The sequence below is a fragment of the Streptomyces sp. NPDC005962 genome (assembly GCF_040629205.1).
Lineage (GTDB): Bacteria > Actinomycetota > Actinomycetes > Streptomycetales > Streptomycetaceae > Streptomyces.
The window spans coordinates 341,364-381,773 of record NZ_JBEXVE010000005.1; the positions used below are offsets into that span (position 1 = coordinate 341,364).

A 40,410-nucleotide genomic window follows, 5' to 3' on the forward strand; every position below is an offset into this window, starting at 1 on the left:
CGACTTGTCCACCGTGGCTCTGGACCGTATGGACTGGGCCGCGTCCCGGGCTTCCGACCCGTTGCTGTCAGCTGTGCGCCAGTACATGCGTGCCCTGGTCTACTTCCGAGAGGGCGAGTACACCATCGGACGGCGACTCGTCGCATCCGGACAGGGGCTGTTGGGGCAAGCTCCGCAGACGCGAGAGCGGCAAGCCGTCGCCGGACAGCTTCACCTCGGGGCAAGCATCATCGCTGCCCGTGCCGAGGACGAAGGCGCGGTGGCGACCCACCTCGCAGAGGCGAAGTCCTACGCGGATCGGGTGGGTGAGGCCACGGACGTGCACTGGCTGTCCTTTGGCCCCACGAACGTCAGGCTGCACGCCGTATCTGCTCATGTCGAGATGCGTCACTACGGCGAGGCCCTGCGAGAGGCCGCGAAGGTGCGGATACCACAGGACTGGCCTGCATCCCGCGCCGCTCATTTCTACGTGGACCAGGCACGGGCTCAGATGGAGGCGGGCCGTACCGAAGCGGCCTTGAAGTCCATCGTCACCGCACGCAAACTGGCTCCGCAGCAGACGCGGTATCACTCAGGAGCACGAGAGACCATCAGGAGCCTGATCCACCTGTCCCGGCGTACTCCGGACACCCTCGATCATCTGGCCGTCTGGGTGGGTCTCTAGCACTTTCACCGAAGTAGCCCCCGGCTTTCACTCAACTGTGAAAGTTGGGGGCTTCGCATGTCACCAGCATGAATACTCAGCCGGTTTACACCGCCACAGGACCCCGGCGACGCGGGCATGCGCCCCGGGGCGTGGCCAACCTGAGGAAGCAGGTCGACATGCGGAACTGTATCGGCAGGATCTTCGAACCGTTGAGGAGAGTGCTACGACCCGGCCAGGGACGCCATCGCACGGTCAAGACAAGCTCACCGGTGGTCTGCGGGGATGCCCCGACTTTGCGTATGCCGCGTGTGTACCAGGTGTCGGCTCAGCCGACTTTGCGCGGGGAAGAGGTCAGCCTCGATCGAGGCGCTGCGTGATGTGCTCCGGATCGCTGAAAGTCGCGGCAGGCGCCTTGGCCTCGCCGAAGAGGACGACGGATCGGATCAAGAGAGTGAGGCGGGCGGATGAGTGATAGGCCGGAAGGCTGGCAAGTCGGTCCCGTACCGGGGCGTGGTCTGCGCCGTAGGGAAGACGGTCTCCTTGAACTGCCGCTTCACGTCATCCGCCCTGGTCGCGCGTCCCTGGCTTCGCTGGTGCTGACGATGGCTGAGGCAGAGCAGTTGCACGCCGCCTTGTGCTATGCGCTCGGCGACGAGCCTGCCCCGGCAAACGCTCCGGAGTGCCGAAAGCCGGTCCGTTACCCGGGTGGGCGACAGCAGTACTGAGGTCGGCTCGGTCGCAACAACCGAATAAGCAAACACCGGACCACCCCCTTGCCTGGACAGCTCATGGGGTGGTCCGGCTGGGGATCGACGGTGCGGGGAGGGCGCGAACGTAGCTGCCCTTGCCGGGATGACCTCGATGAGTCCTTTGGGGCGGAGTGCGGCGATGGCCTTGCGGACGGTGGGGCGGCTGACCTTGTAGCGCTCGATGAACTGGGTGTCTGAGGGGAGCGGGGCTCCGGGCTTGTACTCGCCTGCCACGATGCCGCTGCGGATTTCGGCGGCAACCTGCTGGCAATGCGGCCAGCCGGTGGTTGAGCAGCGGTCGTCCCATGGGCCCATCCTCCGTCGAACCTCTGGACTTCCTCAACTCGGCTTTTGAGGGGGACAAAGCCGGGCAGGAGCCCGGCAGACACGACAGAGCGGTACCTCGCTACGGGGGCTCGCTACGGGGGATGGAAGGAGTGAGGACCCCATGGGTTTTGTCATCGTGTTCGTCGTCGTGGTCTTCGCGGTCGCGGCGGTGGCGGCGCTGAGCGCCGGGAAGGCCAGGAAGCGGACCGGCCGTCGCCGGGGGGCGTACGGGGCGGGGTCGTCCGGAGCGGCCGGTGGTGGCTGGTGGCTCGGCAGTGGTGGTTCGAGCGGCGGCGGCTGCGGTGGTGGCGGGGGCCATCACGGCGGTGGTGGCTGCGGTGGTGGTAGCGGCTGCGGCGGCGGAGGGGGCTGCGGCGGTGGTGGCGGCGGCGGTGGCGGTGGCTGCGGGGGCGGCGCCTGAGCCGTGTCCGTAGGGGGAACCGCTCTCGGGGGAGCCGGGAGAACCCGCGGAACCGCTTCGCCCATGCGCCCGGCGCGCCAACGTGCGCCGGGCGCATGCGTGTTGAACACTTGAGCTGGGGACCGCCCTAGAGGGTGGAAACCCGGCGAAGGTGGGTAAAAACGATGTGGTGCCGACCATTTCATGATTCCGTATACCACCGCCCTACGGACCCCACGTGGGCACGAGCCGGCGTATCCGCATGCCCCTGGACCACCGCGGGGCGAGCCGGTCCACCTTTCCCCTGCGTGCTTGCGGAGCCGACCCATGCTCACAACCCTCACGACTGCCTACACCGACACCCGCGCCGACGACCTGGCCTGGGCCCTGGGGCGGGAACCGCTTCCGGCCCTGGCCGTGCTCGACCTCCGACTTCACGGTTTCGCAGTGCAGTTGAGGCTTCTCGGGGCCTCGCACCAAGTCCTCCTCGAAGCGGAGGACGGGCGCTGCTCGGAGACCGTGGCCTGTATGTCCGGCAGCCGCACCCCGCTTCCGCTGGGGGTTTCCACCCTCGTCGACGGCCGTGAGTACGAATTCGCGGCGCGCGTCGAGGAGTTGTCCAAGGGGTCGTTCGCCGGGCGGGCGCAGGAGTTACTCGCCCTGGTCGCCGACCATCCGCACGGTCTGGCCGGGACGTTCCCCGGCAGCCCGCACGCGTTCACCGCGCTGCTCGCGCAGTGCCACGAGGGCACGGTGGGGTGGCGTACCTGGCACGCGTACCCGCAGGAAGGGCGGCTGGTCACCACCCGTACCTGCCTGGGGGCGACGTCCATACCGATGCGGCTCCGGCCGCCCGCCGCTCCGGTGTCCTCCCGCTGATCCGGTGTGCGGATGATGCGGTGTACGGATGAGCGGCCGCCAGTACACCCTTGTGGGTGACCAAGCGTGGGTGTTTTGTAACGTAGCGTTCCGTTCGTGACCGAATTCCCGATGCCCGTGCCGGAGTCCGAGAGTCCGGTGCGGCTGCCCGTGCGGGCCGGGTTCGGCCGCTTCCTCATCCTCGTCACCGTCTTCGTCTGCGCCGCCTGCGGGCTGGTCTACGAGCTCGAACTCGTCGCCCTCGCCTCCTACTTGGTGGGTGATTCGGTCACCCAGGCCTCCGTCGTCCTGTCGGTGATGGTCTTCGCCATGGGCGTCGGCTCCCTGCTGGCCAAGCGGCTGCGGTGCCGCGCCGCGGTCGGGTTCGGCGCCGTCGAGGCGGTGCTCGCGCTGCTCGGGGGCTGCTCCGCGATGGCCCTGTACGCGTGCTTCGCGTGGTGGGGGCAGTCGCGTTCCGCGCTGGTCGGGTTCTCGTTCGCGATCGGTGTGCTCATCGGCGCCGAGGTGCCGCTGCTGATGACGCTCATCCAGCGGGTGCGGCGGCAGGACCCGAGCGGCGCGGTCGCCGATCTGTTCGCCGCCGACTATGTGGGCGCGCTGGTCGGCGGGCTCGCCTTCCCATTTCTGCTGCTGCCCGCGTTCGGCCAGCTGACCGGCGCGCTGGTGACCGGCGCGGTCAACGCGGTCGCGGGCGGGGCGCTGGTGCTGTGGCTGTTCCGCCGCGATCTGAGCGCACGGTCCCGGTGGGCGCTGATCGTCGTCAACGCCCTGGTGCTGGCCCTGCTGGCCGCGGGCGCCGTCCTCACCCCGTCCTTCGAACGGGCCGCCCGGCAGGCCGTGTACGGGCCGGAGGTGCGCGTCGCGCTGCGCACCGGGGTCCAGGAGGTCGTGCTCACCGGCGGCCGGACCCGCGGGCGGCCGCTGTCGCTGTTCCTCGACGGGCGGCTGGAGGTCAGCGGGCACGACGAACTGCGCTACCACGAGGCGCTGATCCACCCGGCGATGGCGGCCGGACCGCACCGCCGGGTCCTGGTGCTGGGCGGCGGCGACGGGCTCGCCGCCCGCGAGGTCCTGCGGTACGGCGGGGTCCGGTCGGTGACCGTCGTCGAACGCGACCCCGGGGTGGTGCGGCTGGCCCGCCGCGACCCCGGGCTCTCCGCCCTCAACGCGGGCGCCTACCGCGATCCGCGGGTGCGGGTGGTCACCGCGGACGCCTTCGACTGGCTGCGCCGGAGCGCCGCGTACGACGTCGTGGTGTGCGATCTGCCCGAGCCCGGGCTCACACCGAGCACCAAGCTGTACTCCCAGGAGTTCTACGGCCTGGCCGAGCGGGTGCTGGCCCCCGGCGGACGGCTCGCCGTGCACGCGGGGGAGGCGGGCCCGCAGCCCCGCGCGTACTGGACGGTCGACGCGACGATGCGGTCGGTGGGGCTGCGGACGGTGCCGTACGTGGTGGCGGCGCGCCCGGCGCGCCCCGCGCGTGGCGGTGCGGCGGCCGACGGGCCGACCGGCATTGGGCCGACCGGCATTGGGCCGACCGGCGACGGGCCGCGCGACTGGGGCTTCCTGCTCGCGGCCCGCACCCCGGTCCGGCTGGCACTCGCCCCCCACGGCCCCCGCCCGCGCTCGCTCACCCCGGCCGGTCTGGACGCGGCGCGGCGCGCGGCCGAACGGAGCCGGGAGCGGCATCTGCCGCCGTCGACCCTCATGCACCCCCGCTACGGCGACTGATACGTCGAGGGCGAAAGTTGCGTGGGAACGGGTCTCAGCGAACGCGCGATGGGTAGTGTCTTGACCTATGGAGCATGAGGTGTTCGTTCCGTTTCCCGTCGACACCGTCCGGCAGGCGCTCTCGGAGCCCGACCGCATCGCCCGTTGCGTCCCCGGGCTCCAGCAGGATGCTGATGAGGACGCGGGTCCGCTCGCCGGGCGGCTGCGGCTGCGCATCGGCGGATCGACCATCACCTACCGCGGCTCGCTGCGCATCACCGAGCGCGGCGGTGGCGTGGAGGTCGAGGGCGAGGGCGCCGAGGCGCGGGGCGGCGGCTCGGTGAAGCTCGCGCTGACCGTGACGCCCCGGGCGGTGGACGGCGGCGGTACGGGGCTGCTCTGCTCCGGGACCGTGCGCTGCGAGGGGCGGCTCGCCGAGTTCGACGCGCACGCGACCGAGACGGTGGCCCGCAGGATGCTGGACCGCTTCGGGGCGGCGCTGGCGTCCGGGCTGGAGGCGTCCCCGATCACCCCGCCCGCCGATCACGACCCCCTCGCCGAGGCGGAGCTGCCGCTGCGCGGCGACGACACCGACGACGCTGACGACACCGGTCAGGCCGAAAGTGTCGAGGAGGCCGAGGACGTCGACGTGGACGACATCGGCGACCTCGACGACGTCGACCAGATCGACGACATCAGCGCCCTCGCCGAACTGGGCGGGCTGGACGACGACGAGCCCCCGGCCGAGGCCGCGCACGCCCGCCGCACCATGATCGGCCGCTCGACCGAGGAGGTCGACCACGCCCCGCCCCGCGGCCGCTACGCCCCCGTACCGGCGCCCGAGGCCGGGTCCACGAGTGCGGCGCTGCGCTGGGCCGCGCCCGCCGCGGCCGTGGTGCTCGCGTCGGCCGTCGTCGTCGGACGGCGGGTCCTGCGCCGCCGCCGCTGATCGGTCGCCGCTGCCGAGCGGCGGCGCATAGGGTCGTGGCGTGACCGAAGAGACAACGGAGACCAAGGGCGTCCGGCTCACCGCCGGGGACGCCGAGCTGACCGTTTCGCCCGACAGCGGCTGCCGTATCGGCTCGCTGCGCATCGGCGGTACGGAGCTGCTGCGGCAGGGTCCGCGGTACGGGGCCTTTCCGATGGTGCCCTGGTGCGGCCGGGTCGAGCTGGGCCGGTTCCGCGACGGCGGCCGGAGCCATCAGCTGCCCGTCAACTCCCCGCCGCACGCGATCCACGGCACCGGCCGGGACCTCGCCTGGCGCACGGTCCGCACCGCACCGGACAGCGCGGCCTTCACCTACGAGCTCGCCGACCCCTGGCCGTACGAGGGCCGGGTCACCCAGCACTTCGACCTGACCGCGGACGCGCTGACCGTCACCATGAGCGTGGAGACGGACGGCGACTCCTTCCCGGCGCAGGCCGGATGGCACCCGTGGTTCCTGCGAAACCTGGGCGAGGGCGGCGCCGAGGTCGAGCTGTCCTTCACCGCGGAATGGCAGGAGGAGCGCGGCGAGAACCACCTCCCCACCGGAAACCGCGTCCCGCCGCGCCCCGGCCCGTGGGACGACTGCTTCGGCATGCCGGACGGCGTGGACGTGACCCTGACCTGGCCGGAGCGGCTCGAACTCAAGGTCACCAGCCGCAGCGAATGGGTCGTGATCTACGACGAGCAGCGGGAGGCGGTGTGCGTCGAGCCGCAGTCCGGGCCGCCCAACGGGCTGAACACCCTTCCCCGCCTGGTCACGCCCATCGAGCCGCTGGAGATGTCCATGAAGTGGAGCTGGCGCGAGCTGGCGTGAGGCACGGGCGTGAGGCACGGCGAGGACACCGCCTAAGCTCGTGCGCATGAGCGAAGCGCGTGACGCCCTGCGGCAGCAGATCAAGGACAAGGCCGTGGTCCACGGCAAGGTGACCCTCTCCTCCGGCAAGGAGGCCGATTACTACATCGACCTGCGCCGGATCACCCTGGACGCCGAGGCCGCGCCCCTGGTCGGGCAGGTCATGCTCGACGCCACGGCCGACCTGGACTTCGACGCGGTGGGCGGTCTGACCCTGGGCGCCGACCCGGTGGCCACGTCCATGCTGCACACCGCTGCCGCGCGGGGCCGCCGCCTCGACGCGTTCGTCGTCCGCAAGGCGCAGAAGACCCACGGTCTGCAGCGGCGGATCGAGGGCCCGGACATCGCCGGTCGGCGGGTGCTGGTGGTCGAGGACACCTCCACCACCGGCGGCTCGCCGCTGACCGCCGTCGAGGCGGCGCGTGAGGCGGGCGCCGAGGTCGTCGCGGTCGCCACGATCGTCGAGCGCGGGGCCGCGCCCGCGATCGCGGACGCCGGGCTGCGTTACGTACCGGCGTACTCGCTCGCCGACCTCGGCCTGAGCTGACCTGGGATTATTCGGGGGAGGTTTCACGTGAAACATCGCACCCCCCGTCCGTGTGGTCCCCGCGTGCGCCGGGTGGAGCAAACGGCGGAGTCTGGGAAGATGGCCCCGACGATGACGTCGCCGCAGGATTCCGCACGACATTCCCCTAGGTCAGGGCCAAGAACCTCACCCGCACATCACAAGGAGCGGACAGATGCCCATCGCATCCCCTGAGATCTACAACGAGATGCTTGACCGGGCGAAGGCAGGCAAGTTCGCCTACCCGGCGATCAACGTGACCTCGACGCAGACGCTGCACGCCGCGCTGCGGGGCTTCGCCGAGGCGGAAAGCGACGGCATCGTCCAGATCTCCACCGGTGGTGCCGAGTTCCTGGGTGGCCAGTACAGCAAGGACATGGTGTCCGGCGCGGTCGCGCTCGCCGAGTTCGCGCACGTCGTCGCCAAGAAGTACCCGGTCAACATCGCGCTGCACACCGACCACTGCCCGAAGGACAAGCTGGACGGCTATGTCCGTCCGCTGCTCGCGGTCTCCCAGGAGCGCGTCGCCGCCGGGCAGAACCCGCTGTTCCAGTCCCACATGTGGGACGGCTCCGCCGAGACGCTGGACGACAACCTGCGCATCGCGCAGGAGCTGCTGGCCGAGGCGGTCAAGGCCAAGATCATCCTTGAGGTCGAGATCACCCCGACCGGCGGCGAGGAGGACGGCGTCTCGCACGAGATCAACGACGAGCTGTACACCACCGTCGCGGACGTCGAGCGGACGGCCGAGGCGCTGGGCCTGGGCGAGAAGGGCCGCTACCTGCTGGCCGCCTCCTTCGGCAACGTCCACGGCGTCTACAAGCCGGGCAACGTCGTGCTGCGCCCTGAGCTGCTGCGTCAGCTGCAGGACGGCCTCGCCGCGAAGTCCGGCAAGACCGACCCGTTCGACTTCGTCTTCCACGGCGGCTCCGGCTCCTCGGAGCAGGAGATCCTCACGGCGCTGGAGAACGGCGTGGTGAAGATGAACCTCGACACCGACACCCAGTACGCCTTCACCCGGCCGATCGCGGACCACATGTTCCGCAACTACGACGGGGTGCTGAAGGTCGACGGCGAGGTCGGCGACAAGAAGACCTACGACCCGCGCAGCTGGGGCAAGTCGGCCGAGAAGGGCATGGCCGAGCGCGTCACGCAGGCCTGCGCGAACCTGCGCTCCACCGGCACCAAGCTGAAGTAACCGGCGCCGTTCGGTTCCGTTCCGGGCCCGGGCCCCCGCCTCCGCGGCGGGGTCCCGGGCCCGCGCGGTTTCTGTCCGTGGGCTGGCCGCCCGCGGGGGAGGCGGGGATGATCCTGGTATGGCTGACAGCGCGCCTCCCGACGCGGTACGGCTGTCCAGTGCCGCCGGGCGGTGGGTCGTGCTCACCACCGTGCTGGGGTCCGCGATGGCGCTCCTCGACAGCACCGTGGTCAACGTCGCCCTGCCGCGCATCGGCCTCGATCTCGGCGCCGATCTCGGCGTCCTCCAGTGGACCGTCAACGCCTACATGGTCACCCTCGCCGGGCTCATCCTGCTCGGCGGGGCGCTCGGCGACCGCTTCGGGCGGCGGCGGGTGTTCGTCGTCGGGGTCGTGTGGTTCGCGCTCGCGTCCCTGCTGTGCGGGATGGCGCCGAGCGCCGGGGTGCTCATCGGCGCCCGCGCGCTCCAGGGCGTCGGCGGGGCGCTGCTCACCCCCGGTTCGCTGGCGCTGATCCAGTCGGTCATCCACCCCGACGACCGGGCCCGGGCGGTCGGGCTGTGGTCCGGTTTCGGCGGGGTGGGGGCGGCGATCGGGCCGTTCGTCGGGGGCTGGCTGGTGGACGGTCCGGGCTGGCGCTGGGTGTTCTTCCTCAACGTGCCGCTGGCGGCCGTGTGCGTACCCGTCGCGCTGCGGCACGTACCGGAGTCCCGCGATCCGCGGGCGCACGGCCGCTTCGACGTCCTGGGCGCGGTGCTCGGCGCGCTCGCGCTCGGCCTGGTGACGTACGCGCTGATCGCCGCGCCGCAGCGGGGCGCCTCGCTCTCCGTGGTGCTGCCGGCGGTGGGCGGGCTGCTGGCGGGGGTGGCCTTCGTCTACACGGAGCGGGTCCGCCCCGAGCCGATGCTGCCGCTCACCCTCTTCTCGTCCCGCCAGTTCACCGCCGTGAACGCGGTGACGCTGTGCGTCTACGCGGCCTTCGGCGGCTTCTTCTTCCTGGTCGTGCTGAACCTCCAGGTGGTCGTCGGCTACTCCGCGCTGGTCGCCGGGACCGCGCTGATGCCGACGACCCTGCTGATGCTGCTGCTGTCGGCCCGCTCCGGCGAGCTGGGCAAGCGCATCGGCCCGCGCATCCCGCTGACCGTCGGCCCGCTGCTGTGCGCGGCGGGGATGCTGCTGATGACCCGGGCCGGGGTGGGGGCCGTCTACTGGCGGGACGTGCTGCCCGCGCTGGTGGTGATGGGGCTGGGCATGGTGGTGCTCGTCGCCCCGCTCACCGCGACCGTCCTGGCCTCGGTGGACGTCGGCCGGGCGGGCCTGGCCAGCGGCATCAACAACGCGGCGGCGCGGGCGGCGGGACTGGTCGCGGTGGCGGCGCTGCCGCTGCTGGCGGGCATGGGCCCGGAGGCGTACCGCTCGGCGGACCGGTTCTCGGACTCCTTCCGGCGGGCGATGCCGATCTGCGCGGCGGTGCTGGTGGTGGGCGCGCTCATCGCCTGGCGCACGGTGCGGGCGGACGCGCTGGAGCGAGTCGGGGGCGCGGAGCCCGAGCCCGGGGAGCCTGGGGAAGAGGCGGCGGAGGAGCGTCCCTGCCGTCCCGAGTGCGCGTATCACTGCGGGGTGGGCGCCCCGCCGCTGGACCCGGGGGAACGCCCGCGCAAGCGCCGCGCTTGAGCCGTCGGCTGATGCGTCGGCCTGTATCGGCCCGTGTCGGCCGGTGTCGTGTGGCCGGAGGTTGGTGTGGGGCGGCGGGCAGGGCGGGTGGTCCGGCAGACTGGAACCCATGGCCATTCACGAGAATCTGCTCGGGGGACCGCCCCCGACCCATCTGCCCGACGACCCCGAGCCGCGAGAACTGCTCGCGTCCGGTGCGGCTCCCACCGAGGTCGCCGCGAAGTACCCGGCCTCCTCGCTCGCCTGGGCCCAGCTCGCCGACGAGGCGTTCGAGAACGGCCGGGTGGTCGAGTCGTACGCGTACGCCCGCACCGGCTACCACCGTGGACTGGACTCGCTGCGGCGCAGTGGCTGGAAGGGCCACGGTCCTGTCCCCTTCGAGCACGAACCGAACCGCGGTTTCCTGCGCGCCCTGCACGCGCTCGCCCGCGCCGCGCAGTCCATCGGCGAGCAGGAGGAGTACGAGCGCTGCGCGTCGTTCCTGCGTGAGAGCTCCCCGACCGCGGCGGACACGCTCTCCTGACCTCTCCCGGGGTGTGGGCCTGCCGGTGGCGCTTTCGCGCCGGCAGGCCCTTTTCGCGCTCGTGTGCCCGTGCGGAGCGCACTTGCGGGCGGCGCGCGCGGCACGCATGATGCGGGCAGGGGCCACTGAGGTGGCCTCTGAGGGGACCGGGGCTCCGAGACCGAAGGGATGGGGCGGACCGCTACCCGGTGGCGAGCAGTACTCAGGAGATGCGATGTCGCAGCAGCCTGCCCCGAAATCCGCCCCCGACGAAGCCGACCTGTCCGGCGGCACCGTCCTGACCGGAGGCGCCCCGTCCGATGGCACTCTGCCCGGCGGCGCCCCGTCCGAGGGTGAGCCGGAAGCGCCCCATCTGGACTTCCAGGGCACGACCCCGTACGAGGACTACGTCCGGGCGTCCGTCCTCACCCACCTCCAGCACCCGCTCTCCGACGACCCCGGCGAGATGGTCTTCCTGGTCACCACCCAGGTCATGGAGCTGTGGTTCACCGTCATCGTCCACGAGTGGCACACCGCCGCGCAGGCGCTGCGCGAGGACGACCTGCCCACCGCGCTGGCGGCGCTGCGGCGCTCCACCTACGAGCTGGAGTCGCTCAACGCGTCCTGGAAGCCGCTCGCGCACCTCACGCCCGGCCAGTTCAACGCGTACCGCTCCGCGCTCGGCGACGGCTCCGGCTTCCAGTCCGCGATGTACCGGAGGCTGGAGTTCCTGCTCGGCGAGAAGTCGGCGTCCATGCTGGTCCCGCACCGGGGCGCGCCGCGCGAGTACGCGGAGCTGGAGAAGGCGCTGACCGAGCCGAGCCTGTACGACGAGGTGCTGCGCTTCCTGGCCCGCCGCGGCCACGCCATACCCGCCGCCGCGCTGGACCGCGATCCCACCCGCCGGTACGAACCGGACCCCGGGGTGGAACGGGTGTGGCAGGAGATCTACTCCGGCCGGGGCGAGGACGAGCTGATCCGGCTCGGCGAGGGGCTGACCGAGGTCGCCGAACTGGTGTGGCGCTGGCGCAACGACCATCTGGTGGCCACCCGGCGGGCGATGGGCGCCAAGACCGGAACCGGCGGCTCCGCCGGGGTCGCCTGGCTGGAGAAGCGCGCCGCGAAGAACGTCTTCCCCGAGCTGTGGACGGCGCGCAGCCATGTCTGACGCGACGCTCTCCACGGAGCTGACGGACGAGGCCGCCGCGCTCGACGCGGCCGATGAGCTCCGCGCCAAGCGCGACGCCTTCGCCCTTGAAGACGACACCGGCGCCGACACCGTCTATCTGGACGGCAATTCGCTCGGCGCGCTGCCCCGCGCCGTCCCCGCCCGGCTGGCCGACGTCGTGGCCCGCGAATGGGGGCAGATGCGCATCCGCTCCTGGGAGGAGAGCGGCTGGTGGACCGCCCCCGAGCGGATCGGCGACCGCGTGGGGCGGATCGTCGGGGCCGCCCCCGGCCAGGTGGTGGTGTCCGACTCGACCAGCGTGAACGTCTTCAAAGCGGTCGTCGCCGCGGTACGCATCGCCCAGGAGCGCGGCGCCCACCGCGACCAGATCGTGGTGGACGAGTCGACCTTCCCCACCGACGGCTACATCGCCGAATCCGCCGCCCGCATGACCGGCTGCACCGTACGGGCCGTGGCGGCAGGCGACGTACCGACCGCGGTCGGGCCGCGCACCGCCGTCGCGCTCGTCAACCACGTCGACTACCGGACCGGCCGCCTCCAGGACCTGCCCGGCACGACGGCCGCCGTGCAGGCGGCCGGGGCCCTCGTCGTATGGGACCTGTGCCACAGCGCGGGCGCGCTGCCGGTGGGGCTCGACGCGCACGGGGTCGACCTCGCCGTCGGCTGCACGTACAAGTACCTCAACGGCGGCCCCGGCGCGCCCGCCTACCTGTACGTGGCGCGGGAGCACCAGCCGCGCTTCGACTCCCCGCTCCCCGGCTGGAACTCCCACGCCGACCCCTTCGGCATGACCCCCGCCTACACCCCCGCCGACGGTGCGGTACGCGGCCGCGTCGGCACCCCCGACATCCTCTCCATGCTCGCGCTGGAAGCCGCGCTGGAGGTGTGGGACGACGTCCCGGTCGAGGCCGTACGGGCCAAGAGCCTGGCCCTGACGGACTTCTTCCTGCGGTGCGTCGAGGAGTACGTCCCGGCCGGACGCGTCCAGTCCGTCACCCCGGCCGCCCACGCGGAACGCGGCAGCCAGATCGCGCTGCGCTGCGCCGACGCGGGCCCGGCGATGGCCGAGCTGATCCGGCGCGGCGTCGTCGGCGACTTCCGCCGCCCCGACGTCCTGCGCTTCGGCTTCACCCCGCTCTACACCGGCTTCGCCGAGGTGGAGCGAGCGGCCCGGGTGCTGGCCGAGGTGCTGGCCGACCTGCGGGGCGAGGTACGGGGCGAGGTGGGCTGACCGATGCGCCATGACGCGGCCGCCGAGGAGGCGTCGCTCTTCGGCCACCCCTTGGTGGCGCCCGATGCGACGGCCGCGTACGGCGAACACCCGGACCAGGTGGTGGACTTCCACCTCCCCCACGCCCCGGCGGACCCGGCCCCGCTGGTCGTCCTCTTCCACGGCGGCGCCTGGCGAGCCCCCTACGACCGCCACCACCTCTCCCCCCTCGCCGCCTACCTGACGAAACGCGGCTTCGCGGTAGCCCTCCCCGAATACCGCCGCGGCCCCGCCACCGCAGGAAGCCCCACGGAGGCACCACCCGCCGAGCCCGCCGCCGCCGAACGCCTCGGCCAGGTCCCACAGGGCACGGACGGCGACCCTGCCGGGGACGGGAGGGATGGCGCAGCCGCTGCGCGCGGCGCCGCCGAGAGCCCGTGCACCGCGCAGAGGGAGCTCGGGGCAGAGCGCAACAGCGGGGAGTCCGCGCCGGGCGGCCATGGCGGCGGCCCGGCGGCTTCCGGCGGCGGCGATGCCGCGGGCGGGATGGGTGGCGCGGGGGCGTCGGCCGCTGGGCGCGGCGTCGCCGACGGCTCGCGCGTCGCGCAGGGGCAGCCCGGCGCAGAGCCCGGCACCGCCGCTGCGGGCAGCGATGCGGGGGCGTCGCCCGCCGGGCGTGGCGCCGCCGAAGGCCCGCGCGCCGCGCAGGACCTCCACGGCCGGGAGGCCGCGACGGGCGGCAGCGCGGGGCTGGACCGTGGCGGTGCGGCGGGCGGGGAGGACCGGGAGCACCCGCCAGGGGTGCGGCACCTGGCGGGACGGTGGCCGGAGACCTTTGACGACATCGCCGCCGTCGTGGACCGGGTGCCGCGGCTCGTGCGGGAGCTGGGGCTCGACGGGGTCGACGCCGAGCGCGTCGTGCTCGCCGGGCACTCCGCGGGCGGGCATGCCGCGCTGTGGGCGGCGGCCCGGCACCGTCTGCCGCCGCACGCCCGGTGGCATCTGCCCGCCCCTCCCCGCGTGAGCGGCGTCGTCGCGCTCGCCCCGATCGCGGATCTCACCGCCGCCCGCGCGCTGCGGGTGTGCTCCGACGCCGTCGACCAGCTGCTCGGTGACCGGCTCGCGGCGCGGCTGCCGCTCGCCGATCCCGCCGCGCTGCTGCCCACCGGCGTGCCGACCGTCCTCGTGCAGGGCGGTACGGACGTCGACGTTCCGCCGCAGGTCGCGGACTCCTTCGCGGTGGCCGGGGCGGTCGCCGGGCAGCCGCCGCGGGTGGTGCGCATCGCCGACGTCGGGCACTTCCCGCTGATCGACCCGGCCACCGCCGCCGCCCGCACGGTCGCCGACGAGATCGCCCGGCTCACCGCGGGATCATCACCCTCGTAGTACTTGAGAGGGACGTCCGACAATCACCATCTGTGGGGACGACGTCGAGCCGCACCGCTCCCTACGGTGTGTGACGTGACCCAGACGATTCCGCGGACCGAACTCCGCATCGCCCGCAGCGCGCTGTCCGGCCTGCGGCAGGATTTGATCAAGGACGCCTTCGCCATCCGTCCGCTGCCGCCGCTGAGTTCCGGGCATCCGCTGATGCGCCGGGCCCCGGAGCGGGCCCGGCGATACGTGGGCTGGCTGCCGCATGCCGCGCTCTCGGCCTGCGCGTTCTACGTCATGGCACAGTCGGTCATCCTGGTGCCCGACGACATGAGCCTGGTCCTGGCCCTGCTGAGCGGGGTGCCGCTGCTGCTGACGATGTTCCGGCCGGTCGGCGCCTGGTGGCTGTCGTTCGGGGCGAGCGCCGCGTCGGGGCTGGGGCTGCTGGGTCTGGATCAGATGGTGGGCTGGCCGTGGCCCATTCCGCTGGCCATCTCGCACGTCCTGGTGATGGTGGTGACGGCGGCCCGGACGCGTCCCCGGGCGGCCGCCGAGATATGGCTGCTCACGGCCCTTCTCGCGGCTGCCGCCGAGTACTTCGACGCCGACAGCCGGTACACCTCGGACTCCGTCCAGGTGCTGTTCGTCTCCGGGCTGGTGCTCTGCGCCGTCGTCACCGGGCACACCCTTGGCGAGAGCAAGCGGCGGATCGCGGTGCAGGAGTCGGTGACCGTCGAGGAGCGTTCCCGCCGCACCACTCTGGAGGAGCGCGCGACCATCGCGCGGGAGCTGCACGACGTCGTCGCGCACCATATGTCCGTCATCGCGATTCAGGCGGAGGCGGCCCCGTACCGGGTGGAGAACCCGCCCGAGGAGTTGACCAAGAGCTTCGCGACCATCCGCGAGAACGCGGTGAGCGCGCTCACCGAGCTGCGCCGGGTCCTCGGAGTGGTGCGGGCGGACGACAGCGATACGGACACCGACCCCGAGGCGCCGCAGCCCACGCTGGCCACGCTCGACAGCCTGTTCGTGGGGGTGCGGGCGGCGGGCCTGGCGGTCGACCACGTGACGACGGGCGCGGTGCGCCCACTGCCGCAGGGCGTGGAGCTGTCCGCGTACCGCATCGTGCAGGAGGCGCTGAGCAACGCGCTGCGCCATGCCCCGGGTTCGACCGCGCGCGTCGAGGTGGCGTACGTGCTCGGCGGCCTCGGGCTGCGCGTCGTCAACGGGCCGCCCACCAAGGCGGTGCCGCCCTCGCCGGGCATGGGGCACGGGCTGCTCGGCATGCGGGAGCGGGTCACGATGCTGAACGGGGAGATACGGGCCGGGGCGAGGGAGGAGGACGGCGGCTACGAGGTCACCGTCTTCATCCCGGCCCCCGAAGCGGCGCCGCCCGAGACGGCCCATGAGACGGCGCCCCCGGAGGCTCCCGCAGCGGCGGCGGTGCCGGAAGCATGACGAACATCCGCGTGCTGATCGTCGACGATCAGATGATGGTCCGCGAGGGCTTCTCCGTGCTGCTGGGCGCCCAGCCGGATATCGAGGTCGTCGGGGAGGCGGTCGACGGCCGCGAGGCGATCGCCCAGGTCGCGGCGCTGCGCCCGGATGTGGTCCTGATGGACATCCGGATGCCCGTGCTGAACGGGCTGGAGGCGACGCGGGAGATCGTGGCAGCGGACGCCGACGCCAAGGTCCTGGTGCTGACCACCTTCGACCTCGACGAGTACGTCTACCAGGCGCTCCGCGCCGGGGCGAGCGGCTTCCTGCTCAAGGACGCCTCGGCCCGTCAGCTCGGCGAGGCGGTGCGGGTGGTGGCAGAGGGGGAGGCGCTGCTGGCACCCTCCGTCACCAAGCGGCTCATCGCGACGTTCTCGCAGATCGGCGAGTCCGTCCTGCTCGGCGAGGGGCGGCCGGGCCCGCAGGAGCGGCTGGACGAGCTGACCGAGCGGGAGAACGAGGTGCTGGTGCTGGTCGCGCGGGGCCGGTCCAACGCGGAGATCGCGGAGCATCTGGTGGTGGCCGAGTCCACGGTGAAGACCCATGTGAGCCGGATTCTGGTGAAGCTCGGACTGCGGGACCGCACCCAGGCCGCCGTCTTCGCGTACGAGGCACGGCTCGTGACCCCGGGAGGCTGACCACAAGCTGAACCACAGGAAGCTGAACCACAACAAGCCGACTACTCGGGCAACCGCCGAAGCCCTCTGGAGGACGGGCCGGTCCGGCGATACGGTCCGGTCATGAGCAGCGCAGCCCCCGCCTTCGACCCGTGGCAGCCGTCGTTCGTCGCCGACCCCTACCCGGCCTACGCGAGCCTCCGCGAGCGGGGCAGGGCGCACTGGTTCGCGCCCTCCCGCCAGTGGCTGATCCCGCACTTCGAGGATGTGCGCGCCCTGCTGACCGACCGGCGGCTGGGCCGTACGTATCTGCACCGCTTCACCCACGAGGAGTTCGGCCGCACCGCCCCGCCGCCCGAGCACGAGCCGTTCCACACCCTCAACGGCAACGGCATGCTGGACCTGGAGGCGCCGGACCACACCCGGCTGCGGCGCCTCGTCTCCAAGGCGTTCACCCCGCGCACGGTCCAGGAGCTGGTGCCGACGATCCGGCGGCTGGCGTCCGGGCTGGTGGACTCGTTCGTCGCCACCGGCGGCGGCGATCTCATCGCGGCGGTCGCCGAACCGCTGCCGGTCGAGGTCATCGCCGAGATGCTGGGCATCCCGCCCGCCGACCGCCCGGCGCTTCGCCCCTGGTCGGCGGACATCTGCGGGATGTTCGAGCTGAACCCGGGCGAGGAGACGGCGCGTCGCGCGGTCCGGGCGTCGGAGGAGTTCTCGGAGTATCTGCGCGGGCTGATCGCCGCCCGCCGCAAGGCCCCGGGCGAGGATCTGATCAGCGCGCTGATCGCCGCGCACGACGAGGGGGACCGGCTCTCCGAGCAGGAGATGGTGTCCACCTGTGTGCTGCTGCTGAACGCGGGCCACGAGGCCACCGTCAACACCACCGGCAACGGCTGGTGGACGCTCTTCCGCCACCCCGACCAGCTGGACCGGCTGCGGGCCGCCCCGGACGCGCTGCTGTCCACAGCCGTGGACGAACTGCTGCGTTACGACACTCCGCTTCAGCTGTTCGAGCGCTGGGTCCTGGAGGACATCCGGGTCGGCGACACCCTCATCCCGCGCGGCAGCGAGGTCGCCCTGCTCTTCGGCTCGGCCAACCGCGATCCGGCCCGCTTCGAGCGGCCCGGCACGCTCGACCTCGCCCGCGCCGACAACCCCCATCTCAGCTTCGGCGCCGGAATCCACTTCTGCCTGGGCGCCCCGCTGGCCCGTATCGAACTCGCCGCGTCCTTCGGCGCGCTGCTGCGCGCCGCGCCGGGGCTGCGGCTGGTCCGGGAGCCGGAGTGGCAGCCGGGGTATGTGATCCGCGGGCTGACGGAACTCCTGGTGGAGGTCTGACCCGGGGACCCCGCGCACACGACTCGGCGCCGGACCCGCCACAGGGGAGTGCGGGTCCGGCGCCGAGGAGGATGCCGGGGAAGGACGGGGCTGACCGGGGCTGACCGGGGTCAGCCGATGTCGCGGCGGCGCAGGGCCACCAGCCCTCCGGCGGTCAGGACGGCCGAGGCCAGCACCATCCACACGAACGGCGCCGCGGTGACGTGCTCGCCGGGCAGCTTGGGCAGATGGCTGAACGGCGAGGTGTTCATGACGGCCTGCGACACCTTGAGCGCCGGGCCCATCCAGCCGAGGGCGACCACCCAGCCGACCACCCCCCAGGCGGCGGCCGAGTACTTCGGCAGCACCCCGATGAGCAGCACCGTCAGGCTGGTGACCAGCCACACCGCGGGGGTCTGGGCGAGCGCGGCGCCCAGGACGCGCGGCAGCGAGCCGCCCACGTCGCCCGCCGCCAGCCCGTAGCCGAGGCCCAGCGCGAGACCGCCGACGGCGAGCACGGCGACCGGGCCGAGGTAGGAGATGACCAGGTGACTGGCGGCCCAGCGCAGTCGGCCGACCGCGTTGGACAGCAGCGGTTCGGCCCGCTGGTCGGTCTCCTCGCCGCGCAGCCGCAGCACGGAACTGGCGGTGTAGACGGTGAGGATGGTGCCGAGGATGCCGACCATGGAGGCCAGGAAGGCGTCGTTGAGCCCCTGGGCGCCGCCCATGCGCTCGATGATCTCGCGGGTCTGGTCGCTGTCGCCGAGGAACTTGTCGGCGCCGTCCGAGATGGCGCCGAAGATGGCGCCCGCGAAGACGAACCCGGCGGCCCAGCCGACCAGGGCGCCGCGCTGGAGGCGCCAGCCCAGGCCGAAGACGCCCCGCAGGAACGGCCCCGCGGCGGGCGGCCCGGGGCGGGTCGCGTAAAAGCTGGCCCCGACATCGCGGCGGCCCGCCAGGGAGTACGCGACGGAGATCGACGCGGCGGCCAGCACCGCGATCAGCAGCAGGGCCCACCAGCGCTCGGCCGCGAACGGCCGGGCGTACTCGGCCCAGCCCAGCGGCGAGAGCCAGGTCAGCACATGGCCGGAGCCCTTGGAGCCGTCCTCGGCGGCGTCGCCCGCCATACGCAGCACGAACGCCACGCCGACGACGGCCGCGGACAGCCCCCGGGCGAGCCGCGCGCTCTCGGTGAGCTGGGCGGCGATGGCGGCCAGACCGCCGAAGGCCATCCCGGACAGGCCGACGGCCAGCCCCAGCGCGACCGCTCCGCTGCCGCCCTGGCCCGCGAGCCCGCCCGCGACCAGCAGGGTGACGGCGCCGTTGGCGATGGCCACGGTGAGCAGCGCCGAGGTGAGGCCCGCGCGGCGGCCGACCACACAGGAGGACAGCGCCTCCTGGCGGCCGGTCTCCTCCTCCTCACGGGTGTGCCGGATGACGATGAGCAGGCTCATGATCGCGGCGAATACGCCGAGGAAGGCGCCCACCCGCCAGACGGTGAGCGCGCCGAGCGAGTCGCCGAAGGCGGTGCCGAACAGCGCGCGGGTCGCCCCGTTGCTGTTCATGTCCGCCACCAGCTGGGTGCGCTTGGCGGGGGTGTCGTAGGCGCTGTCGAGGCGGCCGACGGTGCTGGAGGCCGTCAGCCCGAGGCACAGCACCCACACCGGCATCATGATCCGGTCACGGCGCAGCGCGAGCCGCAGCAGTGTGCCGGTGCCGGTCAGATCACGGGACGCCCCACGGGCCCGGCCGGTGACCCGTGCGTCGGCTACGGCGGTCATCGGACGATCGCCTCTTCGGTGTCAGTGCCGGTGTCAGTGCCGGTGCCGGTCGCGGCCCCGGTCTCGGCGTCGGTGGGGGTGATGTCGTCCTGGTAGTGGCGGAGGAACAGCTCCTCCAGGGTCGGCGGGGTGGAGGTGAGGCTGCGCACGCCCGCCTCGGTGAGCCGCCGCAGCACGGCGTCCAGCTTGTCGCTGTCGACCTGGAGCTTGACGTGGCGGTCCTGGACGTCGAGGCCGTGGACACCGGGCAGCCCGGACAGCCCGGTGGGCGGGGCGGCCAGCTCGGCGGTCACCGACGTACGCGTCAGATGGCGCAGCTCGGCGAGCGAGCCGGACTCGACCCGCCTGCCCTTGCGGATGATGCTGACCCGGTCGCACAGCACCTCGACCTCGCTGAGGATGTGGCTGGAGAGCAGCACGGTGCGCCCGCGGTCGCGCTCCTCGGCCACGCACTCGCGGAAGATCTCCTCCATCAGCGGGTCGAGCCCGGAGGTCGGCTCGTCGAGGATCAGCAGCTCGACCTCGGAGGCGAAGGCGGCGACCAGCGCGACCTTCTGGCGGTTGCCCTTGGAGTAGGTGTGGCCCTTCTTGGTCGGGTCCAGCTCGAACCGCTCCAGCAGCCGCGCGCGCCGGGTCTGGTCGAGACCGCCGCGGAGCCGCCCGTACAGGTCGATGACCTCGCCACCGCTCAGGCTGCGCCACAGGGTGACGTCTCCGGGGACGTACGCGATGTGCTGATGGAGGTCGACCGCATCGTGCCAGGGGTCCTTGCCGAGGAGCTGGACCGCACCGGAGTCGGCGCGCAGCAGTCCGAGCAGGACCCGGATGCTGGTGGATTTCCCGGCGCCGTTGGGGCCGAGGAAGCCATGGACCTCACCTGCCTCGACTTCGAGGTCGAGGCCGTCCAGCGCGTGGGTCCGGCCGAAGGACTTGTGCAGGCCGGACGCGGAGATTGCCGTCTTCATGATTTCGAAGCTACGCTACTTTCACAAATTTGTGAAGTTAAGGAACCATATAAACTTATGATGATGTGACGAAGAGGGGAGATGATGAGCCGGTGAGGGAGATGATCGAATCGGACCGCGCGCCCGACGCAGCACATGAAGAAGTGCCCGACGCAGCACAAGACGCAGCAGATGACGTACGTGACGACGAGGCGGTGTCCCGGTTCGTCGAGCGGTTCGCCGCCGACCTCGTCGAGGCCGGGATGCAGCGGATGGGCGCCCGCGTCTTCGCCGCCCTGCTCGTCTCCGACTCCGGCGCGCTCACCTCCGCCGAACTCGCCGAGCAGCTCCAGATCAGCCCGGCCGCGGTCTCCGGCGCGATCCGCTACCTGGCTCAGGTCGATCTGGTCGCGCGGGAGCGCGAACCGGGCTCCCGGCGCGAGCGCTACCGGCTCTACAACGAGGTCTGGTACGAGACGATGACCCGCCGCGACCAGGTGCTCACGCGCTGGGAGTCCACCATGCGGGACGGAGTGAAGATCCTCGGCCCCGGCACCCCGGCCGGGCAGCGGGCTTCCGAGACCGCCGAGTTCTTCGAGTTCATGCAGACGGAATTGCGCTCGCTGCTGGAGCGCTGGCGCGCCCACCAGGCGGCGGCCCGCGCCGACGGGGCCGAGGCGCCGTAACCGGTCAGCGGCGGTGCGGCAGGGTGAGGCTCCACGCCCCGGCCAGCACCGTCCAGGTCCGGCTGCGCACCGGGCCGCGCACCAGCGCGTCCGAGTGGTAGCGGAAGTCCTGGCCGGAGACGGTCACGGCCCGGGCCCGCGCCGTGACCGGCCCGTCGCCGCCGTCCCCGGCGTGCGGATGGACCACCACCTCGGCCAGCCCGCCGCCCGGCGCGGCCGTCGACACCGAGACCCCCTCGACCTGCCGGTCCAGATCGGTCAGCAGCACCCCGTCCGCCTCGACCCGCAGCCGCTGCGGGGGCGGCTGCGCCCGGCGCCCCCGGCCGCCCCCGCCGAGCCCCATGACCGGCGACAGCAGGGTCAGCGCCGTCCGCGCGGTGCGCGCCGCCGGGGTCCACCAGGGGTGGTGGCCGCCGGCGGCACAGCCGCCGTGGCGCCGCGGCCCCGCCTCGCCGCCGGGCCCGGCCATACCGTCGGCCCCGGCCGCGCCGGGGTCCTCGGCGTACGGATCGCAGCCGCAGTCGCAGCCGCCCGGGGGCACGCCGTCCGGGCCGACGCCCATGGCGCCGTTCGCGGCGCCCGGCCCCATGGGCCCGGCCGCGCCCGGTGGCGCCGTACCGGCCGCGCCGTCCCCGCCGGGGATGCGCAAGCCGCCGAGGACCACCCCGCCGCTCTCGTCCACCAGCAGGTCACGCGGGCGGGCGGCCCCGTCGAGCACCGTGCGCGCCGCCGCGACCGCGTCCGTCGGCACGCCGAGCGCATGGGCGAGGGCGACCGTGGCCGCCCCGCCGACGGGGACGACGGACAGCGCCGCGTCCGCCAGCTCGCGCTGCCGGTGCAGCAGCTCGACGACCCGCAGCAGGGCCCGGTCGTCGCCCACCACCACCGGCCGCCGCCCGCCGCGCCGGGCCAATGCCCGCTCGACTTCCTCGGGGCCGTCCGGCAGGCAGATTTTCGTTTGCGCGCCCGCACACAGCACATCTTTCGCGATGCGCACCGACTCCCCGTCCGTTCGCCGGGCGGTGGGGTCGATGACCATGAGCAGGCGGCGCCCCCGGACGGTGTCCGGCGGAGAGTGCCAGGGGTCTGGAGCCGACACCTCGGTCCTTCCTCAGGTAATCTCTCGGTGCAAGAGCCCCTGTCGCTGTTGCGCCAGGGGCTTCGTCTATCCGGGGCACCGGTTCGACGGCTCTTGTGGTGGCGCACGCCACCACGCACGTTGGACATGCCCCGCCCGGAAGGGGTGTACGCCTGTGCCCGCACTTGTGCTGCTCGGTGCTCAGTGGGGTGACGAGGGCAAGGGGAAGGCCACCGACCTGCTCGGTGGCTCGGTCGACTATGTGGTCCGCTACCAGGGCGGCAACAACGCGGGCCACACGGTGGTGGTCGGCGACCAGAAGTACGCCCTGCACCTGCTCCCGTCCGGCATCCTCTCGCCCGGGTGTACCCCCGTGATCGGCAACGGCGTCGTCGTCGACCCCGCGGTCCTGCTCTCCGAGCTGAGCGGGCTGAACAAGCGCGGCGTCGACACGTCCAAGCTGCTGATCAGCGGTAACGCGCACCTGATCACGCCGTATCACACGACGATCGACAAGGTGACGGAACGCTTCCTCGGGAAGCGGAAGATCGGCACCACCGGCCGTGGCATCGGCCCGTCCTACGCCGACAAGATCAACCGCGTCGGCATCCGGGTCCAGGACATCTTCGACGAGTCGATCCTGCGGCAGAAGGTCGAGGCCGCGCTCGACTTCAAGAACCAGGTCCTCGCCAAGCTCTACAACCGCCGCGCCATCGCCGTGGACCAGGTGGTCGAGGAGCTGCTCGGGTACGCGGACCAGCTCGGCGGCTACGTCGCCGACACCACCCTGCTGCTGAACAACGCCATCGACCAGGGCCAGGTCGTGCTCTTCGAGGGCGGCCAGGGCACCCTGCTCGACGTCGATCACGGCACGTACCCCTTCGTCACCTCGTCCAACCCGACCGCGGGCGGCGCCTGCACCGGTACGGGCGTCGGACCGACGAAGATCAACCGGGTGATCGGCATCCTGAAGGCCTACACCACGCGCGTCGGCGCGGGCCCCTTCCCGACCGAGCTGCTCGACGAGGACGGCGAGAAGCTGCGCACCATCGGCGGCGAGCGCGGTGTGACCACCGGCCGTGACCGGCGCTGCGGCTGGTTCGACGCGGTCATCGCGCGCTACGCGACCCGGGTCAACGGGCTCACCGACTTCTTCCTCACCAAGCTCGACGTCCTCACCGGCTGGGAGCGCATCCCGGTGTGCGTGGCGTACGAGATCGACGGCAAGCGGGTCGAGGAACTGCCGTACAGCCAGACCGACTTCCACCACGCCAAGCCGATCTACGAGACGCTGCCGGGCTGGACGGAGGACATCACCCAGGCCAAGACCTTCGACGACCTGCCGAAGAACGCGCAGAAGTACGTGCAGGCGCTGGAGGACATGTCCGGAGCGCCGATCTCGGCGATCGGCGTCGGCCCGGGCCGCGACGAGACGATCCAGATCAACTCGTTCCTCTGACACCCGTCCCCACTGGGTTCTCGCGGCCCGCACGACGGCGTCACCGCGCCGCGTGCGGGCCGTCGTGCGTCACGCGTGTCAGGCCGCGGGCGGGCCGAACACGCCGACGGGCGCGGGCTGCTGTTGCTGCTGCCGCCGCTCCGCCCGCCGCTTCTCCTGCATCCGGGTCAGCTTCACCACCACGACGATGGCCAGCACCCCGGCCAGGAGCGAGACGACGTCGTCCGCGATGTGCCCGGCGACCCCGATCCGCGCGTCCTCGTTCTCCGCCTGGATGAACATCGACAGGAAACCGGCCGACGGGGCGCTGAAGCACATCAGCACGAACATCAGCCACCACCAGTGCAGCGCCGCCCGGGACCGCCGTCCGGGGCCCGGGGGAGTGCTGGCGGTCCAGATGTCGTTCACGATCTGCTTGGGAATCCACAGCAGGGCGACCGGGATGAACCACGCCCCGACGGCGTATCCGCTGCCGAACCGCAACCGGCCGGGGGACAGGGCCGAGGCGTTGACGTAGGCGCGCCGGAACCAGAACAGCCACAGCACGACCAGCGCCAGCACGCAGGTGGCCAGGGAGCCGTCCAGCGATGCCACCGCCGCCGACCTGCGGCCGACGGCGGTGGAGGTCACGTCGTCGTCGGCCAGATCGCGATACGAGCCGAACAGCGACATGTTCAGGTACAGATCGCTGACCGTCAGCACCAGCCAGAGGCTGAACACGGTCACCAGGGCGTTCCGCAGCCCGCGCAGCGAGCGCAGCTTCCCGCCCTGGGGCGGTGAGCCGACCGGGGTCTGGCCCACCGGCGTCTGATAGCCGCCGCCCTGCTGCCAGGGCTGGCCCGGCTGCTGCGCCAGGTGCCCCGCAGGCCCGTTCATCGGGTACCCGTACGCCGCCGGGGCGCTCGGCGCGCCGTACGCCGACGGGGGGTGGGGCGTCGAGGGCCCGGGGGCCGGAGTGCCCGTGCTCGGGGTGGCGTACCCGCTCTGCGGCGCGGCGGGCGCCGGAGCCGTCGCCTGCTGATGCGGGTTCTCGGCCTCCAGCAGCTGCAGCGCGTCCCGGCCGAGCCGGGCCAGCAGCCCGCCGGGCAGCCAGGGCTCGGCGGCATCGGGCGCGGCCGCCTCGGTGTACGTGATCAGATCCTGCACCGACGGCCGCTGCGCGGGGTCCTTGCTCAGACAGGCGCTGACCAGGCTCAGCAGCCCCTCGGGCAGCCCTTCGAGATCGGGCTCCTCCTGGGCTATTCGGTACATCAGCGCGTGGATGCCGCTGTCCACCCGGCCGAACGGCTGCCGCCCGGTGGCCGCGAACGCGAGCACCGACCCCAGACAGAACACATCGCTCGCCGTGGTCACCGTCTCGCCGCGCACCTGCTCCGGCGACATGAACCCCGGCGAGCCGACGACCGCGCCCGTCACCGTCAGATTGCTGTTGCCGCCGCCCACCGCGTCCAGGGCGCGGGCGATGCCGAAGTCGATGACCCGCGGGCCGTCGATGGTGATCAGGATGTTGGACGGCTTGAGATCGCGGTGGATCAGCCCCGCACCGTGGATGTCGCGCAGCGCCAGCGACAGCCCGTGCGCCAGGACCCGCACCGACTGTTCGGGCAGCGCCCCGAAGTCATCGGCCACCACCTCGTGCAGCGATGGTCCCCCGATGTACCCCGTGGCCACCCAGGGCACGGCGGCCTCGGTGTCGGCGTCGAACACGGGCGCGGTCCACTGACCGCCCACCCGTCTCGCCGCCTCCACCTCACGCTTGAACCGGCCCCGGAAATCCGGCTGCCGGGCGAGTTCGGCCTGTACCAGCTTCACGGCGACGGTACGGCCACGGGCCGAACGGGCGAGATACACCTTGCCCATTCCGCCCTCGCCGAGCCTGCCGAGCAGCTGATACCCGCCGATCCACCGCGGGTCCTGGGCCCCGAGGTTCTCCATCGCGGTGTGGCTCCTGTCCGTGTGCCGATGGTCCCCGTACGCCGATCGGCCGATCAGTTCAGACGGGTGAAGGTCTGGGTCATCGTCTCATCGCTATAGCTGTCCGGGACTTCAAACACGGCCCGGAGCTTGTCCTTTCCAGACGCGGTGAAAGTGCGCGAGGTTCCCGCCCCGCACAGATCTCCACGGGCCCGACACAGTGCCGGGCCGTCCGGCCGAAGCTGTACACCTTGGCGGTGTGCGGCCGGTCCGGGGGCTCCGTACGCTGGGGGGCGCCCCAGACCCGCGAGCGATCCGAGGTAGCGAACGTGTCCGTGCAGCCCACGCACCCCACCCCCGATCCCGCCGCCGGCGCCGCCGTCAAGGCCGCCGACCGCGCGCATGTCTTCCACTCCTGGTCCGCGCAGGGGCTGATCGACCCGCTCGCGATCGCGGGCGCCGACGGCTCGTACTTCTGGGACTACGAGGGCAACCGCTACCTCGACTTCAGCTGCCAGCTGGTCAACACCAACATCGGCCACCAGCACCCCAAGGTCGTCGCCGCCATCCAGGAGCAGGCGGCGAAGATGTGCACGATCGCGCCGGGTTTCGCCGTGGACGTACGGTCCGAGGCGGCGCGGCTGGTCGCCGAGCGCACGCCCGGCGACCTGGACAAGATCTTCTTCACCAATGGCGGCGCCGAGGCGGTCGAGAACGCGGTCCGCATGGCCCGGCTGCACACCGGCCGCTCCAAGGTGCTCTCCACGTACCGCTCGTACCACGGCGCCACCGCCGCCGCGATCAACCTGACCGGTGACCCGCGCCGCTGGCCCTCCGACACCGCCTCGGCCGGTGTCGTCCACTTCTGGGCGCCGTTCCTCTACCGCTCGCCGTTCCACGCCGAGAACGAGGCGCAGGAGTGCGAGCGCGCGCTGCGCCACCTGGAAGACACCATCGCCTACGAGGGCCCGGCCGGTATCGCCGCGATCATCCTGGAGACCATCCCCGGCACCGCCGGGATCATGGTGCCGCCGCCCGGCTATCTGGCCGGGGTCCGGGAGATCTGCGACCGGTACGGGATCGTGTTCATCCTGGACGAGGTCATGGCGGGCTTCGGCCGCACCGGCCACTGGTTCGCGGCCGACCACTTCGGCGTCACCCCGGACCTGCTGACCTTCGCCAAGGGCGTCAACTCCGGCTATGTGCCGCTCGGCGGCGTCGCGATCTCGGCCGAGATCGCCGCCACCTTCGACCAGCGGCCCTACCCGGGCGGCCTCACCTACTCCGGGCACCCGCTGGCCTGCGCCTCCGCCGTCGCCACCATGAACGCGATGGCGGAGGAGGGCATCGTGGAGAACGCGGCCGCGATCGGGGAGAACGTGATCGGCCCGGCCCTGAAGGAGATCGCCGAGCGCCATCCGTCGGTCGGCGAGGTGCGCGGTCTGGGCGTCTTCTGGGCGCTCGATCTGGTCAAGAACGAGGAGACGCGCGAACCGCTCGTCCCGTACAACGCGAGCGGCGCGGCCAACCAGCCGATGGCCGACTTCGCGGCCGCCTGCAAGCGCGGCGGGCTCTGGCCGTTCGTGAACATGAACCGAACTCATGTGGTGCCGCCGTGCACGGTCACCGAGTCCGAGGCCAAGGAGGGCCTGGCGATCCTGGACGAGGCGCTGCACGCGGCGGACGCCCACACCGCGTAGCAAGTCCTCACCGTGGCGTCACGTCCCCTTCACACCCCATAGCCACATATAGCCGTCCGGTGTAGACCACCACCTGACTCTGCGTACTTTGCGCAACGGCCCTCGCATATCGTGATGCGAGGGCCGTCCGCTTCCGGATGACATGACACGACGGCCGCGGAAGGAGACGGTCCTCGATGCCCGTGCCCGGCACCAGCCCGGTCAAGCGGAACACCCTGCGGCAGCAGATCGCCGACGCGCTGTGTGACGAGGTGCTCGCGGGCAGACTGCCGGCGGGGCGGCAGTTCACCGTCAAGGAGATGGCCGACCACTACGGCGTCTCCGCCACCCCGGTCCGCGAGGCCCTGCTCGACCTGTGCTCGCAAGGGATGCTGGACGTCGAGGAACACCGTGGCTTCAAGGTCCACGAGTTCACCATCAAGGACTTCCGGCATATGGTCGACGCCCGCAACATGGTCGTCGAGGGGCTGTTCCGGCATGCCGTCGAGCAGACGCTGAACACCATGAACCCGCAGTCCCTGGCCTCGGTGCGGCGCCGTGCCGAGGCCGCCGAGCGGGCCGCCCGCTGCGGCGACCTCGACATCCTCATCGGCTACGACCTGCGCTTCTGGCGCGAGATATGCGGGCTGGTCGGCAACCCGTACATCACCGACTTCCTCCAGCGGCTGCGGATGCAGACCTGGGTCTTCACCGTGCCCTATCTGCGCCGCGTCCCCGATCTGCGCGGCGAGCTGTGGGCGGGCCACGGCGAGCTGACCACGGCCGTCACCCGCCGTGACCCCGTGGCCTCCGAGCGGCTCATATCGGCGTACAACGCGCACTTCCGTGCGCTCATCGAGCGGTTGGTCACCGACGCGCCCTGAGGCCGCCCCCTGAGGCCGCCCCCTGAGGCCGCCTGCTGAGGCCGCCCCCTCGGGCCACTCTCCGAGGACGCCCCCGAGAGGGACAGCCGCCGTTTGCGCTCTTCGCGCCGCGTACCCGGGGCACTACGCTGAACCGACCAGCGACCATACGGATACGAGAGTGAGATCGCGTGGCCTGTGACCTCTGGCTGGTCCCCCTCGTCGATGTGCTGTGCCACAGCCCCGACAATCCCTTCGCCGACGAGATCGCCACCTACGACAAGGCACTCGGAGAGGCCGGTCTGCCGCCGGTGCCCGTCCTCGGATACATGCCGGGCCTGTCCGGGGATGTCGCCCCGGTAGCCGGATTCGACTACGACGCACTCCACTTCCTCCGCCGCGCCTACCTCCTCCAGGTATGCGGGCTGGAAGTCTCCCCGGTCGACGAACTCGGCGGGGACTACGAGCAGTTGCTGGAGATGTTCGAGCCCACGGCCAAGCAGTCGCACCTGGTGTGGCACTACGACCACGCGGGCGCCTACGTCCCCGTCGACTTCCCGGGCCCGCTGACCAACGACGAACTCATGGAGGGTGGCGGCCCGCTGGGGTCCAGCCATGGGCTGCTGCGGGAGCTGGAGGCGGTCGCCCCGGCGCTCGGCATCGACCCGTCCAACCCCCCGGCCGCCCCCGCGCCCCCCAGCCGCCCGACCAGCCTGGAGGAGCCGGCCACGCCCGGACCGTACGAGGACAGCCCGTTCGCCCGCGAACGCCATGTCTGGCTGGGGCTGCACGCGGCCGCGACCCGCAGCCTGGGCCAGGGCTCGATGATCCTCTTCAGCTGATCCCCGGCCCCGGCCCCGTGGCGTCTCGCGTCTCAGCGGGGCGGCTCGGGAGGACGCTGCCGCGGCATGTTGGGCCGGGTGCTGCCCGGCGGCAGCGGAAAGCGGTACGCGGGGCTCCCGCTGTCCGGGCGGGAGCCCTGGGCCACCAGGGACTGGGTGAACAGCGCATGGGTGAACATCGGCGCCGACCCCGAGCCGAAGTCCACCATCCAGCCCGCGGTCTCCATCCGCACCAGCTCCGAGACGTCCTCGCAGAACCGCCGCAGCACCGCCAGACACCGCTCCACGGCCTCGGACGCGGTGCCCTCCGTCGGGCCCAGCACCTCCCGGACGCTCTCCGACGCCCAGTCGAACTGCAGCGACTCCAGCCGCCGCTGCACGGCCTGCGCCGTGGCCACATCCCGCATCCAGCCGGACGTCAGCCCGAAATACCGGTCGCAGCCCACGCACGCGACGGCCAGCAGCAGCGCCAGCGCACCCCACCCGGCCGCGCCGCCCAGCGCCCCGGTCAGCTCCAGCAGCGGCAGCACGGCCCCCGTCACCGCCCCCACCGCGGCCCCGGCCCGCAGCGCCCGGGCGGCCCGCCGCTTCCACAGCCGGTCGGCCAGATACCAGTCGCCCACCCGCAGCGCGCCCTCCTCGACCCAGCGGTACAGCTCGTCGAGGCTCTCGGCGGGCTCCCCCCAGTCGCCGTGCGGGAAGGACCGGCCGAGCAGGTCCTCCCGCGTCCTCGCCCCCTCCTGCCGAGGGAGTTCCTCGGGCTGCATCTCCGGCTGACTCACCCGTGCAACTCCCTCTGCGGTGGTGTTTCTCCTAGGTCCTGTCCGGCGGATCTTCGTGGCCCCGCGAAGATCCGCCGGACAGGACCTGGCGCGGCTGATGCGCGACGACCATTCCTACCGCCGAACGGCTGGCCACGCGGCCACGATCACGGGTATTCCGCCCATAAGTGGTGGACATCGGATATAGGGCCCCATCCCCGCTCACCCGAAAGAGTGCCCGCCCGCCCCGGACCACGCCCCGCCCCCGCCCTCCGCGGCGGCGCCGGGCGGGGGCGGGGGCGCGGGGCGGGCCCGACGGGGGAGGCCGTAGGGTGCCTACCGTGAAGGTCCTCGTCATCGGCGGCGGCGCCCGCGAACACGCCCTGTGCCGCTCCCTCTCCCTCGATCCCGACGTCACCGCACTGCACTGCGCGCCCGGCAACGCCGGTATCGCGGAGGTCGCCGAGCTGCACGCCGTGGACGTCCTCGACGGCGCGGCCGTCGCCGACCTGGCCGCCGCGCTGGAAGCGGAGCTGGTGGTCGTCGGCCCGGAGGCGCCGCTCGTCGCGGGCGTCGCCGACGCCGTGCGCGCACGGGGCATCCCGGCCTTCGGACCGTCCGCCGAGGCGGCCCGGCTGGAGGGGTCGAAGGCGTTCGCGAAGGACGTCATGGCCGCGGCGAACGTGCCCACCGCCCGCGCCTACGTCTGCACCACCCCCGCCGAGGTCGACGAGGCCCTCGACGCGTTCGGCCCGCCCTACGTGGTCAAGGACGACGGCCTCGCCGCGGGCAAGGGCGTCGTGGTGACCGGCGACCTGGCGGCGGCCCGCGCCCACGCGCTGGCCTGCGGACGCGTGGTGATCGAGGAGTTCCTCGACGGCCCCGAGGTGTCGCTGTTCGCGGTGACCGACGGCGAGACCGTCGTACCGCTCCAGCCCGCCCAGGACTTCAAGCGCGCGTACGACGGCGACGAGGGCCCGAACACCGGCGGCATGGGCGCCTACTCCCCGCTGCCGTGGGCCGACCACGCCCTGGTGGACGAGGTCGTGGCCACGGTCTGCCAGCCCACCGTCGACGAGCTGCGCCGCCGCGGCACGCCCTTCTCCGGGCTGCTGTACGCGGGGCTGGCGATCACCTCGCGCGGGGTGCGGGTCATCGAGTTCAACGCGCGCTTCGGCGACCCGGAGACCCAGGTCGTGCTGGCCCGGCTGAAGACTCCCCTGGCCGGTCTGCTGAAGGCCGCCGCGACCGGTGCGCTGGCCGCCGAGCCGCCGCTGCGCTGGAGCGAGGGCTCGGCGGTGACCGTCGTGATCGCCTCGCACAACTATCCCGATACGCCGCGCACCGGCGACCCGATCACCGGGCTGGACAAGGTGGCCGCGGAGGACGCGCCCAAGGCGTACGTGCTGCACGCGGGTACCAAGCGGGACGGCGCGTCCGGCGACGTGGTGAGTGCGGGAGGCAGGGTGCTGTCCGTCACCGCGTCCGGCTCCGACCTGGGCAAGGCCCGGGAGCGGGTGTACCGGGCGGTGTCCCGGATCGGGCTCGACGGCTCCCACCACCGGACCGACATCGCGGCGAAGGCAGCCTCCGAGGGCGCTGACAGTGCCGAGGGCGCAGCCAGTGCCGATGATGCGGCAGGCGCCTGAGCCACGCCCCCGGGCCGGAGTTCCCGGTTCTCCCCAAGGCCATTCCATCGGGTGAGGGCTTCCCCCATCCTGCTGACGCACGCCCCGCCTCCAACTACTGTGCCGCTCAGGCGAGGTGCGGCAACTGGCCCATCGGCATTGCGGAGCGGGCGGCCGGTGCCACAGTGGGGGAGTAGACAACGCCGCCGTCGTCCGCTGTTCAACCACCGGCCGGACAGTAGGGGGTGATGAGAACCGTGGCAGGTCCGGAAGCAGGTGCACTGGCGGCACGCGCCCGTGCCCTCGCCGTACTGCGTATCCGGGGCGCCGCGCTCGCGGTCGCCCTCCTTCCGGCCGCGGTGGCGGTCGTGCTGCTGGCCGGCAGCGCCACCGGGCGCATCGGCGGCGGTTCGCACGACGAGGGCTGGTCCGCGCTGCGCTGGGCGGTGGTCGGCGGTGCCCTGCTGGTCCTGCTGCTGGCGGCGGGGGTGGCCGCCGTGGTCGTCCGGGCGAAACCGGCGCTGACCCCCACGGTGCCCATCGCCGAGGAGACGGCCCCGGACCTGTACCGGCTGGTCCGCGACCTCGCGGAGCGGCTGGAAGTGCCCGTGCCGTCGGCCATAGCGCTCACCCCGGACTGCGACAGCTGGCTGGAGGACCGCGATCATCCGGCGCACGGCGGCAAGCGCGGCAAGGGCGGTGACAAGGACCGGCACCCGCCCGATGAGTCCCCCGCGGAGCACACCGTGGGCCCCCCGGGCACGGATTCCGCGGGCGGTGCCCGGAGCGACCGCGTCACGGGCCGTGCGGGGGAGGGGCGGCGGGAGCGCCGTGCGCCCCGGGCCCCGGTCCTGGTGATCGGATCGCCGTTCCTGTGGTGGATGCGGGTCGCCGAGCTGCGCGCGCTGCTCGCGCCCGTGGTGGCGGGCACCGGCCCGTCCGTCCACCCGGACATAGCCGCGGCCCGTCGCTTCGTGCGCGGGCTGGACGCCGCCGTGGCGGTCGCGGCGTCCCATGACGACGACCCGGCGGCCGGCGGCGGCACCGGCACCCGGCTCGGCCGGGCCGTCCGCCGCCCCGCCCTCGCCTTCCTCGGCTGGGTCGCCCGGCTGCTGCTGCGCAACTGCCGGGACCACGCCGCCCAGATGGAGCGCGCGGTCGCCGCGGCCGCCTCCGAGCGGGCCCGGGCGGTCGACTACGGGCTGCGGATCGTCGCCCAGGAGCAGGTGGGCCTCGCCTACGCGGGCTGGGACCGGCTGCTGACCCGGGTCGCGCTGCCCGCCTGGCGGATGGGCCGCTGGCCGTCCCGGCTGGACGCGGGCGTGGTGGCCGCGCTGACCGAGCTGTCCCGCCGGGACCGGCTCGCCGAGGGGTTCGCCTCCCGGCTCAGCGAGCGGCCCGCCTGCGATCTGCTGGAGGAGCCCGGGCTGATCGACGAGGCCACGTCGCTGCTGGCCGCGCGGCTCTTCCACGGCGGCCCCCCGGAACCGGGCCCGGACTGGTCCCCGGTCGACTGGGCGCAGTATCCGGAAGAGGTCGTGGACCGCAAATGGCGCCAGGAGGCGGCCCGCCTCCACCGGGTCCTCGACGAGCGTACGGACCCCTCCGGCCCGCCGCCGACCCCCGCGAGCACCCCCACCCCGCCGACCCTGGCCCGGGTCATGGACCGGCTCACCGCCCCCGTCCCCGAAGGCACCGCCCCGGAAGGCACCAGCTCCGAAGGCACCGGGCCCGAAAGCCGCGGCCCGGAAGGCGCCGCCCCCGACGGCACCGCCCCCGAAGGCACTGACACCGAAGGCACCGGCGGCCTCGGAGAGGACCTGGCGGCCCGGCTCACCGTGGAACTGGCCCGGGAGGAGGCCGCCGCCCACCGGGCCACCGCACAGGCCCGTCAGGCCCGTACGGCGGAGGGCGCGGTCGGCGACCCCTGGATCGACGGTTTCGCGCCGCTGCTCCCGCTCCAGCCGCCCCGCACCGGCCGTGAGCTGCTCGCCGACCATGTGACCGCGATGGTCTGCTGCGCCGCCGTGGACACCGCGGGCGCCGCCCCCGGCCTCGACTGGCTCGACGGCCCGGCGCTCATGGTGGCCGGGCGCCGCCGCGCCGACCTGTCCCATCCGGTGCTCACTCTGGTCGAGGACGGCGACGCGGCCCCGCTGCGCAGCTGGCTCGCCGAGGTCGGCGTCCGCCCCGAGAAGCCGGTCCGGCTCGTCTGATTCGTCCGGACCGGCACGGACTCGCGGCTTACGGATCGTTTCCGTTTAAAGAATTCGCGACGATCGGTGACGGAGTGGGTGCGTAATGTGATGTGCTGGGACCGGTCGCTGCCACCCGGCCCAGCGGACCGGCCCACCGGCCCGGTCCACCGAACCGGACCCGCGGACCCGGACCCACAAGGCCCGGACCGGCGGGACGGGAACGCAACGGCAGCGAGGCGACGGGACGCCGCCGGGGCACGCAGGGAGGGGAACGAGGATGGGGACGGACCAGATCCGGCGCTGGGAGTCCGGGGCTTTGGCCCACGCGGTGACAGATCCATTCGGCCAGGGCCCACTGCCCTGGCTGCGCACCAGCGAGAACTACGTCGACGACACGGGCCATGTGGTCCCCTGGTACGCGGACCATGTCCACGCCCCCGGGACCATGGTCAGGATTCCCGGCCCGCGCACCGCCGACGATGTGCGCCGCCAGATCAAGGGCTTCGCCTCGACCTCCGCCGCCGCCCCCGGCGAGGCCATCGACTTCCGCATCACGGTCGACCCGCCGCAGCAGTTCGGCGTGGACATCTACCGCATCGGCCATTACGGCGGCGACGGCGCGTCGAAGATCACCACCAGTCCGCGGCTGTCGGGCATCGTGCAGCCGCCGCCGCTCACCGCCGACCGCACCGTCTCCTGCCACCACTGGTGGCTGTCCTGGCGGCTGCAGATCCCCTCGTACTGGGCGCTCGGGGCGTACGTGGCCGTGCTCACCACCGTGGACGGCTACCGCAGCCACATCCCGTTCACGGTCCGCGACACCCGCCCCGCCGACCTGCTCCTGGTCCTGCCCGACTTCACCTGGCAGGCGTACAACCTCTACCCGGAGGACGGCCGCACCGGCGCCAGCCTCTACCACGCCTGGGACGAGCGGGGGAAGCTGCTCGGCGAGTCCGAGGCCGCCGTCACGGTCTCCTTCGACCGGCCGTACGCGGGCGCGGGGCTGCCGCTCCATGTGGGCCACGCGTACGACTTCATCCGCTGGGCCGAGCGCTACGGCTACGACCTGGCCTACGCCGAGACCCGCGATCTGCACGCCGGTGGCGTCGACCCCACCCGCTACCGCGGCCTGGTCTTCCCCGGCCACGACGAGTACTGGTCGGCCCCGATGCGGCGCACCGTCGAGCGGGCCCGGGACAGCGGCACCTCGCTGGTCTTCCTCTCCGCGAACACCATGTACTGGCAGGTCGAGCTGGCCCCCTCGCCGTCCGGCCCGGACCGCCTGCTGACCTGCCGCAAGCGCCGCGGCCCCGGCCGCGCCGCGCTGTGGCGCGAATCGGCGCCCGAGCAGCAGCTGATGGGCATCCAGTACGCGGGCCGGGTGCCCGAACCGCGCCCGCTGGTCGTGCGCAACGGCGACCACTGGCTGTGGGAGGCCACCGGGGCGGCCGAGGGCGACGAGCTGCCCGGGCTGGTCGCGGGCGAGGCCGACCGCTACTTCCCGCGCACCCCGCTGCCAGAGCACCTGCGCCGCATCCTGCTCGCCCACTCCCCGTACGAGGACGGCGAGGGCGCCACCCGCCACCAGGACACCTCGCTCTACCGCGCCCCCAGCGGCGCCCTGGTGTTCGCGTCCGGCACGTTCGCCTGGTCTCCGGCGCTGGACCGGCCGGGTCATACGGACGAGCGGGTGCAGCGTGCGACGGCGAACCTTCTGGACCGCATCTGCAAGCGGGCGTGAGGGGCAGCGCCGCCGCTGGGAGGGCGTGGGGCAGAATCGTGGTGGCTTGGACAGAACCACCAGGAGGATGCGTGTCCGGATTCGTCGAAAAGCCCGAACCGGTCGCGGTTCCGGGCCTTGAGCACCTGCACACCGGCAAGGTGCGCGACCTCTACCGGACCGAGGGCGGCGACCTCGTCATGGTCGCCAGCGACCGGCTGTCCGCGTACGACTGGGTGCTGCCCACCGAGATCCCCGACAAGGGCCGGGTCCTCACCCAGCTCTCCCTGTGGTGGTTCGACCTGCTGGCCGACCTGGTCCCGCACCACGTCCTGTCCACCGAGCTGCCCCCCGGCGCCCCCGCCGACTGGCAGGGCCGCACCCTGGTCTGCCGGTCGCTGCGGATGCTCCCGGTCGAGGCCGTGGCCCGCGGCTACCTCACCGGCTCGGGCCTCGTCGAGTACGAGCGCGGCCGCACGGTCTGCGGCCTCGCCCTGCCCGAGGGGCTGACGGACGGCTCGGAGCTGCCCGCCCCGATCTTCACCCCGGCCACCAAGGCCGAGGTCGGCGAGCACGACGAGAACGTGTCGTACGAGGAGGTCGCCCGCCGGATCGGCGCCGAACCCGCCGCCCATCTGCGTCAGACCACCCTCGCGGTGTACGCGCGGGCCCGTGACATCGCCCGTGAGCGGGGCATCATCCTCGCCGACACCAAGTTCGAGTTCGGCTACGCGGAGGCGACCGCCGACGCGGAGGGCGCCGAGCTGGTCCTCGCCGACGAGGTGCTGACCCCCGACTCGTCCCGCTTCTGGCCCGCCGACACCTGGCAGCCCGGCCGCGCCCAGCCGTCGTTCGACAAGCAGTACGTCCGCGACTGGCTGACCTCCCCGGCCTCCGGCTGGGACCGGCACGGCGAGCAGCCCCCGCCGGCGCTCCCGGCCGAGGTCGTGGAGCGGACGCGGGCGAAGTACGTCGAGGCGTACGAGCGGCTGACCGGCATCAGCTGGTCGTAGGCGCAGAGGCAGGCGCAGGCGCAGACAGCACGACGAAGGCCCCGGTCGCGGTGACCGGGGCCTTCGATCCGGAGCGGACGACGAGGTTCGAACTCGCGACCTCAACCTTGGCAAGGTTGCGCTCTACCAACTGAGCTACGTCCGCACGCACCGTCGGTTTCCCGTTCGATGCGTCTCCACTATAACCAAACCTCCGGCCGCCGCCACCACCGCCCGGAACAAACCCCCACAAGCCCTCCTATAGCCACCCCCGCTCGCGCGCCGCGCGGGCCGCCGCGTGGCGGTTCTCGGCGTGCAGCTTCGCCGCCGCCGCCGCCGACAGATAGTTCCGCACCGTCCCCGGGGACAGCGCCGCCCGCCGGGCGATCTCCGCGATCGACGCCCCGTCGGCCGCCAGATCCAGCAGCTCCGTCTCGCGCGCGGTGAGCGGCGAGTCGCCCGCGCTGATCGCGTCCGCGGCCAGGTCGGGGTCCACGTAGCGGCTGCCGCCGTGCACCGTGCGGATGATCTCGGCGAGCCGCTGCGCCGAGGCGGTCTTCGGTACGAACCCCCGCGCCCCCGCCTCCAGCGCCCGCTTCAGGTGCCCCGGTCGGCCATGGCTGGTCACGATCATGGTCCGGCAGTCCGGCAGCTCGGACCGCAGCACCGCCGCGACCCCCACCCCGTCCATGCCCGGCATCTGGAGGTCCAGCACCGCCACATCGGGCCGGTGCGCCCGCGCCATCGCCATCGCCTCCGGGCCGGAGGCGGCCTCGGCGACCACCAGCAGGTCGTCCTCCAGGGACAGCAGCGCGGCGAGCGCGCCGCGGATCAGATGCTCGTCGTCGGCGAGCAGCACCCGGATCACCCCGCCGTCGTTCATACGGCACCCTCCAGCGGGAGTTCGGCCCGCAGCCGGTACGTCCCGACGCCGTCGCCGGGACCGGACTCCAGCGTGCCGCCGAGCGCCGCGAGTCTCTCCCGCAGCCCCTTCAGCCCGCTGCCCTCCCCGGTCCCGGTCCCGGTCCCGGCTCCTGCCCCGGTACCGGCCCCCGTTCCGGTCCGGAGTCCCGTGGGTACCCCGTCGTTCTCCATCTCCAGCACCGCCGTCCCCGCGTGCACCCGCACCCGGACCGCGCACCGCACGGCGTCCGCGTGCCGCAGCACGTTCGTCGTCCCCTCGCGGACCACCCACCCCAGCGCGGACCGCACCGCCTCGGGCAGTGGTGTGCCCCCGCCGTCCTCGGACGGGCAGTCCACGCGGCAGTCGACCCGGGCGGCGCGCAGCACCGAGCGCGCCCCGGCCAACTCCACCTGCAGATCCGCCTCCCGGTAGCCGCGGACCACGCCCCGGACCTCCATCTGGGTCTCGTGCGCGATCCGCTGCACCTCCACCATCTGGGTCACGGCCTCGGGCCGCTCCCGCCGCGCCAGCCGCACCGCCAGCTCGCTCTTGAGGGCGATCACCGCCAGGTTCCGTCCCATCACATCGTGCAGGTCCCGGCCGAACCGCAGCCGTTCCTCCGCGACCGCCAGCCGCGCCTGCACCTCCCGGTTGGCGTCCACCTCGTACATCACCTGCAGCATCCATACCGAGCAGCGGACCGTGAACAGACACAGCGCACAGGTGGCGGCGACCCCGAAGGCGGCCCCCGCCGCGGCGGCGGCCCCCGGCCGGATCACCGCCTCCGCCACGGCCACCGCCGCCGCGAGCCCCGCGTGCAGGGTGAAGTAGGTACGGATCGGCACCAGCAGCGCGTATCCGATGGCGAACGGCCCCACGCTGAGAATGACGAACCGGGTGGCCGACCCCGCGTCGTACGGCCCGCCGGTCGCCTGGAGCACCATCCCGGCGGCCAGCCCCGCCGCCGTCAGCGCGGCGGTGAGCGCGGGCAGCCGCGGGCCCACCGGGCAGTCGCGCAGCGAGTGGTCGAGCCCCCGGCGCAACAGCGGGACGGTGAGCACGTTCTGTGCCAGGGACAGCCCGAGCAGCGACCACGCCGGCGCGGGCGCCGCGTTCCGCACTCCCTCGACCAGCACGTCGACCACCGAGATCACCAGGAACCACGGCACCGTGTACAGCGTCCACCGGGTGAACAGCTCCACCCGCGTCAGCCGGGTGCCCCTGCGCCATCGCCGTATCACGAACCCCGTATCCCCTCGCTCGTCAGCGCCGCGGTTCCCAGGGGAACCGCTTCCGCACGGCCCACCCTGCCAGCACCGTCCAGGCCAGCGCCGTGGCGAGGGCGCCCAGGGCGTCGGCCGCGCTCATGTCCCCGGTCCAGCCCGCCCGTACGAGATCGACCACCGGGGTCAGCGGCAACAGCTCGCACACCGACGCCACCTGGTCCGGCATCACCTCCAGCGGGACGAACAGACCGCTGCCCACCATCGAGATCATCATCATCGGCACCGGGGTCAGCTGCGCGGACTCCGATGCCTTGGTGAACGCGGCGGTCGCGGCGGCCAGCATCACCATCTGCACCAGGCCGACGGCGATCCCGGCGATGGCCAGATACGGGGCCTTGGGGGCGGGCACCTCCAGCGCGACGCTCACCGAGGTCACCAGCAGCACGCATTGGGCGAGCCCGAGCAGGACGGCGGGGAGCGCGGCCCCGGCCAGGATCTCGGTATCGGTCAGCTCCCCGGCGCGCAGCCGCTTGAGGACCCGCTCCTCACGGCGGATCACATAGACGCCGACCAGGTTCATGTAGACGGCCATGACCAGGGCCATACCGATCGAACCGGGCAGCAGCATCGTGCCCGGGTCCAGCCCGGTGCCCTTGAGGTCGACGCTGTCGACGGCCGTCTTCATGCTGTACGTGAGCATCCCGGGCAGCAGCAGCGCGTACGTCAGCGCGGCCTTGTTGCGGGCCAGCAGGGTCAGTTCGCCGCGGGCCAGCGCCCACACCCGCCCCCGTGCGGCGGTCGTCGGCGCGGAACTCATGGCGGTCGGCGTGCCCGCGGTACTCGTAGCGCTCACTGTGCTTCCCCCGGTGCCGTGTCGATGGTGCTCGCGATGTGCAGGAACGCCTCACGCCTCCTCCAGCGAGGCCGACCGGGCGTCGAGCCCGCCGAGCACGATCCGCCGCTCCCGCGCCCACAGCAGCACCTCGGTGGCGGTGTGCTGGAGGTCACGGGTGCGCAGCCGTACGGCCTGGCCCAGCGAGTCCCGTTCGAGGGCGCCCAGCGCGACGGGCGGCGGCAGTTCGCCGGGGGAGACGCCGTCGGGAAGGGTGAAGGAGAGGTGCGAGGGCCGCGCGGCCACGATGTCCGTGACCCGCCCGGAGGTGGCTATCCGCCCCGCGTGCATGATCGCGAGCCGGTCGGCCAGCGCCTCGGCCTCCTCCAGGTAATGCGTGGTCAGCAACACCGTGGTGCCCTGGTCGCGCAGGGCACGCACCAGCTCCCAGGTGTCCCGCCGGCCCTCCGCGTCCAGGCCGGTGGTCGGCTCGTCGAGGAAGAGCACCTCGGGCCGCCCGAGCAGGGCGAGCGCCAGGTCCAGCCGCCGCTGTTCGCCGCCGGAGAGCATCTTGACCCGTACGTCCGACCGCCCGGCCAGCCCCACCAGCTCCAGGCTCTCCCCGACGGGCCGGGCGCCGCTGGTGCACCCCGCCCACATCCGCGCGGTCTCGGCGACCGTCAGCTCGGACGGGAGGCCGCCCTCCTGGAGCATCATCCCGATCCGCGGCCGCACCTTCCCCCGCTCCCGGTACGGGTCGTGGCCGAGGACCCGCACCGCGCCGCCGGTCGGGGCGGCGAGCCCTTCGAGGAGTTCGAGGGTGGAGGTCTTGCCCGCGCCGTTCGTGCCCAGCAGCGCGAACAGCTCACCGCGCGCCACCGAGAACGAGACGCCCCGCACCGCGTCGAACCCCCGCGCCCCGCTCGGCCCGTATCTCCGCCGCAGCCCGTCGACCGCGATCGCGCTCTCCGTCGCATCCATGCCTCCAGGCTTTCGCCGCCTGGGGAGCACTTGTAGTGCGCGCTGTCATCAGCCCCGATGACAAATGTCATCGGGGCGCGGGGCCGGACATCAAAAAGGCTTGAGGCGCCGGTCGATTCGACCGGCGCCTCAAGCCTCTGTGGAGCGGACGACGAGGTTCGAACTCGCGACCTCAACCAATGCAAGGTTTCGGACAACCCAAAGAGCTACGACCCCCAGGCTCCGA

At 72.9% G+C, this 40,410-nt stretch carries 34 protein-coding genes, 1 tRNA gene and 2 pseudogenes (1 of these 37 cut by a window edge); 26 read left to right on the plus strand and 11 right to left on the minus strand.

What is annotated here, in order from left to right:
• Positions 1-664, plus strand: the 3' portion of a protein-coding gene (locus ABZ370_RS11830; RefSeq protein ID WP_358619275.1) for a helix-turn-helix transcriptional regulator. It extends 521 nt beyond the left edge of the window; the window shows 664 of its 1,185 coding nt (coding positions 522-1,185); its start codon lies off the left edge, out of view; it ends in the stop codon at positions 662-664.
• 789 nt (positions 665-1,453) lie between these two features.
• Here the strand turns inward: ABZ370_RS11830 and ABZ370_RS11835 are convergent.
• Positions 1,454-1,710: pseudogene (locus ABZ370_RS11835) on the minus strand (winged helix-turn-helix domain-containing protein); the annotation flags it as partial.
• Between the two features lie 133 nt (positions 1,711-1,843).
• On the opposite strand from ABZ370_RS11835, the gene ABZ370_RS11840 reads away from it, so the two are divergent.
• The 16 genes and pseudogenes from ABZ370_RS11840 (at position 1,844) to ABZ370_RS11915 (ending at position 17,717) form a co-directional block, all read left to right on the plus strand.
• Entirely contained in the window at positions 1,844-2,143 is a 300-nt protein-coding gene (locus tag ABZ370_RS11840; protein ID WP_358619277.1) for a hypothetical protein, read from the plus strand.
• 306 nt (positions 2,144-2,449) lie between these two features.
• Positions 2,450-3,001, plus strand: coding sequence for a DUF2617 family protein (locus ABZ370_RS11845; RefSeq protein WP_358619278.1), 552 nt, complete (start codon positions 2,450-2,452; stop codon positions 2,999-3,001).
• A gap of 111 nt (positions 3,002-3,112) precedes the next feature.
• Entirely contained in the window at positions 3,113-4,732 is a 1,620-nt protein-coding gene (locus ABZ370_RS11850) for a polyamine aminopropyltransferase (RefSeq protein WP_358619331.1), read from the plus strand.
• Positions 4,733-4,799: 67 nt separating this feature from the next.
• A complete protein-coding gene (locus tag ABZ370_RS11855) occupies positions 4,800-5,660 on the plus strand; it encodes an SRPBCC domain-containing protein (protein WP_358619279.1) in 861 nt (286 codons plus the stop codon).
• A gap of 40 nt (positions 5,661-5,700) precedes the next feature.
• Complete coding sequence (locus tag ABZ370_RS11860; protein WP_358619280.1) at positions 5,701-6,513, plus strand: aldose 1-epimerase; 813 nt, start codon at positions 5,701-5,703, stop codon at positions 6,511-6,513.
• Between the two features lie 46 nt (positions 6,514-6,559).
• Positions 6,560-7,099: an orotate phosphoribosyltransferase gene (pyrE, locus tag ABZ370_RS11865; protein ID WP_358619281.1), complete on the plus strand. Its 540-nt coding sequence runs from the start codon at positions 6,560-6,562 to the stop codon at positions 7,097-7,099.
• Positions 7,100-7,292: 193 nt separating this feature from the next.
• Positions 7,293-8,315: a class II fructose-bisphosphate aldolase gene (gene fbaA, locus ABZ370_RS11870; protein ID WP_358619283.1), complete on the plus strand. Its 1,023-nt coding sequence runs from the start codon at positions 7,293-7,295 to the stop codon at positions 8,313-8,315.
• A gap of 118 nt (positions 8,316-8,433) precedes the next feature.
• The gene (locus ABZ370_RS11875) at positions 8,434-9,987 is read left to right on the plus strand and encodes a DHA2 family efflux MFS transporter permease subunit (protein ID WP_358619284.1); all 1,554 of its coding nucleotides are present in this window, start codon (positions 8,434-8,436) and stop codon (positions 9,985-9,987) included.
• A 109-nt stretch (positions 9,988-10,096) separates the two neighbouring features.
• Entirely contained in the window at positions 10,097-10,510 is a 414-nt protein-coding gene (locus ABZ370_RS11880; RefSeq protein WP_358619285.1) for a DUF3151 domain-containing protein, read from the plus strand.
• Between the two features lie 214 nt (positions 10,511-10,724).
• The gene (locus ABZ370_RS11885) at positions 10,725-11,657 is read left to right on the plus strand and encodes a tryptophan 2,3-dioxygenase family protein (protein ID WP_358619287.1); all 933 of its coding nucleotides are present in this window, start codon (positions 10,725-10,727) and stop codon (positions 11,655-11,657) included.
• Positions 11,650-12,909, plus strand: a complete 1,260-nt coding sequence (kynU, locus tag ABZ370_RS11890; RefSeq protein WP_358619288.1) for a kynureninase — start codon at positions 11,650-11,652, stop codon at positions 12,907-12,909. Before ABZ370_RS11885 ends, kynU begins: the two co-directional genes overlap by 8 nt.
• Positions 12,910-12,912: 3 nt before the next feature.
• A pseudogene (locus tag ABZ370_RS11895) lies at positions 12,913-13,176 on the plus strand (alpha/beta hydrolase); the annotation flags it as partial.
• Positions 13,177-13,434: 258 nt separating this feature from the next.
• The gene (locus tag ABZ370_RS11900) at positions 13,435-14,274 is read left to right on the plus strand and encodes an alpha/beta hydrolase (RefSeq protein WP_358619333.1); all 840 of its coding nucleotides are present in this window, start codon (positions 13,435-13,437) and stop codon (positions 14,272-14,274) included.
• A gap of 75 nt (positions 14,275-14,349) precedes the next feature.
• A complete protein-coding gene (locus ABZ370_RS11905; protein ID WP_358619290.1) occupies positions 14,350-15,720 on the plus strand; it encodes a histidine kinase in 1,371 nt (456 codons plus the stop codon).
• Entirely contained in the window at positions 15,717-16,397 is a 681-nt protein-coding gene (locus tag ABZ370_RS11910; RefSeq protein WP_358619291.1) for a response regulator transcription factor, read from the plus strand. The genes ABZ370_RS11905 and ABZ370_RS11910 overlap by 4 nt, the downstream gene beginning before the upstream one ends.
• Before the next feature lie 102 nt (positions 16,398-16,499).
• Positions 16,500-17,717: a cytochrome P450 gene (locus ABZ370_RS11915; protein WP_358619293.1), complete on the plus strand. Its 1,218-nt coding sequence runs from the start codon at positions 16,500-16,502 to the stop codon at positions 17,715-17,717.
• A gap of 110 nt (positions 17,718-17,827) precedes the next feature.
• On the opposite strand, the gene ABZ370_RS11920 is transcribed toward ABZ370_RS11915, so the two are convergent.
• Positions 17,828-19,477 (minus strand): ABC transporter permease, encoded by a 1,650-nt coding sequence (locus tag ABZ370_RS11920; RefSeq protein ID WP_358619295.1) that lies wholly within the window; start codon positions 19,475-19,477, stop codon positions 17,828-17,830.
• The gene (locus ABZ370_RS11925) at positions 19,474-20,442 is read right to left on the minus strand and encodes an ABC transporter ATP-binding protein (protein ID WP_358619297.1); all 969 of its coding nucleotides are present in this window, start codon (positions 20,440-20,442) and stop codon (positions 19,474-19,476) included. Before ABZ370_RS11925 ends, ABZ370_RS11920 begins: the two co-directional genes overlap by 4 nt.
• 101 nt (positions 20,443-20,543) lie before the next feature.
• On the opposite strand from ABZ370_RS11925, the gene ABZ370_RS11930 reads away from it, so the two are divergent.
• Positions 20,544-21,107 (plus strand): MarR family transcriptional regulator, encoded by a 564-nt coding sequence (locus ABZ370_RS11930; RefSeq protein WP_358619298.1) that lies wholly within the window; start codon positions 20,544-20,546, stop codon positions 21,105-21,107.
• 4 nt (positions 21,108-21,111) lie between these two features.
• Here ABZ370_RS11930 and ABZ370_RS11935 read toward each other — a convergent pair whose 3' ends face one another.
• Positions 21,112-22,146: a hypothetical protein gene (locus tag ABZ370_RS11935; protein ID WP_358619335.1), complete on the minus strand. Its 1,035-nt coding sequence runs from the start codon at positions 22,144-22,146 to the stop codon at positions 21,112-21,114.
• Positions 22,147-22,360: 214 nt separating this feature from the next.
• Between ABZ370_RS11935 and ABZ370_RS11940 the strand changes: the two genes are divergently transcribed.
• A complete protein-coding gene (locus tag ABZ370_RS11940) occupies positions 22,361-23,644 on the plus strand; it encodes an adenylosuccinate synthase (RefSeq protein WP_358619299.1) in 1,284 nt (427 codons plus the stop codon).
• 78 nt (positions 23,645-23,722) lie between these two features.
• Here the strand turns inward: ABZ370_RS11940 and ABZ370_RS11945 are convergent, their stop codons facing one another.
• Entirely contained in the window at positions 23,723-25,579 is a 1,857-nt protein-coding gene (locus tag ABZ370_RS11945; protein ID WP_358619301.1) for a DUF4328 domain-containing protein, read from the minus strand.
• A gap of 308 nt (positions 25,580-25,887) precedes the next feature.
• On the opposite strand from ABZ370_RS11945, the gene ABZ370_RS11950 reads away from it, so the two are divergent.
• From ABZ370_RS11950 to ABZ370_RS11960, 3 genes are all read left to right on the plus strand, one after another.
• On the plus strand, positions 25,888-27,258 hold the full coding sequence (locus ABZ370_RS11950) for an aspartate aminotransferase family protein (RefSeq protein WP_358619302.1): 1,371 nt from the start codon (positions 25,888-25,890) through the stop codon (positions 27,256-27,258).
• A 176-nt stretch (positions 27,259-27,434) separates the two neighbouring features.
• Complete coding sequence (locus tag ABZ370_RS11955; protein ID WP_358619304.1) at positions 27,435-28,121, plus strand: GntR family transcriptional regulator; 687 nt, start codon at positions 27,435-27,437, stop codon at positions 28,119-28,121.
• A gap of 170 nt (positions 28,122-28,291) precedes the next feature.
• On the plus strand, positions 28,292-28,942 hold the full coding sequence (locus ABZ370_RS11960) for a hypothetical protein (protein WP_358619305.1): 651 nt from the start codon (positions 28,292-28,294) through the stop codon (positions 28,940-28,942).
• 32 nt (positions 28,943-28,974) lie between these two features.
• On the opposite strand, the gene ABZ370_RS11965 is transcribed toward ABZ370_RS11960, so the two are convergent.
• Positions 28,975-29,724 (minus strand): SLATT domain-containing protein, encoded by a 750-nt coding sequence (locus ABZ370_RS11965; protein WP_358619306.1) that lies wholly within the window; start codon positions 29,722-29,724, stop codon positions 28,975-28,977.
• A gap of 320 nt (positions 29,725-30,044) precedes the next feature.
• Here ABZ370_RS11965 and purD point away from each other — a divergent pair, with 320 nt between their 5' ends.
• The 4 genes from purD (at position 30,045) to ABZ370_RS11985 (ending at position 36,262) form a co-directional block, all read left to right on the plus strand.
• Positions 30,045-31,352 (plus strand): phosphoribosylamine--glycine ligase, encoded by a 1,308-nt coding sequence (gene purD / locus ABZ370_RS11970; RefSeq protein WP_358619336.1) that lies wholly within the window; start codon positions 30,045-30,047, stop codon positions 31,350-31,352.
• A gap of 227 nt (positions 31,353-31,579) precedes the next feature.
• Positions 31,580-33,547 carry a hypothetical protein gene (locus tag ABZ370_RS11975; RefSeq protein WP_358619307.1) on the plus strand — a complete coding sequence of 656 codons (1,968 nt, stop codon included), beginning with the start codon at positions 31,580-31,582 and terminating at the stop codon, positions 33,545-33,547.
• A gap of 259 nt (positions 33,548-33,806) precedes the next feature.
• Positions 33,807-35,270, plus strand: coding sequence for a N,N-dimethylformamidase beta subunit family domain-containing protein (locus ABZ370_RS11980; RefSeq protein WP_358619309.1), 1,464 nt, complete (start codon positions 33,807-33,809; stop codon positions 35,268-35,270).
• Positions 35,271-35,341: 71 nt separating this feature from the next.
• Positions 35,342-36,262, plus strand: a complete 921-nt coding sequence (locus ABZ370_RS11985) for a phosphoribosylaminoimidazolesuccinocarboxamide synthase (protein ID WP_358619311.1) — start codon at positions 35,342-35,344, stop codon at positions 36,260-36,262.
• A 72-nt stretch (positions 36,263-36,334) separates the two neighbouring features.
• On the opposite strand, the gene ABZ370_RS11990 is transcribed toward ABZ370_RS11985, so the two are convergent.
• The 5 genes from ABZ370_RS11990 to ABZ370_RS12010 form a co-directional block, all read right to left on the minus strand.
• Positions 36,335-36,407: transfer RNA gene (locus ABZ370_RS11990), tRNA-Gly, on the minus strand.
• Positions 36,408-36,500: 93 nt separating this feature from the next.
• Positions 36,501-37,124, minus strand: a complete 624-nt coding sequence (locus tag ABZ370_RS11995; protein WP_358619312.1) for a response regulator transcription factor — start codon at positions 37,122-37,124, stop codon at positions 36,501-36,503.
• Positions 37,121-38,386: a histidine kinase gene (locus tag ABZ370_RS12000; RefSeq protein ID WP_358619314.1), complete on the minus strand. Its 1,266-nt coding sequence runs from the start codon at positions 38,384-38,386 to the stop codon at positions 37,121-37,123. The genes ABZ370_RS11995 and ABZ370_RS12000 overlap by 4 nt, the downstream gene beginning before the upstream one ends.
• A 22-nt stretch (positions 38,387-38,408) precedes the next feature.
• Positions 38,409-39,188, minus strand: a complete 780-nt coding sequence (locus tag ABZ370_RS12005; RefSeq protein WP_358619338.1) for an ABC transporter permease — start codon at positions 39,186-39,188, stop codon at positions 38,409-38,411.
• Positions 39,189-39,275: 87 nt separating this feature from the next.
• Positions 39,276-40,184 (minus strand): ABC transporter ATP-binding protein, encoded by a 909-nt coding sequence (locus ABZ370_RS12010; RefSeq protein ID WP_358619315.1) that lies wholly within the window; start codon positions 40,182-40,184, stop codon positions 39,276-39,278.
• Between the last annotated feature and the right edge of the window lie 226 nt (positions 40,185-40,410).

Excerpts from the sequence above, each read along its gene's own strand:
- ABZ370_RS11840 (WP_358619277.1), top strand. The coding sequence starts at position 1,844 with ATGGGTTTTGTCATCGTGTTCGTCGTCGTGGTCTTCGCGGTCGCGGCG.
- ABZ370_RS11845 (WP_358619278.1), top strand. The coding sequence starts at position 2,450 with ATGCTCACAACCCTCACGACTGCCTACACCGACACCCGCGCCGACGAC.
- ABZ370_RS11850 (WP_358619331.1), top strand. The coding sequence starts at position 3,113 with ATGCCCGTGCCGGAGTCCGAGAGTCCGGTGCGGCTGCCCGTGCGGGCC.
- ABZ370_RS11855 (WP_358619279.1), top strand. The coding sequence starts at position 4,800 with ATGGAGCATGAGGTGTTCGTTCCGTTTCCCGTCGACACCGTCCGGCAG.
- pyrE (WP_358619281.1), top strand. The coding sequence starts at position 6,560 with ATGAGCGAAGCGCGTGACGCCCTGCGGCAGCAGATCAAGGACAAGGCC.
- fbaA (WP_358619283.1), top strand. The coding sequence starts at position 7,293 with ATGCCCATCGCATCCCCTGAGATCTACAACGAGATGCTTGACCGGGCG.
- ABZ370_RS11875 (WP_358619284.1), top strand. The coding sequence starts at position 8,434 with ATGGCTGACAGCGCGCCTCCCGACGCGGTACGGCTGTCCAGTGCCGCC.
- ABZ370_RS11880 (WP_358619285.1), top strand. The coding sequence starts at position 10,097 with ATGGCCATTCACGAGAATCTGCTCGGGGGACCGCCCCCGACCCATCTG.
- ABZ370_RS11885 (WP_358619287.1), top strand. The coding sequence starts at position 10,725 with ATGTCGCAGCAGCCTGCCCCGAAATCCGCCCCCGACGAAGCCGACCTG.
- kynU (WP_358619288.1), top strand. The coding sequence starts at position 11,650 with ATGTCTGACGCGACGCTCTCCACGGAGCTGACGGACGAGGCCGCCGCG.
- ABZ370_RS11900 (WP_358619333.1), top strand. The coding sequence starts at position 13,435 with ATGGGTGGCGCGGGGGCGTCGGCCGCTGGGCGCGGCGTCGCCGACGGC.
- ABZ370_RS11910 (WP_358619291.1), top strand. The coding sequence starts at position 15,717 with ATGACGAACATCCGCGTGCTGATCGTCGACGATCAGATGATGGTCCGC.
- ABZ370_RS11915 (WP_358619293.1), top strand. The coding sequence starts at position 16,500 with ATGAGCAGCGCAGCCCCCGCCTTCGACCCGTGGCAGCCGTCGTTCGTC.
- ABZ370_RS11920 (WP_358619295.1), bottom strand. The coding sequence starts at position 19,477 with ATGACCGCCGTAGCCGACGCACGGGTCACCGGCCGGGCCCGTGGGGCG.
- ABZ370_RS11925 (WP_358619297.1), bottom strand. The coding sequence starts at position 20,442 with ATGAAGACGGCAATCTCCGCGTCCGGCCTGCACAAGTCCTTCGGCCGG.
- ABZ370_RS11930 (WP_358619298.1), top strand. The coding sequence starts at position 20,544 with ATGATCGAATCGGACCGCGCGCCCGACGCAGCACATGAAGAAGTGCCC.
- ABZ370_RS11935 (WP_358619335.1), bottom strand. The coding sequence starts at position 22,146 with ATGGTCATCGACCCCACCGCCCGGCGAACGGACGGGGAGTCGGTGCGC.
- ABZ370_RS11945 (WP_358619301.1), bottom strand. The coding sequence starts at position 25,579 with ATGGAGAACCTCGGGGCCCAGGACCCGCGGTGGATCGGCGGGTATCAG.
- ABZ370_RS11955 (WP_358619304.1), top strand. The coding sequence starts at position 27,435 with ATGCCCGTGCCCGGCACCAGCCCGGTCAAGCGGAACACCCTGCGGCAG.
- ABZ370_RS11975 (WP_358619307.1), top strand. The coding sequence starts at position 31,580 with ATGAGAACCGTGGCAGGTCCGGAAGCAGGTGCACTGGCGGCACGCGCC.
- ABZ370_RS11980 (WP_358619309.1), top strand. The coding sequence starts at position 33,807 with ATGGGGACGGACCAGATCCGGCGCTGGGAGTCCGGGGCTTTGGCCCAC.
- ABZ370_RS11995 (WP_358619312.1), bottom strand. The coding sequence starts at position 37,124 with ATGAACGACGGCGGGGTGATCCGGGTGCTGCTCGCCGACGACGAGCAT.
- ABZ370_RS12005 (WP_358619338.1), bottom strand. The coding sequence starts at position 39,188 with ATGAGTTCCGCGCCGACGACCGCCGCACGGGGGCGGGTGTGGGCGCTG.
- ABZ370_RS12010 (WP_358619315.1), bottom strand. The coding sequence starts at position 40,184 with ATGGATGCGACGGAGAGCGCGATCGCGGTCGACGGGCTGCGGCGGAGA.